Raw genomic sequence first — 53567 nt, forward strand, 5'->3', positions numbered from 1 at the left:
GCTGATCTGGTGCTCGACGTCTTCGGCGTCTACCAGTCGAAGTGATTCCCGAGGGGTGGCGTGCACGGGCGGGCCACCCCCCCCCGGACGGGAGCCGGCGCTTCAGCTCCGCAGGAGCGGGAGCGGGCCTGCCTCAGCCCGCTCCCGCTCCCGCTCCCGCTCCCGCGGAGGCTTCGGTTCGTGCCCGACTCAGCCGGCTGCCTGGCCGTCGACGGGGATGTCCAGGCGGTCGGCCAAGGTGGTGAGTGTTCTTCCCAGGGGGAGCATGACGCGGGTGACGGCGTGCTCGTCGCCACGGGTGGGGTCCCGATTGACGATCAGCACGGGCTTCCCGGCCCGGGCTGCCAGGCGGACGAACCGGAGCCCGGACATCACTGTCAGCGAAGAGCCCAGAACCAGGAGCGACGTCGCCTGACCGACCAGTTCACGGCAGCGCTCGACCCGCCCGGGCGGAACGGCTTCCCCGAAGAAGACCACGTTCGGTTTGAGGATGCCGCCACACTCTGAGCAGGGCACAACGGAGAAGTCCCCGATCTGTCCGTCGGTGAGGTCGGCGTCACCGTCCGGGTTCAGTCCGGCGGCCACCGGCTCGAAGCCCGCATTGGCCTCCTCGAGCCGCTGGGCGAGTTCACGGCGGGAGCTGAACGTGCCGCAGGAGAGGCAGACGACCCGCTCCAGGCTTCCATGGAGTTCCACCACCCCCTCGCTGCCGGCCGCCTGATGCAGGCCGTCGACGTTCTGGGTGATCAGCCCCGAGAGCAGACCGTGCCGCCCGAACGCCGCCACAGCCCGGTGCCCGGCGTTGGGCCGGGCGCGGCCGAACGTGCGCCAGCCCAGGTGACTGCGCGCCCAGTAGCGGCGCCGGGCCTGAGCGCTGGCGGTGAATTCCTGGTACGTCATCGGGGTGTGCCGGCTCAGGCTCCCACCCTCACCCCGGTAGTCGGGGATGCCCGACTCCGTGGACATGCCGGCCCCGCTGAGCACCAGTACACCGCCGGTCCTCAGCGCATCGGCGACCGGCTCAAGATCAGCGGTGCCAGGACGTAGGCCCTCGGTCGGGGTCCAGCTCAGAGTCGGGCGCATGCGCATGCCACCAGCGTACGGAACGACCGCGTGCGTCGGTCCTCGTGGTGCGCGAGCCCCGTTCCGCGGGCCGATTCCCGGTGATCGTGCATGCGAGGGGCACGCCGTTGACCGCATTCCGCGGACCGTGGCGTTCCGGTAGGTCCCACCAGGCTGCCCGGCGGATGGCGTCAGGTCGAGCTTCGGGTCGCAAGCCAGGCCACTCCGTGGACCGTTGCGGTCGTCACTGCGGCCAGGCCCAAGCCGTGCAGCACCGCCTCGCGGGCATCGCCGTTCGTCAACGGTATGCCTGCCGATCGCATGCGGCGGGCCGCCCACAGCGCGTACGGAATCACCACCGTCGGGGCCGTCGCCACTCCCGGCGTGTAGCGGCCCAAGGCGGCGGCCGATGCCAGGTGGGTGACTCCGTGCAGACCGAAACCCGTCACGGCCGTGCGGAAGAAGCGGCTGCGACCACCAGTGCGGGCACCCTCGGCCGAGGCCGCTGCGACGACGCAACCCATGAGCCCGATCGCGATGTTCACCCGGCGCTGCGGCACTTTCGAGAAGCGGGCCATCGTGGCGAGTTCCTCGATGTCGTTCAGCACCCAGGCGGCCAGCAGGCCCCATGTCACGGTGGCGGGGACGGCAGTCTTGGCAGGCATCGGTCCAACCTCTCCCATTCGCAATGTACAACGCAACGTTGCGTTGCATTCTTAGCGTACGATGCTCCCATGAGCGACACCAGAGGTCCCCGCGCCGCAGCCGCCATCTTCGACGCCACTCTCGAACTCCTTGCGGAGCGCGGGTACGACGGCCTCACCATCGAGGCCGTCGCCCGAACGGCAGGCGTGAACAAGACGACCATCTACCGCTGGTGGCCCTCGAAGCCGGCCCTGGTGCGCGCCACCGTGCTGCACGCCAGGGCCCTCGACATCTCCGTCCCGGATACCGGAAGCCTGCGCGGAGACCTCGTTGCGCTCGTTGAGCAGATCATCGGGTTGCTCACCGGACCGCATGCCGAACCGGTCGTGCGTGCCCTGGCCGGTGGGTCGGGTCAGCCGGAACTGGCCGAACTCACCCGGGAGCTCTTCGCTGAACGCTTTGCCCGTGAGCAGCCCGTTTTCGAACGTGCTCGCGCACGGGGTGAACTCCCCGCGACCGACCCCCAGCTGCTGGTCGACCTCGTCGCCGGAGCCGTCTGGGTCCGCGTGCTGCTGCGCCGCCAGCAGCCGCCGGACAGCTTCGCTGCCGAGGTCGTGGACGCGGTCCTCCACCAGCGCGAGGTACCCCGCGCCTGACCTTCTCGAGCCGTCAGGGCGGTCTTCGCGGGCTCAGCCTGCCGGGCGTTCCTCGCCTTCGCCGGCATCGCCGCCGCCCTCATCGGCTACCGGCGCCTCGCGCCGCAGACGTGACGCGGCGGCGTTGTCACTACGGGACGTTCCAGGCGGAGATGAACGGCTGCCCGTCCTCGGTGGCCAGGAAGCTGAGAGTGCCCGGATGCGGATGGCCGAGCAGTCGGCCGGCGGACGCGTCAAGGCCGAGCCAGCGCACGGTCAGCACCCGCGCCAGATGGCCATGAGCGACGACGGCGACATCGCCGCCGCTCAAGAGCGGCCGGATCCGGTCCAGCACCTCGTCCGTGCGCGCGGCCACCTGCCCGAGCTGCTCGCCAGGATGGGCGGCGTCGCCCGGAACCACACCGTCCCGCCACAGGTCCCAGCCAGGCCTCGTCTCCCGGATCTGCCCGGCGGTCAGGCCCTCGTAGCCGCCGTAATCCCACTCCATCAGGTCGGGATCGGGCCTGACACCGGGCAGATCCGCCAGCTCGGCCGTCCGCATGGCCCGGCTCAGCGGGCTGCTGAACACGGCGACCAGACGGCGCTGGGCCAGCCTCGGAGCAAGCGCCTTGGCAGCGGCCTCGCCCACGTCGGTCAGCGGAACGTCGGTGCGACCGGCATGCTGGCCCGACAGACTCCACTCGGTCTGGCCATGCCTGATCAATATCAGCTCACCCATGACTGCGCACGCTATCTGACCATGCGACATGAGGGGGCTTGCTCACCGCCTTTGGCGGAGTGCTTCGGATCGGGCCCCGTCGGCCTCGTCCCCCCTTCAGGCTGTGATCTTGCCGCGTACGTCGGTGAGCGCTTCCTCGAGGGTCGGCGCGACGTCCTCGTGTCCGGTGAACCCGTCGTCGGTCCCGGGGTCGACGGTCCAGCCCCATCCACTGCTGTCGTCGCCGTCGATGGTGGCGGTGTGTTCGCCGCTGTGGAGGCTGATGGACAGGTTCCCGGCGGGGAACGCGGTCACGTCGGCGTGGGCGGCCTCTCCCAGTACGCGGCGGACGGTGTCACGGGCGCTCTGCTCGGTGGTGTTCACGGCGGTGCTCTCCTCGCGGGTGGTCAGGATGACGGCCCGGCCGTCCGGGTCGGTCAGGGTGGGCCTGCCGGGCAGGTTCCGCCGCGGGCCGGCGTGGCGAGGCCGAGGCGCAGGTATCCGGTCGCGGGCCGGTGGTCCCCCCTGAGTCGGTGGCGTGTGCGAACCGCACCGGATCCCGGTCCGACACGGCTGCGTTCGGCTGGCGGTTCGTCACCCAGCACCAGGTGGTGCCCGGGTCGGCGGCCGACCCGGGCACACGATTCACGCTGCTACTCCATGAACTGGAAGGTCCATGCCTGGCGTTGGTTGTCGACCTCGAGGGGCCTCAGGGCCGTGCGGGGCGGGAAGATCCGCAGCAGACTGAGGTCCAGGGCCAGCTCCTCGCCGTCGACGGGGCCTCCGGGGACGACGATGTGGAAGGTGTGCGGCTGCGCGCTCTGGTAGAGCGCCCACTCGCGGGGCTCGGGGTATCCGACGACCGGTTTGTTCATCTCCGGTTCACCGTCGAAGGACAGGTACGTATCGCTCCTGAGATTGCGAATCGTGCAGTTGCCGTTGCCGAGTTCCTCCACCTGCCATTCCTGCTCACCGGGGTTGCCGGTGGGCGGCAGCAGTACAACGGGTGTCTTGGGCTCCGACATCCCTCCCTCCATGGTGAGCAGTTGCTCACCAGGACGGGTGATCGCGTAGGTGCCGTTCGGTACGGGTGCCAAGGCCGACTCCAATTCGGACGTGCGGCACCCGGGCGGGGCGCCGCTGATCTTCGTGGCGACGCATCCCTTCCCCGCTGGTGCATGACAAAGGGCGGAAAAGCTCCGTATCACCCTTCAGGACCAAGATGTCCCCGTCCCCCAGCGGCGTGCCTGGGGGTCATTTGGCCAAGTGGGTCGGCTGCTCACCCTCGGATGCGTCTCGGTAGCGGGTGGCGATCGCGGTGGCGCGGTCGCGTAGGGAGGTGCGCAATGACTGCGGGGCCAGTGCCTCTGCGTCCGTGCTGAGCTGCCACAGTGCCCATTCGGCGTGTCGGGAATCCTGGAAGGTGACCTCCAGTCGAAGCCAGCCGTCTGCGTCGGGTTCTTCTGCGCGGACAGCCAGCGTGGTGTCCAGCAGGTCCTCCCGCCGCGCCGGGTTCACCCGTACCAGCACGGTGAGGTGGTCGCCTCCGGAGAGGAACTGCGCGGAGCTTTCCCGCCAGATCCGGTCCAGGTCGACCCGGTCCGGTCGCTGTGCCGTTTCGGGGAGCTCCTCGGCGGCGAGCACCCGCGACAGCCGGTAGGTGCGGTCCGCGCCGGACCTCGTGGCCAGCAGATAACCCCGGTCGCGCACGGTGACCAGGCCGATCGGGTCCACCGTGCGCCACTGCGGTGGCTGGCCTGTGGCCGCGTAGTGGATGCGCAGCTTGCGTCCGGAGAGCACCGCGTGCCGGACCTCGATCAATGTGGTGTCGGGTACCTCCGCAGTGACCAGCCGGCGTGAGAGCAGGTCGGTCTCAGGGTCGACGAGGAATCGCCGGGCCGCGTCGCTCGCGGAGGCCCGGTGGCTTTCGGGCAGCGCGTCGACCACCTTCAGCCTGGCCGAGGCGAGCGCCGAGCCGAGGCCGAGCACCTGCTCGCCGCGCCCCGATCCGGCGGTCAGCAGGGCGAGAGCCTCGTCGTGGTTCAGCCCGGTGAGCTCGGTCCGGAAACCGGGCGAAAGCGCGAACCCGCCGTGCCTGCCACGTTCGGCGTAGACCGGGACGCCGGCCGCGGACAGCGCCTCGATGTCGCGCAGCACGGTGCGGGTGGACACCTCCAGCTCGCGGGCCAGCGTGTCCGCTGTCAGCCGACCGCGCTGACGCAGCAGTAGTACCAGTGAGACCAACCGGTCGGCGCGCATGCGAGAACTCTATGGAATAGACGACAGAGGGTGTCGTGATTTGTTGGGAGGCTCGTTGGCGAGACGTCGAAGCGGCCGTGACGAGCCGATGGACGTCCGTACTCCCATGAATCGAATGGAGCTGTTGTGGCAGTGGAACGAACGGCGGTCAACCCGATGACGTGGTCGCAGGAGCTGGGATTCAACCAGGGTGAGGTCGTCTCAGGGCACGCGCGGACCCTGTACATCTCGGGGCAGACCGCGATGAGCGGCGACGGCAAGCCCCAGCACGACGGTGACATGGCGGCGCAGTTGACGCTGAGCATCAACAACCTGGAGGCCGTGCTGGGCAAGGCCGGAATGTCTCTCGCGAACCTCGTCCGGCTCAACGTCTACACGACCGACGTCGATCTGCTCTGCCGGCACTACGGCGTGCTGGCGGCGCGGTTGGGCGCCGCCGCGGTGGCGCCGACCTCCACCATGCTCGGAGTGACGCGACTGGCGATCCCCGGTCAGATGGTCGAACTTGAGGGAACCGCCGTCGCGTGATGCGACCCCGCCGCCCCTGCTGCTCGTGCCGGTTGAACCGGCACGAGGGGCAGGCAGAAGGGTGACTGCCTGTGCTCGCCAGGGCTCAGGAGCGCGACCGCGCCGGGTTGTGGCGATGCCGATGGACCACACGCGGTCGCCCAGAGTGTGGCGGTGCAGGGCGGTGAGGCCGGGCACTGCGTGGGCAGGCTCCAGGGACGGGGGCGCCGCGGCCAACGTTGCCACGGGGGCGGTTCCCCGATCGCCGCAGTCTGCCCGGCCTCCACGACCGTGAGGGCACGCCGCACGCATGAAGTGCAGCCTACGACTGGTCGTTTGACCGACATCCGGACCTTCCTCACCTCATCTATGGCGTTCGTTGACAATGGATCACATGCGAGTGATCAAGCAGGTTTCCTTTGGTGGTCCGGAAGTTCTCGAAGTTGCGGAGGCCGACCGGCCCAGCCCCGCGCCCGGTGAGGTGCTCGTGCGCGTCCATGCCACGGGCATCAACCCGGCGGACTGGAAGGTCCGCGCCGGGCACGTGCAGTGGTTCGGCGAGCCGCCCTTCGTCCTGGGACACGAGTTCAGCGGAGTGGTGGACGAGGTCGGTGAAGGAGGGAGCGCCTTCAGGCCCGGTGACGAGGTGTTCGGATGGGTGACCCCGCCGCGGGGCAGCCACGCCGACTACGTGCTCGTACCCGAGACCTCCATAGCCGCCAAACCCAACACCCTCGATCACGTGCACGCGGCGGCACTGGGCATCGCGGGCCTGACCGCCTACCAGACCTTGGTGAACATCGCCCAGGTGCAGCCCGGCCAGCGCGTTCTGGTGCACGCGGCGGCGGGCGGCGTGGGACATTTCGCCGTGCAGATCGCCAAGGCGCGCGGGGCGTACGTGATCGGCACGGCCCGGGCGGCCAAGCACGCCTTCCTGCGCGAGCTCGGCGCCGACGAACTCATCGACTACACGACGGCCGACTTCACGAGTCTGCGTGACGTGGACGTGGTGATCGATACGATCAGCAAGGAGTACGGGCCGAGGTCGCTGCGTACGCTCAAGCGCGGCGGCATCCTCATCGACGTCGTGGGTGTCGGGGTCGACCGGACGGCCGTGACGGAGCAGGCACAGGCGAACGGCGTGCGGTTCCTCGAGTACTACCTCGAACCGACCCCGGCCGACTTGGCCGGTTTCGCCAGCCTGGTGGACCGCGCTGGGGTACGCCCGTCCGTAGCGGAGACGCTGCCTCTGACCGAGGCGGCCAGGGCCCACGAGCTGAGTGAGAGCGGCCGAGTGCGCGGCAAGATCGTGCTCGTGCCGTGACACCTGGGGACTCGTCCCGGTCACATCACTAGGTCGATTCCCTATGGACCGGCCACCTGGTGTGGCTGTCTTTCGTGCGCGTGGTGCGTGCGCATTCCTGATCTGGGCGGCGCTGGGGTACGCAGAGGCCGGTGGAACACCACTCGTCGGTGCCCAGCAGCTGGGAGGGGTCCGAGGGCTGAGGTCGAGGCCGGGCTGGGTTGAGCATCCGTGACGCGGAGGCCCCAGAGGCACCGAAATGAGGGATCCGTAATCTCCCGGGCCAGCGGGCCGGCGGGCCAGCGAGTACCGGTTGCCCCGGCCACCGCCACCCCGGTCGGCGGCCGGCCGCCGACCTCCGGGCCGGCCGGCTGGCACCCCGAGACAGGGCTCACCTTCTACCCGGCCGACGGGCACGGTGAGCGCCGGGTCGGCAGGGAGCGGTGCAGCCGCCGGCCACGGCGCTCATGGGCACGGACGCGGTCGTAGCCGCGGGCGAGGTTCTGCCGGCTGATGCCGACTCTGACCGCAACGACCGCTACGGATGGCAGCACGTAGACCGCAGACCCCTCCGGCCTCAACGCCCCCCTCCAGGCCCGCCTGGCCGCCGCACAGCACGGCCGACGGGGCGAGATCGGCGTCGACTCGGCCGAGCTCACCTTCTGCGAGAGAGGTCAAGAATGATCTTACGGATCAGGTTTCGTGTGGAGTGTTCTTGGCGAAGTACTTCAACCATGGGCTTATCGCCGGTTGCCGGTCATCCTGCTGTCGCTGTTTTCCGCGAGCCCCGAGGCGGGCGCTCCGTCCCGGTGCTGGGCCCACGGGTCGATGCTGAGGCGAAGCGCACCGCGCGCGTGCTGGCCGGGTTGGCGACCCATGCCAGACCTGTCGAGCGGACCCTCGCGCTGCGGCAGGCCGCTGCGGCCGCCGGTGAGTTGGTGGCCGCGCTGTCGGCTCTGGCTCCGGCCGTGGCCGGTGAGGGATTGCCGGCGGAGTCGACCAGTCAGTCGTTCTTCCGGGTCCGTGAAGGGGAACTGTCGGATCAGCAGGCCGCCCTGCACGGTGTCCTGGTCGTACACCGCGGTCTGGAAGACCTGTGTGAGGCTCCACTGTCGGGCGCCGACCTGGCGCTGGAGGCAGCCGGGATGCGGCAGGCGGCGCTGGACCTCACCGGCGCAGCGCCGGGCGCCGACCCTGACTCCCTACCGCTGGTGGCCGCCCCCGAGCCTGCTGCGGGGGCGTCGATGGAAAGCGTGTGGAGCGCTCGGTGGCTCATCGGGCACCAGGTCCATGTCCTGTTCAACATCTGCGCCGCGGTCGCGGTGGCCGACGCCACCCGCCATCTACGGCACGGCGACGGCGATGCCGCTCTGCCGCGGTTGGCAGATGCGACGGTGTACGTGCGGGGCTTCCCGGCGGCCATGACCCACGCCAGCACGGTCCCGGCCGATTACTACATGGCGGCGATACGCCACACCATGGCGCCCCCGTCGGTGGACGTACCGTTGAGCGGGCGCCAGCACCGTGGATACAAGCTGTTCCGGGCGGCGATGAAGGACCTGCTGTCCGTGGTTCCCGACCCGTACGAGCAGTTGGCGGCCCGCGCCCCGAAGCTGGCCGAGGCACGGGGCGCGCTCCTGGAAGCAGACATCGTAGACGGTGAACGGCACGTCACCCTCGCGTACTCCATGGTGCATCTGCGTCGTTCCATCGCTCAGAAACCCGAAGGACCCGACAACGCTGTCGCCGAACTACGGCTCATGCGCCATCGCCGCGCGGCCCAGTACGCCTCCCTGATCCGATTCGGGGACCACTACATCGCCGACGCCGTGGCCGGCCTGCGCCACTCGTGAGTCCGCGTGTCCGCCGCCCACACCTTCGGCAGGAGACCCTGATGCCCGAGACGACGCCCGGCACCACCCGAAGCTCTGCCGTCCCCGCCGACTGGGCACTTGACCCGGCCGATGCCGGCGCGTGCGAGCAACTGGCCCGCTCCCTGTGCACCGGCGACCACGAGCAGGTCGACAACCCCGGGTGGGTGGCCCGGGCCCGGGACGCCTGGGAGGACCTTCCGTACCCGCTGCGCCGTGGGATGCGCCGATTTCGGAGGCACTCCGGCTCACAAGGCACCTTGGTGATCGGCGGCCTGCCCGTCGATCAGGCCGCCCTGCCCGCGACACCGTCCGTGCCCGGCTCGGTCCAGCGCCGGGCCACCGTCTCGGCCGCGGTGCTCACCATGGTGGCCTGCGGGCTCGGCGAGCCTCTCGCCTACCGGGCTGAGAAATCCGGCGCCCTCGTGCAGGACGTCGTGCCCGTGCCCGGGCAGGAGAGCTTCCACGGCAACGCCGGATCGGTGCCGCTGTCCTTCCACACCGAGAACGGCTTCCACCCCCACCCACCCGACTATGTGATCTTCCTGTGCCTGCGCGCCGACCACGACCGGATCGCCGGCATGCGCGTCGCCGGCATCCGCCAAGCGCTGCCGCTCCTCACCCCGGCCAGTCGACAGGCCCTGTTCGCACCGGAGTTCATCACCACACCACCACCTTCCTTCGGCCCCGACGCTGCCGCGAGTGAACCCGATGTCGAGCCCCGACCGGTGCTGTCGGGAGCGGTCGAGGATCCCGACATACGGATGGCCCAACTCGTCACCACCCCACTCACCCCTCGAGCCGCCGCGGCGCTCACCGAATTCGGCCGCGCCTGCGAGGCGACCGCCCGCACCCTGCGCCTGAATCCGGGTGACCTGGTCATCATCGACAACCGCGTCACCGTCCATGGCCGCACCGGCTTCCGCCCCCGCTACGACGGAGCAGACCGCTGGCTGCAACGCACCTACGTCACCACCGACCTGCGCCGCTCCCGCGACCACCGCCCCCAAGACGGCCACATACTCGCCCGCTGACCGGCGTCCCGTCCCACAGGTAGGTGTTCACGGCCTCATCCGACGGTGCCCGCGCCCGACCGTTGTCAGACGCAGCCGCCTACCGTCGAGCGGGCGAGCCCGGGAAGGAACGTGCGGCCCGATAGGGAGGATGCGGCCGGCGTTTTCGCGGAGGCGGAAGTCGGCGACCGGCTGGCAGCGGTACGGGCGGAGGCGCACGCCCTGCCGTTCGATGCGGAGAGCTTCGACGCGATCGTGAGCATCGACGCGTTCGAGTACTTCGGCACAGCCGACGGCTACCTGCCCTATCTGCCGCTCGCCGCCTTCGCCCTCACCGCGCCTCGGCACGTAGACGCCCTGGGCCGGCGGCACCCCCGCCGGCCCACAGGCATGACCTTCGCGTCGGGGGAAACGTGAACCTGATGAGCCGCTCGCAGGTCACCAAGCAACGGCTTGACACGGCGGCATGCCAGTACCCCGGGAAGCGAAGCCACCCCTGACGGTGTACGTCGCGGCTGTGTGGCAGGGCCACTTTCGGACATCTCGCGGCCGGTGTCACCCGGAGCGGCACGTGTGCGGCTTTCGCGGGCAGGCGAAGGCTGTCCACAGCCATTCGCCACCTCCCGGCCCAGCCCGGCTGAACGGCCGACCAGGTGGCGTGCTGTTCAAGGAGGTCTCACCATGTTGATCACCGTCACACGCACCGGCGGGTTCGCGGGCGGGGAGCGGACTGCTTCCCTCGAAACGGAGTGCCGCGCCGACGGCGCAGAGCTGGAACGGCTGGCCGAGCGCGTGCTCAGCGGCGAGGGCCCCGCAGGGCGGGAACCCGTGCCGGACGGCTTCAGCTACGCCATCCACGTCGATGGCAAGCTGGTGGAGTTACAGGATCCGTACCTCACCGAGGACCAGCGGCAGCTGATCGACGCTGTGCTCGCCGAAGCCGCCTGAGCGCCCCGGCCGCTCGAGGGCCGGTTGGCGGTGCCGTACCGGTCCGACCGGGACCGGTACGGCACCGGCGGGCCGGCCCGCCGTACCGCTCAGGATCCGGCCGTCCCGGGTCCGCCTCCCGCCCTGACGCTCAGGGCGTTTTCGTGCTGGATCGCTTGGAGCTTCTGGTCCTGCTGGTGCCGGTGCCGTTCCGGTCGCGCTGGGCGGCGGCATCGGTCTTCTGCCTCGGGGCCTTCTCTGTGCCTGCGGCCGTGTGCGGTGGAGCTGCCTGGCTCGGTGTGATCGGCCACTTGAACTCGATCTCGAGCTCGATCTGCCCGTTGCCGACCTCGACCTCGATCTCGCTGCGAAGGTCGTCGGGAATCCTCAGGCTCAGTGACCCGGGGCCGAGTTCCATTTCGGCATCACCGCCCTCCCTCAGCATGGCTGCGAGTGCCGTGAGCTGGTCAGCCGCCTCAAAACGCGACAGCGAGCGCTTCTGTTCAAATTTGAGGTCCGTCATGCTCATTTCCCATCCGGAATAATTAGTGCATAACGTCCATTCTGAGGCCATGCGCGGGATCGGACATCCTCGTGCCGCTGCGGCGCGGTGGTTCCTTCCTCGTCGCGGTGGCACTCGTGGCCGACCCGCAGGTCAGTCCCGGTATACGACGATGAACGCGCCGCGGGGATGGGAGCCCGGCTGTCCCGCCGTCTCCGCGAGGGCGCGGCTCAAGGCGTGCAGGTGGGCGGTGGTGAGCTGGAGCGGAGGCTCGTCCGGCTGGTGGGTGGTACCCCGCGGGTAGTCGGTGTCCGGTTCCGTGGTCATCTCGATGTGGCAGCCGAGGACGTGGGTGATCGGCCGGGTCGAGCAGAAGTCCACGAGCCGGTCCACCGTCTCGGCGTAGGCTGCCCGGTCCTCCACGTAGAGCCGCCCGGGGTAGAGCGAGTCGCCGGTCAGCAGCAGACCCGTGTGCCGGTCGTGGAAGACCAGAGCGGCGGCCTGGTGGCCGGGCCCGGGGATGAGGTCGAGGACTCGCCCGCCCAGGTCGAGTTCGGCGGTGCGGTGCGGCCAGTCGTCGAGGCCGAAGTGGGCCGTGACCTCGTCCAGTCCCGGGCCGACGATCGTGGTCTCCGGTCTGTCGGCGAACTGTGCGTCGCCCGCGATGTGGTCGCCGTGCCCGTGGGTGTGAGCGACCGTCAGCCCGTACCGTGCGCGGGGATTGCGCATCAGCCAGTCCTCGATCAGGGCGTCGACGGTCGCGCGCAGGGGGAAGTAGCCGGGGTCGGCGGTGGCGCCGGTGTCGATCAGGAGCGCCCGCTCGTTCCCGAAGAGGAGGAAGAGGAACGGCGCCTCGTAGTGCACCGACTTGTTCTGGCGCAGGATCACCGTGTTCTCGGTGTACGCGTGGACCTGGATCTCGGGGGCGGGATCGTGCTTGGGGGATGGCCAGCCCGCGTGCCACACGGCGTCCAAGCTGCCGGGGACCGGGGCGTCGACGAGGAAATCGATCACGACCCCAACCTATCGCCCCCATGGCCGCCGCCCCCGAATGGATACGTCACACCTTTCGGGGTCTGCGCGGGGCTTGTTCGGCTGCATGGTGCGGTTCCTCCTTCTCAGCGCAGCTGCTCGGCCAGTCCGACGATGATGCCCTCCGGGCCGCGGAGGTAGCAGAGCAGGTAGCTGTCCTCGAACCGGGCGATCTCGCCGACGAGTTCGGCGCCGTGAGGGCGCAGGCGGGCAACGGTGTCCATGATGTCGTCGACGGCGAACATGACGCGGTGCGTGCCCAGAATGTTGTGCGGCCGGTTGCGCGGCCCGGCGCTGATCACCGCGGGGCTGCGGTACTTCGACAGCTCGATCCGGCTGTTACCGTCCGGGGTCCGGAGCATCGCGATGTCACAGCGGACGCCGACGAGTCCGGTGCACTGGTCGGCGACGAGGCCCTCGACCTCCGCCCTGCCCTCGAGCTCCATACCGAGTTCCACGAAGAACGCGATGGCCGCGTCCATGTCCTCGACGACGATGCCGACGTTGTCCATCCGCTGAATCGCCATGCCGGTTTCTCCTTCTTCTCGAGTGCGGCCGGTGGTGGCCGCTGATGTTCCTGGGACGGAGCCGTTGGCACGTTCTCGACATCCGCAGTCCCGTCGAACTCCGAAAGATCTGGATCGCACCTCAGCACCGCTACGGCAGACCGGCAAGCAGGCGCCACCACCGAGGGTGAGTGCGGCGCACTTGGCCGCTCCCATGAACACGATCAGCCGCAGCGCGCGTCCCCGCTTTCCATGCTTCCTCGACGATGAAGTGGCGCTGCCAGCACCCCGGCTTACCCGCCCCGGCCGGCGGCGCGGACCTGTGTCCGGAGTACGACCGGCCCGCGGTCGCGGCTCGGCTCCTGGCCAACGACAGGGTCGAAGGTCCCACGGGAGTGCCGGCAGCCTCGCTTCTGGTGGCCAACACGCGGTGAGGGCTATGCCTGTCCCCGTGTCCGGTGCCGTTTTGCATACGACCAGGTCACTGCGGTCATCAGGGCAGGGATGGCGAACAGCGGGGCGAAGGCGAGCCACCAGACGGTCAGTGCCGTATCGCTCGCCATGTACGTGTGGCTTTCGACGGTGAAGGCGACCACGAGTTGCCACAGCGCCACCAGGACCAGGACGCCCGATGCAGTCCAGGCCAGCGCGGCGAGGGCCCGGGGGCGCAGCGGCCGCCACCGGTCGTTCACGAGCAGCAGCGGAAACAGAGCGGCGAGCTCGGCGAGGACGGAGAGGCCGACGACGTACGCAATGCCCCATCCCGGGATGTCGAAGACCTCGCGCAGCACTTGGTCGCTGTACCCCACATAAATACCGGCGGCCATGGCGATACGCCACAGACCGGACGGGACTGCGCAGAGGGCTATGGCGTGGGCGGCTCGGCGAGCCCAGACAGGCGCGGGTGCGAAGGCGGGGAGGGGAGCGTTGGCTGTCGTCATGACGTACATGCTGGCTTCGGACACGGCAGGCGCACATCGTCCGCTACGGCGGGCTGCCTCCCCCCTGCGGGGGGACGGTGCGCCCCCTGAAGGAGGACCTGAAGAAGCTCCATTCGTCCGCCAGGCTGAGGTGCCCGGGCGTCCGGCGAACGCGTATCGCGACCAACCCGGTCGCGCCACCCGACCGTACGCAGCGGCGGCCAGGCCTCAGATGTGGCGGGGTCAATGGGGGAAGGGTCCGTAGAGCCAGTTGCCCGGCAGGTCGGGGTCGGTGCCGGTGAAGTACTCGTGGAATGCTTCGGCGAGTTCGTCGCGGCTGATGCGTCCGTCCTGGTCGCGGTCGAGGCGGTTGAAGGCGCTGACGGCAGCCTCGCCGGGAACGCCGTACGCGGCGAGCCAGCGGGTGAACTCGGCCGGCTGCAGGTGCCCGTCGCCGTCGGTGTCCATCGCGGTGATGACCTCGTCGACGATCGGCAGGATCGCTGTGTCGAATCCTGTCTCGCGGGAGACGGCGTACCAGGCCTCGACGAATTCCTCTTCGTCGAGCTCCGCGTCCTGTCCGCGCCCGAGGTGGCCGGACATTCGGGCCCAGCCCGCCTCGTACTCGGCTGCAAGTTTCCGTGCCGCCGGGGTGTCGTTGCCGTGGCCGGCGGCCTGGGCCAGTCGCTGGGCGAGCTGGTCGTAGTCGGCCTTGGTGACCCTGCCGTCGCCGTCACCGTCGAACAAGGTGAACCGGTTGCGCAGCTTGGCCGCGACGAGAGCATCCATGCCGTCCCGCCCCTTTTCCCTCGAGGATCGTGCCCTGACGTTGAAGGGAACGAGCCGTATGCCGGTCCGGTCACCACTCGCGCGGCGCGCCTCGCCCATGTGGCGGTGCCCCTGTGCCCCGGCCGGTGGCGGCAAGCGCAGGTGGCGGCCGTGCCGCGGTGCGCCGGGGATGCGACCGTTCCGCGGGGGCCGGGGCGGGTGCTGCTCTTACATGCGAGGGGGATGTCCGTCCGTACCCGCCGCGTGCCGACAGCCCGAGCGCTGCAGGAGGCCGTAGATGACCGTGATGCCTTCCACAGAAACCGGCCGCCACCGGCCCGCCGACACGGCCGGTGTCTGCCCCTACGCCGCGAATTCAGGACCGCAGGGCGGCGCCGAGCCTGTCTTCGCGATCGCCGGGAACGGCGTCGGCACGTGGCGGCTCACCCGCCCGGCCGACGTGCGGGCCGTCCTTGCCGACACCGCCTCCTTCACCTCCCGCCGGGGTCCGGGCAATCCGCCGCCCGGCCCGGCCGGACGGGAGGTCCTGCCCACCATCGACGGCATGTTCGTCCAGGACGACGGCCCGGACCATCTCGGCTACCGGCGCCTGCTCGCACGCGAGTTCTCCGCCTTCCGCGCCGGCACGGACACATCCCGCGTCACGGCCACCGCCGACTCCCTGTTGGACAGCATGCTCCGTACGGGAGCACCGGCGGACCTCGTCGGCCAGTACGCGCTGCCGCTGGCCTCGCAGGCCCTCTGCACGGTCCTCGGCCTGCCCTGGGACGTCCACGGCCCGCTCATGCTGGAACTGTTCGCCGGGCAGGACCTCGCCAACGCCGATCTCAACTCCACCACCACCCCGGTCGACCACTACGTGAGCGGCCTGGCCCGGCACGTCCTGGCCGAGCCCGCCGGTCACCCCGGCCTGCTGGGCCGCATCGCCGTCCAGGGCCTGCCGCACCGGCCGCTCGCCGTATCCGAACTCGCCGGGATCGCCAAGCTGCTGCTGATGGCCGGGCATGTGAGCCCCACCCACATGCTGGCCCTGTCCACCCTCACGCTCCTCCAAGACCGGCCCGCCTGGTACGCGAAACTCGCGACCGAACCAGCCTGCGCCCCTGACGTCGTGGAGGAACTCTTGCACCACATCACCATCAAGCAGTACGGCCTCACACGCCGCGCCGTCCGCGACGTCGAGATCGGCGGCGTCCTCATCCGCGCCGGCCAGTGGGTCACCTGCCCACTCGACACCCCGACCGCAGAACTCACCGCCTTCACCCCGGGTCGCCGGCCCGTCACGTACCTGGCGTTCGGGGAGGGCCCCCACCAGTGCCTGGGCCAGCACCTCAGCAGGACCGTCCTCAGCTGCGGCCTGACCACCCTTGCCCAGCGCCTGCCCGCCCTCCGCCTGGCCGTCCCGCCCGACGATCTCCCTCGGCGCAGCACCCACACGGTGGCCGGGGTGGCCTGCCTTCCCGTCACCTGGTGACACCGGCCCGCCACCAAGAGGGGCCATGAGGAGAGGCGAGAGGCGACGCCGGCTCCTTCGCCTTCGCCGGTTGTCGGTTCGGCCATAGGCGGTCGGGTCCAGCAGCGACGTAGTGGAGGCGGTCTGGGCCCGCCGCAGCTGCTGGATGATCGGTCAGCTGCCCGCTCCGCGCCGGCCGTCGGCCATCGCTCCTGCTGGTTGGTGCGCAGTGGCGTTCCGGCGGTGGACGTGCGCGCCCGAGGCAGCTGAACGCGCAGGCGGGGCACTGTTGCTGACGTCGTGGGCGCGGCTACAAGGACGGGTCGGGCCGGGATCAGAGGGGCGGTGCGTTCCTACAGGCCATCAGGCCGCAAGATCATCTAGCGTGAGTGGAATTCTGCCGTCGAACAACGCAACTGGCAGGAACCCGAGTTGAAATGATCAGGCCGAGCCGAGTCTGCGGCGTCGTGGTGTGACGGGTGTGGTGGTGCTCTCACGGAGGTGTGTCATGGTGGCTGCCCGTTCGTACCAGTGTCCGTAGCGAGCGGCGAGGACTGCCGCTGATGTCCCGTGGAGCAGCACGCTGAGTCCGACGGTGATGGCGACCACCCGGCTGATCAGGTCCACGCTGTGGATGTGCTCCTCGGCGACCAGGAGTCCGAACACCACCGAGGCGAGGCCCCGGGGGCCGAACCAGCCGACGTAGGCCACGGTTGGCGTTTTCATCCCGCTTCCGGCCAGGGCGAGTGCAACCGGGACCATCCGGATCACGGTCAGGCTCAGCACGGAGTACCCGACGATCCGCCAGCTGAGATGCTGCAGCGCGGGTCCGAGCAGCACGGCACCGAAGAGCAGCAGGCTCAGCATGGCCAGCAGACCGCCCAGGTCTTCGGCCAGCTCGGTGGTGCGGGACACCTCGCCCGTCGGACGTTCGGCCTGGCGCAGTGCGTAAGCGAAGGCGAACCCGGCCACCCACGCGCCGATGAAGCCGCTCCCGTGGGTGGCCGTTGCCACGGCGTAGGCGCCGGCGGCCGTGGCGAGTGCATGGATGGGCCGCCACTCGGGGGCGATCCAGCGGCGGTCGAGTGACATGGTCAGGAGCCGACCGCCCAGGCCACCGACGGCCAGGCCGAGTGCGGGGCTGAGCAGCAGTGCGCGCCAGAACGTCCCGCCGATGCCCTCATGCGCGTAGGAGGTGCCGGGGATGGCTGCGAGGAAGACCACGAAGAAGGGCAGTACCAGGCCGTCGTTCAGTCCGCTCTCGACATTGAGGGTCTGCCGTACCAGGCCGGGCACACGGGTGTCGGAGATGGCGCTCTTGCCCAGAGCCGCGTCGGTCGGGGCGAGGACCGCTGCCACCAGGGCCGCCTCCCAGAGGGACAGGTCCGGGAGGAGCGGCCAGGCCAGCAGCCATCCGATGCCGATGGTGAGGACGAGCCCGATCGACAGGAGCCGTCCCGGCAGCGCGCCGCCGCTGCGCAGGTCCGCTGGGCGTACGGTGGCCGCGTCGGTGAACAGCACCAGGGTCAGCGCGGCTTCGGCAAGGGTGCGCAGGAGCTCGGCGTCGTGCCGCAGGCCCACCAGGTCCAGGCCTACGGGACCGATCGCGATGCCGAAACCGACGAAGACCATGGCCGCGGACACCGGTGAGGTGGTCAGTCGGCGCGAGACGAGCGCGTAGGCTGCGGTGACCCCTGACACCGCAGCGACGGTCCAGGCGCCGTTACTCACGGCCGCCGGCCTCGCGGTGGCCGGGTGTGGCCGGCGCTCCCGGTCGGGGCCGCCTGCTCCCGTTGGTCACGGTCATCGATTCCCAGGTCTCCGTAGCCGGGCTCTCGTCCGTCAACTGTCCCGCGCCCCGCAGGCCATCGGTGTCAGCGACACGGCAACCGTCGAGGTGACCACTTCACGTTTCGGCAAGCCTTCTCACCCGTCCGGTCGCCTTCGGCCGCGTCCTGAGCGGCCCCGGCCGACCGCCGACCCTAGGCTCGAAGGCATACGTACCGAACCGCGCGAAGCAGTCTCCCACCGCCCGATCCCCCCATCGGCGTGTGGCGAGCGAAGGGCAGGGCATGGTCGATCGCCCCAACATCCTGTTGATCGTCACCGACGAGGAACGCTTCTCCCTTCCGCGGCCGCCCGGGTTCTCCCTGCCCGCGCGGGAGCGGATCGCGGCACGGGGGACCACCTTCGAGCGCTACTACACCGCCTCCGCACAGTGCAGCTCCGCGCGCTCCGTCATCTACACGGGGCAGCACCTTCCCATCACCGAGATCTACGACAACGACAACATGCCGTACATCCGCCCGCTCGACCCCGAGCTGGGCACACTCGGCACGATGCTGCGCTCGGCCGGCTACTACACGACCTACCAGGGCAAGTGGCACCTGTCGAACTGCTACGTCACCGCGGAGAACCCCGGGCCCACCACTGACGCTTTGGAGCCCTACGGGTTCAGCGAGTTCAACGACTGGGGCGACATCGACGGCGGCGCGTGGGCAGGCCTGAAACTCGACCCCGTGATCGCCGGCCAGGCCGTGCGCTGGCTGCGCAACCGGGCGCCGGTCGTCTCGCAGGACCAGCCGTGGTTCATGGCCGTCAACTTCGTGAACCCGCACGACATCATGAGCTTCGACTACGGCGGCCGTTCCCCGGTCCAGCTCCCGCCGGGCCTCGCCCATGCCGTCGTCACCCGTGCGGCGGCGCACATCCCCGTGTACCAGCGGCGCTGGGACTTCGAACTGCCCGTCAGCCTTCACGACGCCCTGAGGGGCGCGGCTCCGGCCGTGGAGGAGTACGCCAGGATGCTCGACACGGTCTTCGGGCCGGTCGCCGACGACCAGCACTGGTACGACGGTCTGAACTTCTACCTCAACGCCATCCGCGACGTGGACCGCAGCGTCGAGTTCGTCCTCGACGCCCTGGAGGCGTCCGGCCAAGCGGACCGCACCGTCGTGCTCTTCACCTCCGACCACGGCGAGATGGCGGGTTCCCACGGCCTTCGGCAGAAGGGCAACCTCATCTACGACGAGAACTTCCACGTCCCCTTCATCCTCGCCCACCCCGACGTGGCCGGCGGAGCCCGCACCGAGGCGCTCGCCTCCTCCGTCGACATCGCACCCACCCTGCTCGAAATCGCCGGGCTGGACGCGGCCGAGGCGGTGACGCGTCACCCGGCACTGAAGGGTCACTCGCTGATGCCGGTGCTGCACAAACTCCCGGTGCGCAAGGGGATCCTCAACGCGGTGGAGTCGATCACCACGCTGGACGCCTCCTTCTGGTTCGAGTTCGCCGACCCCGAAGCGCCCAAGCGCGTCGCTGCCGGCGACCTGCGCCCCGACTGGAACAAGCGCGGCTTCCTGCGGGCGTACTCCGACGAGCGCTACACCTTCGGCCGCTACTTCTCCCCGCTGAACCCCAACCGCCCCGCCAACACCGAAGCCCTGCTGGCGGAGAACGACGTCGTGCTCTACGACCGCCGGCAGGACCCCGCCGAGATGCACAATCTCGCCGCAGACCCCGCCCACCGCAGCCTGGTCGAGCGCTACCGGGCACTGCTGGAGGGCCTCATCGACACCGAGATCGGCGCCGACACCCGTGCCTGGGTCACCGAACGGCCCCGACTGCTCGGCTGGCCCGTCTGGCACGGCGACGACGCGCGCCCCGAAACCCTGGAACGGCAAGGACGCTGACGCCTTACGGATTCAAGGCGGTTGTGTCCGGGTGCAGTGATGGGCGAGGGAATCCGGGCCGCCGCGCCGCGGCGCCGACAGATCCGTGCCCCCCGGAACACGCGCGAGGAGACGGCGGAGCTGGCGGCCACGGTGGACGATGCATTGTGCCCGATCGAGACCCCGCTACCCGCGCAGTCGTCAGCGGCAGGGGGTGCCCGTCCTGAAAGTGGCGGTGGCCTCGGCGATGACGGTGTCCAGTCTGTCCCGGGTGTTCACCAGGCTGCCGATCTGAGTGCTGATGCGGTCCCGCTCAGCCGACAGTCGTTCCAGCAGTTCGGGCGTCACCTCGCCGGTCACCACGCAGGGCAGCAGTTCCACGATCGACCTGCTCGGCAGTCCCGCCGCGTACAACTGCTGGATCAGCAGAACACGGTCGACCGCGTCGTCGGGATAGTGCCGCTGGCCGCTGGTACTGCGTTCGGAGGCGAGCAGGTGCTGCTCCTCGTAGTAGCGCAGCGCCCGCACGCTCACACCCGTCCTCGTGGCGAGTTCACCGATGCGCATCACATTCCCCTTGCCTCTGACGTCGACGTCAGGTTTTAGCGTGACCGGTGCACGGGCCGAAGGCCAGCGATTCCACCGGGAGAAGGACAAGATGATGACGTACGACCGTTACACGGGACTGCGGGTGGCGATCGACGCGGGCGTTGCCCACGTCACGCTCGACAACCCGCCGGTCAACATGCTCGACGCGACGCTCATCAACGAACTGCACGACTTCGTCGGAGCCGTCCGCGAGGACGAGCGGGTGCGCGTGATGGTGCTGCAGAGCGCCGACCCGGACTTCTTCGTCGCCCACGTCGACCTGGGCTTCATGCTCAATCCGCAGACCTTCGGGGAACTGGCCAACCCGGGCGCGGGGACCGGCGCCGACGAGTCTTTGGTCAACCCCGTGCAGAAGCTGATGCTGCGCCTGCGCGCGCTGCCGCAGGTGACGATCGCCAAGCTCGCCGGGCGCCTTCGGGGCGGCGGCAACGAGCTGGCCATGGCCCTCGACATGCGTTTCGCCGCCCGGGGGCGGACCTGGCTCGCCCAGCCGGAGACCCGGATGGGCATCATCCCCGGAGGCGGAGGCACCCAACTGCTGCCCCCGCTGGTGGGCCGCGCCAGGGCCCTGGAAGTGATCCTCGGCGCAAGCCTCTTCGACGCCGAGACGGCCGAGCGCTACGGCTGGATCAACCGCGCCCTCCCCGCCGGGGAACTCGACGACTTCGTCGACACGCTGGCCCACCGCATCGCGGCGCTGCGCCCGGAGCAGATCGCCGCGGCGAAGGCGGCGGTCGGGGCCGCAGCCACGAGCGAGAGCCTGCTCGAGGGTCTCGGCGAGGAGAGCAAGGCCCTGGGAGGGGTCTACCCGGCACCGGTTGCCGTGGTCGAGCGCATGCGGGCCGCCGTGGCGGCCGGCGCCCAGACGCGCGAAGGCGAACTCGACCTGGAGGCGTCACTGGACCGCGTTGGCTGAGCCGTACGCGGCCACCGGAGCCGTTCCCCACCACCCCGTTCAGAGGGTCGCCGCGAACGCGTTGACACCTGTGAGCTCAGCCGAGAGTTTCCACAGCCGCGCCGCCTGCCCGGGGTCCGTCGCGTAGGCGCGTACACCGCCGGTGAGGTCGCCCTCGCCTGCGGGCTCGGCGATGTCGCAGTCCTCGCAGTAGACGCCGCCCATGCCGACCAGCTGCGGGGAGGTCGCTGCCCACACCTGGGTTGCCGCGCCCTGGCTCGGGGTCTTGAACCCGGCGTTCGTCGGGTTGCCGTCCTCGTCGATCCAGCCGGCTGCGAGCATTTCCTCCCTGGGCACGTGGCGCCCCAGGTTGGTGGCAATGGCGCCGGGGTGCACTGCGAACGCCCGTACGCCGGAGTCACGGCCGAGCGCATCGAGCTGTACGGCGAACAATGCGTTGGCGGTCTTCGCCTGCCCGTATGCCTGCCACTTGTCGTAGCCGTGCTCGAAGTGCACGTCGTCCCAGTGGATGTCCGAGAACTGGTGGCCGTTGGAGGACACCGTGACGACTCGCGCTCCGCGGCCTGCGATCGCCGGCCAGAGCCGGTTCACGAGCGCGTAGTGGCCGAGGTGGTTGGTCGCGAACTGCGCCTCCCACCCCGGTCCGACGCGCGTCTCCGGGCAGGCCATGATCCCGGCGTTGTTGATCAGCAGGTCGATACCGCGGCCGGAGGCGATGAAGCGCTCGGCGAAGCCGCGGACACTGCCGAGGTCGGAGAGGTCCAGTTCGTCGACCTCCACGCGGTCGATGCCGGCGAGCGCCTCCTGGGCGGCCGCACGGCGCCGGGCGGGCACCACGACGTGGGCGCCGGCACCGGCGAGCGCCCGCGTCGTCTCCAGCCCGATGCCCGAGTAGCCGCCGGTGACCAGCGCGAGCTGTCCGGTCAGGTCGATCCCGTGCAGGACCTCCTCCGTGGTGCTCCGGGCTCCGAAGCCTGACCCGATCCTGTGCTGAGGAGTTGCCATCGTTCCAAGCTAGGCGTGGGAACCCGCCCGCAGTGAAAGACCCGGCCGAGCCCTTGCCCGGTTCACTCCAGCGAGGAGGGTCTCCGTTCGCTGAACAGTGCAGACGGCTACCAGCGTGTCGGCAGCGGGCCCCATTTGCCCTCGTCTACGGTGGGTCCGAGGTCCAGCGCCGCGCCATCGGGGCAGCCGCCCCGTACGCCTTCAGCTGCGAGGAGCGGCACATGAACCCGACAACGAGGGAGACTGGCACCATTCGCAACGCCCGACGCCGTATGACCCCGACGGCACATGCGATCTGAGCTGCCACCGGGCCCGGGAGGCAGTCGGTCGTGAGCGGAGAGAACCCGTCCGACACGGACCGGAAGAGCTCGCGGGGGCCGGGGGCGAGATCTGCCGTCCACACCGAGAGCCGCTGGCCGATGGCGGCAGCGGTCATCGCTTCCGCGGTGCTCACCCTGCTTCTGCCCGATGACCTGCGTCTTGGACCCCGATGGGCGCTTCCCGTCGCCGAGGGCCTGCTGCTGGTGGTGCTGATCGCGGGAGACCCCGGTCGGATCAGCCGCCGCTCCACCGTCCTGCGCTCAGTGGCGATCGTCATGGTCGTCGTGCTCGTGGGCAGTTCCATCTGGTCGACCGTCCAGCTGATCGACGATCTCATCCACGGCGGGCATGAGACCAGCTCCGCCAATGCCCTTCTGCTGGCCGGCGGCAGCGTTTGGGCCTCCACCGTTCTCGCCTTCTCCCTCCTGTACTTCGAACTCGACAGCGGCGGGCCGGCCGCCCGGGCCCACCACATGCCCCCCACTCCGGCGCTCGCTTTTCCCCAACACCTCAGCCCCGAACTGAACGCCGCGCACTGGCGCCCGCACTACATCGACTACCTCTACCTCGGGTTCACCAATTCCACCGCGCTGAGCCCCACCGACGTCATGCCACTCGCCCCTTGGGCCAAGAGCGTCATGACCCTCCAGTCCATCCTGTCCCTCATGATCCTGGGACTCGTCGTCGCCAGGGCCGTCAACGTCCTGGCCTGAAATGGTCCGGCGGTGGGCGTCCGGCCACTGCCTGCCGGGTGATCCGAGGCTGCGGCCGCTGCTCGGGCTGGAGCCGGCGCTGCGGCTCGTCGCCGGTGCCGAGTGGTGCTGGGCGCCGGGAAGTCGGCGGTACTCGCGGCCGTGCCCCCAACATCAAACGGATAGGTCATCCGGATGTCTGTTACTGTCTTCATGAAACCGGATGACCCATCCGGATGAGGGCGTGGGGAGGTCTGGGTGTGAACAGCAGGAACGGAATGGCTGTGGTGACGGCCGGGACGGGCGGCATCGGCTTGGAGACGGCGCTGGGTCTGGCCGCCGCAGGCTTCTCCGTCACCGTGGTCGGTCGGAACGCCGACCGCGGCGCCTCAGCGGTCGGCCGGATCAACGCGATCGACCCCGAACGCCCCGCCCGGTTCCTCGCCGCCGACCTCTCCTCGCTCGACGAGGTGCGCGACCTCGCCGGCCTGATCGCCTCAAACCGAGCCGCATCCGGCGAACCGCCGGCCGTACTCGTCAACAACATCGGCGCGATGTTCCCGAAGCGGCATGACCTGGGCGGTGTCGAGGCATCCTTCGTCGTCAACCACCTCTCGCCGTACCTCCTGACCGAACTGCTGCTGCCCACGCTCACGGCGGGCGGGTCCGGCAGGATCGTGAACGTCACCTCGGGTGCGGTCGTGGCCGGGAAGCGCGTGTTCGAAGCGGTGGAGCCGCCCGGCGGCTACTACGGCTTCCACTGGTACGGCCGCGCAAAACTCGCCAACCTCGCCTACACCCTCGACCTGGCCGCACGGCTGGACGGTACGGGCGTATCGGTCTTCGCCGCCGACCCCGGAGGCGCGGCGACCGACATGACCGACGGCACCCTCTCCGACCCGAAGATAGTTTCGCCTGCCCTGCGGCTGCTGTGGCCGCTGGTGCGCCGCAGGTTCGAACGCTCCACTTCGGGTCCGGCGTCCGTGGCTGCCAGGCCGTCGATCGTCGCGGCCACGGACAAGGCCCTGGCGGGTCGCACGGGCGTGGTCATCGGATCGCGGGCGCGTCCGGTGGAGCCGTTCCGCGCGGCGACCGATCCCCGCCTGGCCGAGGCCGTGCGGCGGCTCAGCGAACGCCATGCGCCGCTCGCGGCCTCCGCCCCGGATCCGGGCTGACGTGCGCTTCGTCCGGGCGGGCGCGGATCGGACCGGATGGGCCATCCGATTAGCATGGGGTCCATGACGACGACACCACTGCGCAAGGACGCGGCCCGGAACTGGGACCGGATCGTGGCCGTCGCCCGCGATCTGGTCGACCAGGGCATTCCACTGCAGCTCAACGACGTCGCCCGCCGCGCCGGACTCGGTGTCGGCACCGTCTACCGCCACTTCGCGACGCCGGAGGCGCTCCTCGAGACCGTGGCCACCCCTTGCCTCGAGTCTCTGGCGGCCCAAGGCGAGGAGGCATTGGCCGACACCGATCCTTGGCGTGCGCTGGAAGGCTTCCTGTTCCGCACCGTGGAGGCTCAGATGACCGACGCCTCGCTGGCGCCGGTCACTGCGACGGCCACCGACAGCCTGCCGCGGACCGCAGAGCTCAAGGGGTCCGTGTGGTCGGCCGGCAAGACCCTCCTCGATCGGGCCCGTGAGGCCGGTGCGGTCCGGGCCGACCTCGGCCCGACCGACCTGGTACCGCTGATGTGCGGCATCGCGTACGCCGCGCAGGTCCACGGCGGAACCCCGACGGAGCGGACCGAGGCGGCGCGCCGATACCTCAGTGCGCTGCTCGAGGGATTGAAGACGGCCCCGCCGAACGACAGAGCCGCGGGCGCCACCGGACAGGCGAATCGGCAGGCCGACGCCCCACAGGGTTGATCGCCCGGTCGCAGGGGCCGGCGTGGTCGGCGCGCGATGCCCCGCCGACGCCAGCGCCGACGCGGCCGGCACTCGCTCACCGAACGTCAGGTCCGGCGATCCTTCTGCTCGTCGGAGAGCAGCAGGTCCTTGGCCCTGCGCTCCATCAGGACCGGCAGGTAAGTGCGCACACGCGCATACCTGAGTTCTTCGTACGCCGTCCGCACGGAGTCTTCCACCACGTCGGCGTCCAACTCGGGGTGCGCCTTCAACAGCCGTTCCGCGACATGGCGGATGGCGAGGGCATCCTCCGACTCCGCCATTACGCACCACAGCCTTCCTCCGGGGACAGCCGTCCTCAGTCTGCCGGAGCGGCAGTCACCCCGGAAGTCGACCTTCCGCCGCTCTGTCCGCCGTCGCCGGTACTCGCGGCTGGAACCTGCTGCGCCGTGGCGACGGACAGCGGGGGCCGATCGGCCGGCGTCGCCGGCGGCCGCCAGGAGCGCGGACCGCGTGACGTCCCGGCAGTTCTGGCGCCCGGTAGCGTAAGCCGCGGGAAGTGGCTTCCGAGACAGGGGCGGCTCGATGGAGGGCTTCACGGCGTGGCTGCTGCGGCACACGGGGGATGAGGGCGCAATCGGTGAACTCGCCAGGAGGGCCGCCGCCGACCCGAACTGGCCCGAAGGCCCGAACAGGCTGCAGACGTTCACCGATCACCTGGAGGGCGGCGGTGCCACCCGAACGAGGTTGCAGAACCTCACGGACGTTTGGATCCGGTACGCCTCCCGCTGAGGGGTCTTTGGCAGCGCTTCGTTTCCGTCAGGCGTCGAAGCGGCGGCGGGAGGCCTCGATGTGACCGAAGTACCGGTGGGTCCAGTCGCACAATCCGTCGATCGTCGCCCGCAGGGCCTGGCCCGGCTCGGTGAGGGTGTACTCGACCCGCGGCGGCACGGTGGGATGCACGGTCCGCTCGAGCAGCCCGTAGCGCTCCAGCATCCGCAGGTTCTGGGTCAGCATCTTGTGGCTGATGCCCTCGACCTCGTCGCGCAACGTGCTGAAGCGCAGGGTCTGCTCCCCTAGGGCTTCGATGATCAGGAGCGCCCACTTGTTGGCGACGTCCGAGAAGATCTCCCGCCCCAGAGAGTCGGCCCGCCTCAGGTCCGCATCGTCAGGCGAGCCCGTGAACTGCTTGGTCACCATCTGGTTCCCCAGTTACCGAAAAGTGCGTTCTTCCATGTCGGAAGCCACTCTCCTACGGTTCCTGAGTAACCACAAGAGAGCGCGAGCGTCGTGGCTCGATGGCATCGAGCACGAGGGCGCCCACGTAGACGGAGGCAGACAGCATGGCCATCACCCTGGTGAACCCCAAGGGACTGCCGGAGATCGACGCCTACCGGCAGGTGTCGATCGCGTCCGGGTCGAAGCTCGTCTTCATCGCCGGACAGGTCGCCTGGCACGCCGACGGCGTCACGGTAGGTGAAGGCGACCTCGCCGCTCAGGTCGAGCAGTGCTACCTCAACATCGGCACCGCCCTGACCGAGGTCGGTGCCTCCTTCGACGATGTGGCGAAGCTGACCCTGTACGTCGTGGACTGGACCCCCGACAAGATGCCCTTGCTGATGGAGGGGATCAAGCGGGCGGCCGCGAAACTGGGCGCCGCACCGGTCCCGCCGGCTTCGCTGCTGGGCGTCGCGGCACTGGACGTACCCGAGCATCTGGTCGAAATCGAAGCCACCGCCGTCATCGACTGAACACGGGCGCCGCGCCCCGGGTTCCTGGAGGGACTTCGCCCCGGCTCGTCGGGGTGCGAGCCGGGGCAGTGGGGGAGGGGTTCAGCCGGTGGCGCGGGCGGCCTGCTCGATGAGGCGGGCGGTGGCGCGCGGATGGCTGATCATGGCGACGTGGGACGCTCCCCGTGCCTCGACGATCTGGCGGGCACGAGCCCGGTTGTAGAAGAAGCGCTGGAGGTCGGGCGGAATGGCCTTGTCGGTGTCGGCGACCAGGCCCCAGGAGGGGATGGTGCGCCAGGCGGCGGCGGTCGTGGTGTCGGTGAAGCAGGTGGCGCTGAAGGGCCGTTGGGTGGCCTGCATGAGGCGGGTGGTGGCGCTCGGCAGGTCGGCGGCGAACGCCGCCCGGAACTTGTCCGGCTCCAGATACAGATCGGTCCCCGTGGTGCCGTCGGGACCGTCGTAGGCGACCGGCCGGGTCGCGGCCTCGATGATGCTGCCGGGGTACTTGTTGATCAGTACGCTGAGTTGCTCACCCTGATCGGGGACGAAAGCGGCGATGTAGACGAGCGCCTCGACGTTCGTGGCGCCGGCGGCGGCATTGGTGATGGTGGCGCCGCCGTAAGAGTGGCCGACCAGCACGATCGGGCCGCTGATCGAGCGCAGGACGCTGGCGATGTAGGCGGAGTCGGCAGGCAGGCTGCGCAGCGGGTTGGCGGGGGCGATGGTCGGGTAACCGGCCTGCTGGAGCTGCTCGATCACGGCGTTCCAGCACGAGGCGTCGGCGAATCCGCCGTGCACGAGGACGATGGTCGGCAGAGTCGGTCTGGTCCCGGCCGCGGAGGGGCCGGCGGCGGAGGCTGTGGAGGAGAGCGGTCCCAGCAGCGCTGCCGCGCTCGCTACGGCGGCGCCGCCGGCGAGCACACGGCGGCGGGTGAGCTCAGGGTCCATGGGAACTCCCAGGGTGGTCGCGGTGGGGTGTCTCGTCCGGTCAGACGGTCAGACGGTCAGACGGCCAGACGGCCAGACGTGCCGGGCGTGCCGGACCGGAGGTGCGGTGCGCAGGCGTCCGCGTGCCGTCAGGAGTGCGTGCCGAGGCCGTGCGCGGCCTGGGCGATGACGGCGGCCACGACGGCCGGCCGCGAGACGTAGACGGCGTGGCTGCCGGGGGTCTCGGTGACGGTCGCGCCGGCCCGCTCGGACATGGCGCGCTGAGCGGCCGGCGGGATCATGCGGTCGTCGGTGGCGACCAGGTACCACGACGGCTTGGCCCGCCAGGCCGGTTCGGTGACCGCCCCCTCGAGGGCGTCGATGCCCCAGGGGACCTGGGAGTCGGCCATGAACGCGGCCGTCGCCTCGGGGACGTCGGCGGCGAAGGAGGCTGCGAACCTGTCCCGGTCCAGGAACAGGTAGCCGTCCTGGGGCGGCAGGATCGGCGGGACCGGCGCACCGGGCGCCGGATCGGCGATCAGGGAACCGACCGACTCGCCCTTGTCGGGTGCGAACGCGGCGATGTAGGCGAGTGCGGCGACGTGCGGGTGGCTGCCGGCCTCGGTGATGACGACTCCGCCGTAGGAGTGGCCCACCAGCACGGCCGGGCCGTCGAGGCCGTCGAGGACCTGGCGGGTGGCGGCGACGTCGCCGGCCAGCGAGTGGGTCGGGTTCTGGACGACGGACACGCGGTAGCCGTCGGCGATCAGGTGGTCGTAGACCCCCTGCCAACCGGAGCCGTCCACGAAGCCGCCGTGCACGAGCACGATGTTCCTGATGATTGCCATGATCGTCTCCGCTGTGGAGGGACGGGCCCGATGCCCGTCCGGCGTCCTCCATCCAAGTCGGCCAAGGGGACGCAGAACATGCAGAGCAGCACGCAGAGTTGGCATCCGATGCCGTCCGGATTCCGTGCTCCGGACACGTCAGGCGGCGGCGGTCGCCAGGGCCTGGCAGCGGCTGCTCGCCGTGGTGTCACCGATGGATGCGAAGACCTGTGCCGCCCGCACGTAGGCATGGCGGCTCTCGTCGGTCCGGCCTTCGTCGGCCAGCAGGGAAGCCAGCGTTTCCAGGGCGTCCGCCTGACGGTAGTCGGACGCCCGGAGCCCGTCCACGAGGTCGATTCCCTCGCTGAGCGCGGTGATCGCCTCCGCACGACGTCCGAGGTGTCCGAGGCAGGAACCGATGCGCAGCAGCGCCAATGGCCGACTGTGCACGACGACGCTGGGCGTCATCCCCGACTCGGGGTCGTCCAGCACGGCGAGCAGTCCGAGGTAGCGCTCCAAAGCCTCGGCGTAGCGCCCCTCGTCAAAGAGACATTTGGTGATGGCGGCGTTGCTCTGGACGTAGGAGTCGATGTCGCCGATGGCCCGGAACATCTCCGCTGCCCGGGAGGACGACTCGATGGCCCCGTCGCGTCGGCCGAGCAGGAGGAGTGCCTCGGCGGAGTACTCGTGTGCCCAGGCGATCTGCGCGGTGGCATCGGCCCGGGTGGCCAGTTCCAGCGCCTCGGCCGCGTACCGCAGGACGGCCTCCGGGTCGCCGGGCGGCACCGAATGGACCCAGGCCAGATAGTTCAGCTGGGCCGCTTGCTGCGCCGGGTCGCCGAGGGCAGCGGCGGCCTCCGCCCCCAGCGTGAAGACCTCCTGCCAGTGCGGGCTGTGCGCCCACCGGTCGGAGAACCAGTGCATCGACTCCGCGCAGTCCAGGACGAGAGGGTGCCGGCCGGTGTCCGCCGCGGCCCGCATCGAACCCAGCCAGTTGTCCACGTTCAGCCGCAGCCACCCGTCTGCCTCCTCTGCCGAGGACAGGACGGCGAGATCGGGGTCGGGTCGGTCGGGACGGCCGTAACCGGGTTCGAACCAGCGCCCGGACGTCGTCGCCATCCGCAGCAGCCAGGAGGTCACCCGTTCCGTCAGGGCGCGTTGCCCGGCGGCCGTCTCCTCCTCCTGGAGCCGGTCGCGCGCGAACAGGCGGACCAGGTCATGGAACCGGTAGCGGCCCGCGGTGCCGTCCTGCAGCAGGCCCAGGTCGACGAGCTCGTCGAGGGCGTCCCATGCGTCCGTGACCGGCATCTCGCCGGCGACGGCCGTCAGAGCGACATCGAGATCCCGGCCGGGTGCCACGGCAAGGTTGCGGAACACCCGGCGCGTGGAGTCCGCGAGCTGCTCGTACGACATGCCGAAGGCGTTGGCGATCTTGAGGTCGCCGGCCTTGAACTGGTGGAGCCGCAGCTCTTCGTCGGCCAGCCGGGCGGCGAGCTCGGCGGCGTTCCAGTCGGGGCGGCTCAGCAGCCGGTTCCCGATGATGCGCAGCGCCAGGGGCAGCCCGCCGCACAACTCGGCGAGCCGGGCGAGCGTCGATTCCTCGTCCCGTGCGGCACGTTTGCCCAGGATCCCGGTCAGCAGTTCCGTGGACTCGGGCAACGGCAGGGGGCCCAGGGCGAGTCTGCGGACCCCCTCCAGACCTGCCAGCAAGCGCCGCGTGGTGATCAGCGCCCTGTTCGCGCCCCCTCCCGGCAGCAGCGGGCGCACCTGCTCCTCGGAGGCGGCGTTGTCGAGGACGACCAGGACGCGCTTGTCCCTCAGCAGCGACCGGTACAAGGAGGCGCGTTCGTGAGCGTCGCCGGGGAGCTGCTGGTCGGCCACACCGAGCGCGCGCAGCAACAGCCGTAACGCGTCGTCGGCGGTGAGGGGTTGCTGCGACATGCCGAACAAGTCGAGGAACAGCACCCCGTCGGGAAAGCTCGGGCGCACGCAATGGGCGGCGCGGACGGCGAACGTGGTCTTCCCCAGGCCGGCGGAGCCGGTGATGAGCCCCACCACGCCGACACCCGGCGAGCTCTCGGCGTACACCAGCTCGCTCAGCCAGATCAGTTCCTCGCCGCGGCCGGTGAAGTCCTCGACCGACCGGGGCAGTTCGCACGGGCTGCTGCGCCGGGTCCAGTGGTCCCGCAGCCGGCCGTCGCGCGCCAGCTCGATCAGCCCCTCGCGAGCGCCGTCGTCCAGCTTCAGCGCGTCGGTCAGGGCGGTCACGGTCCGCGCGTGAGGTCCCCTGCTCCGTCCGCGCTCCATGTCCGACAGGGTCCGGGCGCTGACGCCCGATACCTCGGCCAGCTGCTCCAACGTCAGCCGCGCCGCTCGGCGGTGGCCACGCAGCACCTCGCCGAAACCAGGTCGGTCCGTCTCGCTCATGGAGTCACTCCCGATCTGCTGCGATGGCACGGACCGTCCAGGACGTGTGGGTGTTGACCTGGGCCGTGGTGGCCCGGCCCAGCTCCTTGTAGCGGGTGGCGATCCTCTCGGCCTGTCCCTCGGACAGGGCCCCGCCGTTCATGCCCATGGGGAACATCGGGTGTGCGGCGTCGCCGAGCAGGGTGACCCGTCCGAAGCTCCAGCGGGGCAAGGGATCGCGGTCGAGCATCGGGTACTCGAAGATCGCCGAGGAGCGCTCGGCGATCGCCGTGAGGTCGATCCACGGCAGCTGCCAGGACGACAGCCTGGCGTGCACCTCCGCCGCAGTGACGCGACGACCGGGGCCGTCCGCAGGCGGGGCCGACCGCGGGTGCCGCACCTCCAGCACCCAGTTCACCAGCGCATCGCCGGCTCCGGTCGCCGGGTCCTCGATCGGGTAGGCGACGAACTTTGCACCGGGGGCGCCCCCGGCCACCACGATCGAACGGCCGTCGAGGACGGGTGGGTGGTGTGCGACCCCCCGCCACATGTGCACGCCGTTCCCCTTCGGGGGGCCCTCGTGCGGGAAGAGCTGGGCGCGGATCGCGGAGTCGATGCCGTCGGCGCCGACCAGTACGTCGGCGTCATCGACCACGGATAGAGCGCTCGACCGGTCCAGGAAATGGGCGCGGACGCCGCCCGAGGTCTCCTCGAACCTCTGGAAGAGCAGGCCGGTACGGACCGAGTCCGGCCCCAGCCGCTCCCGTACTGCCGCCAGCAGGAGCATCTGCAGTCGGCCGCGATGGACGGGGTACTGCGGCCAGTGGTATCCGGCCGCGCGGCCCAGCGGCTCGTCCCAGACCGTCCTGCCCGTGCGGTCGTGGTAGCTGAGCCGGAGCGGGGGCAGCGCGACGGAGGCCAGTTCGCCGTCCAGGCCGAGTTCGGAGAGTTCCCGGACGGCGTGCGGCAGCAAGTTGATGCCCACCCCGACCGCCTCGACCTGCCGCGTTGCTTCGTACACCCGTGGCTCGAGACCGGCGGCGTGCAGGCTCAGGGCACAGGTCAGCCCGGCGATGCCGCCGCCGACGACGGTCACGTTCATCGGTCTGTCCTCGCCCTTCGCCGGGGCCACGGGGATGGCCGACACTCTCGTAACACCCTCGGGACATGGGTCGCGCACGTCCAATACGCAGTGGTGATGGCAGCGGTCACGATCAATGATGGCACCGGGGCCCGTCGCGCAGGGCACGAACGGGCTCGGCCGGTGGTTGTCACAATTCCGGGGCCTGACGGTGCAGTTGACGGTTTCGCGGTCATGGAGCTCCGTACGCTTGAGTACTTCGTCGCAGTGGCGGAGGAGTTGGAGGAGGAGCTGGGCGAGCCCCTGTTCGAACGGCTGCCCAGGCAGGTGGTGCTCACCTCCCACGCGAGTCCGGTCCTCGCCGCCGACCCGCGGTTCGTTGTCGTGCCGCTGGAGCCCGCTATCCGACTGCGGAAGGTGTTCGTATGACGCGCGGGTACCCGGCCGAGTGAGCCCCTGCGGGCGTTCCTCGACCTGTGGACGGAGCTGTCCGAGTAGCGCGATCCGTCAGGATGTGTGCTGGTGCGGCATGCGGACCTGTTCGGCGATCCAGGATTCCGCGAATTCCGTCCAGGTGGCGGCATCGCCCGCGCCCTGGGCAAGACCGAGACTGTGCGGGCCGTGGGCGAAGACGTGCACGGTGTGCGGTACCTCGTGCGCGGCCAGTGCCGAGGCGAGCCGGTAGGTGTGCTCCGGCGGTACGTAGATGTCTTCGGCGGTGTGCCAGAGGAAGAAGGGCGGAGACGCGGTGGTCACCAGCGCGTCGAGGGATGTCTGGCGGCGCAGGTCCGGTGGAGCATCCTCGCCGAGCAGGATCAAGCGTGCGGGTCGATAGGTCTCGGTCTCCATTGATGTGATCGCGTAACCGAGGACGGCGAACTCGACGGACTCGCGTTGATCGTCGCCGGGTGCGAGTGCGGCCAGGCCCGCGAGATGCCCGCCGGCCGAGAAGCCGATCACCCCGATGCGGTCCGCCCCCTGCTGGCGCCTGCGGCGGATCTCGGCCCGCAGCGCCAGGAGGGGTTCGGGATGCCGCACGTGGAGCGGGTAGCGGAAGACGCTTGCCGACAGGCCCAGTGTGGAGAGCCACGCAACGACCGGCTCCGCCTCATGCGGGGCGTGCGAGGCGTAGCCTCCGCCCGGCAGGACGATCAGATGTGTCGTCGCGGGGTGCAGCCGCTCGGTACGTCCGCGAGATGCCGGTGCCGTCTCGAATGGATTGCTCATGCCCACCTCCGAGCCTGCTCATGGACGCCGCGAACGGCCCTGACAACAAGGCTTGATCGCTGCTAGAACCAGCCGCCCACAGCAGCGGCGACGGGGTCGGCGCCCGGCTCGCGCAGGGCGTAGAGCGTCTTCGCGCTGACCCACAGGAGGGTCTTGCCGTAGGGGAGGTCGGGGTGGCGGTCGACCATCGTGTGGAAGAACTCGGTCGCGGAGGAGCACTCCTTGAGTGCCGCCTCGGCGTCGTCGAGGTACTGGCGGGTCTCGGCGATGACGCGGGTGGCGTCGTCGTCGAGTTCCTTGTTCTTGTGGCCGGCGACGATGTACCTGGGGGCGAGGGCCTCGACGGTGCTGATGGCGCCCCGCCAGGCGTCCAGGCCGCCTCCGGCCGACTCGCCGGTGTACATGTGGGCGCCGTTGTAGAGTGCGTCGCCGGCGACCACGAGGCCGAGGTCGGAGACGTGGAGAACGCTGGTCTGCTCGGTGTCGGTGTGGCCGACCTCGACGAGGTGCAGGTCGTGTCCTTCGAGGGTGAGGGTGTCGTCGGGGACGGTGACGGCGGTGACCGGGGCGTCGGGGATCTGCCCGGGCCAGAGCTTGTCCCAGGCGAACGGGCGGGCTTCCACGTTGCCGTGCATCACGGCGATGGTGCCGGCGGTGGCCACGACGGGCGCATCGAACCGCTCGGCGAACTCGTTGTCGCCGAACCAGTGATCGCCGTGGCCGTGGGTGGCGACGATGGCGACGATGTTCTTCCCGCTGGCGGCCACCCATGCGGTGACCTCCTCGATCTGGCCAGCGGTGAACGGCGGGTCGACGAGGACGGCGTCCCGCTCGCCGTGTACGAGGGTGGTCGAGATCGGCTGGAAGGTGCGCCCGTCGCCGTTGGGCAGGGGTTCGGTGACGCTGATGGGGAGCGGGTCGCAGACGTGCACGGCGTAGCCGAGAGATTGCGTATCCATGAGTGCTGGCCCTTCTGATGCGTTGGCGCGGTGCGGTCCGGGCGTCCGGGCGCGGGGTGCGAACTCGCTCCTCATGCAGGCCGGCCGTGACGCGGACGTCGTGGGCACGCCCTGCCGGCCCTTCGGTCCCCACACGGCACCGCCCTGGATCAGGTGCGCGGAGACCACTGGTGGCTCCGGCTACTGCGGAGCGGTGAGGAACGCTTCGACGTCGGCGGCGAACTCGGCGTGGTGCTGGAACAGGAAACCGTGGGCCGAGTCGGGGTAGATCTTCAGCTGTGCTTGCGGGATCAGGCCTGCGAGCAGGTGGGAGTACCGGGGGAGGATCATGGGGTCGCTGTCGCCGTTGGTGACGAACACCGGTGCCTGGATGGCTGTCACCCGGCCGAGGAGCGAGATGTTGGGGATGCCCCAGGCGATGACCGCGTCGTACTGTGCCTGGCGTGTCTGCCACGTCGTGGGCGTATCCAGTTCCTCCCGGGAGAACATCCGCCCCATGGCCTTCTCCCCGGCCGACCGGCTCTCCGGGGAGCGGGCGTAGAAGACGTCGAGAACCCGTGCGGGATCGATCTCCGGCGCACCGACCGCGTCGATGACCCACTGCGCCCACCCGTGCATACCGGGTGCACCCTGCGGTGCCGCCGAGGCGAGTACGACGCGCCGTGCGAGCGCGGGCCGGATCAGCGCGATCTCCTGGGCCACGAAAGAGCCCAGGGAGAAGCCGAGGATGTCGACCTGTGCCAGGTCCAGGGCCTCGGTCAAGGTGATGGCATCCAGCGCCATCTGCGCGATCGTGCTGGGCGTCCTGCCGCCGGAACGGCCGACGCCGGTGTTGTCGAAGGCGATGACGCGCCGGTTCTGAGCGAGGGCATCGACCAGGGCGGGATCCCAGTAGTCGAGGTTGCCCCGGAAGTGCATGAGCAGGACGAGCGGCGCACCGCCTTCGCCTTCGCCGACGTCGCGGTACGCATACTCGATGCCGTTGGCGGCAGGCACCGTCGTGATGGGCGCCTGCGCGTAGGAGCGTTTCATCGGAACCTCCCGTCGGCCTGCACTGCAGGGGTCGTGATCGACGCTCGGCCGGGCGCGAACCGGCAGCGGGCCACTGAACCTCGGGAAGGTATAGCGATCGCTTTACCTGATTTCGACGCTACGCCCGCACCCTCCGAAAGTAAAGCGATCGCTATACTTCCGGGTATGGGGGCAACGACATCGACCACCGGGGCGACCCGCGGCGGGCGCGGTGCGCGTGAGCGCATCCTGCAGGCGGCGCAGGAGCTCTTCTATGCGCACGGAATCCACGCCACGGGCGTGGCGGCGCTGATCGAGGCCGCGCACGTCTCGCCCCGGACCTTCTACGTGCACTTCCCGACGAAGAGTGCGTTGGTGGAGGAGTACCTCCGCCGGTTCGAGTCGGAGACGCCGATCGCAGCTGAAGCGGAGCTGGACCGCGACGACTTGCCCCCGGCCCAGCGGCTGTTGGCGATCTTCGCGCCCGTTGTGGGTGACCCGACGGCGCTCTTCCGCGGGTGTCCCTTCCACAACGCCGTCATCGAGGTCGCCGGAGAACTCCCCGAGGTCATCCGCGTCGCGGAGCGACACAAGCAGGCATTCCGCGATCGCCTCGTGGCCACGGCGGCAGAAGCCGGAGCGGCCGACCCGGAGGCCCTCGGCAGGCAATTGGCCGTGATCTTCGAAGGAGCCAATGCTCTGGCAGCCTCCTGCAACGACGCGCAGGTGTTCACGGATGCCCGGCGGGCCGCCGAGACGCTCCTGGACATCGCCTTGGGCGCTGGACCCGACGACGAACCGGCGATCCGCTGCTGCCCGCCGCGTTCCGCCTACGACAGGTGACGGGCCTCCGTGACGATCGTATAGAGCTCGGCGATGACGCCGTCCCTGGTTCGGGCGATGTCCATGCCGCTGACTGTTGGCGGTTGACCGTCGGGCGGCCCGTACCGGAATTCGAGGTGGCCGATGTCGTCGAGCTCCGACGCGGTGCCTGCCGGTCGGAAGACCCAGTCGGGGTTCTCGGCCAGCAACTCTGCGGCACGGCGCACGAACTCCGTGCGCCCGCGGTTGATGCGGTCCGGTTCGTGCCACACCACGTCTTCGGCGTAGTTCTCGGCGATGACCGCGGCCCGGCGGTCCGGGTCGGGTTCGTTGAACACCTCGAGAAGGTTGACTCGCATCAGATCGGCGGTGGATCTGGTCATGGTGAGTCCCCAAGAACGTGAGGCGGATCGGTGGCGGAGGCTCACCCGCGGCGCGGCCGACCGGTCAGGTCGCGGCGGCCGGGGCCATCCGTAGCGGGGCGAGGGCCGAGGTCCAGGCGATGACCTGGTCGAGCATGGCGTCCAGCGAACGCAGGTGGTGGTCTCCGGGCTTGAACACGCTGAAGTTCTCGAAGTCGGTGTGCAGGGACAGCGCGACCTGTTGCCGTACGTCGGCCATCTGGAGCTCGGCGGCGACCAGGCGCAATTGCTCGGCGGAGCGTACGCCGCCCGCGGCGCCGTAGGAGACCAGGCCGAGGGCCTGGTTGTTCCACTCGGCATAGAGGTGGTCCAGGGCGTTCTTCAGCACGCCGGGGATGCCGTGGTTGTACTCGGGGGTGACGATGACGAAGCCGTCGAACGCGGCGATCGTCGCGGCCCAGCGCCGGGTGTGCTCGTGCCGGTACTGGCCGAGGGAGGGCGGCATCGGCTCGTCGAGGTGGGGGAGGGGGTGATCGCGCAGGTCGAGCAGCTCGAAGTCGGCGTCGGTGCGGCGCGAAGCGTGGTCGTGGACCCAGCGGGCCACCTGGTCTCCGACGCGGTTGGGGCGGGTGCTGCCGAGGACGATGCCGATGGTGGGCATGATGGGGCCTGCCTCTTCGTGGTTCCCTGCGAGTGCGCTGCCCGGAGCGGTCAGGTCAGCTCGGGACGGCGGTCGACGCCGTGACGGCGGCGGCGAAGTCGGGCTGCACGCCGAGCTGGGCGAGCATGACGCTGAGGCCGACGTAGCAGTTGAACTGCTTGATCTTGCCGTTCTCGACGTACCAGAAGTCGGCCGTGGGGATGTCGAGCGTGGCGCCGGTGGGCCGGATCGTGCCGGCGGGTGTCTCGAAGGGGCCGGTGAAGGTGCCCCGGATCGTCAGCTCGACGGCGACGACGTCACCCATGACGTGGAACCGGTGCAGTTCGCGGTGCACGTCGGGGGCGAGCGCCCCCATGAAGGCGACCAGGTCGCCCAGGTGCTCACCACGGTAGCTCTCACCGGCGACGACGTTGTTGAAGACGCCGTCCTCGGCGAACAGGGCCACGAAACCCCGTATGTCCAGGACGCTGCCCTCGGCTGCTCGGTACGCAGCCCGGACCACGGTTTCAGCGTCGGTGCTCATGGTGCCCTCCCGTGCGAGAGAATCCATTCAAACCTTTGATTGAAAGTGTGGGCGGGGCTTGGGCGCCTTGTCAAGCAATCGATTGAATTCATGCCCGGGTCGTGTCGGCGCGGCTCATTTGCCCATGTCAGGCGCCTGTTCCTTGGAGGGCGCCGGCCACCACGGGGATGAGCATGCGCTCAACCCGCTCGGCGGGCTCCGCGGCCAGCTCGGCCCCGATGGGTGCCAGTGCGAGCCAGTTCAGCATTCCGGCAGCGCAGCGGACACGGAAGACGAGCTCCCGCTCGTCTGTCCCGGGAAGGTTCGCCGCCAGTACCCGCACCGCCTGGCGTCGGGCCTGCTCGAACTTCCCGGCCAGCCTCTCCCACCCCTCGGGCGGATCGATCCCGACCCGAGCCACGGTCCGTATCACGGCCAGATCCCGCCCCCCGGCCGCCAGCGCGTTCATCATCGGCCGCGCGAACGCCTCGGCCAGCTCGCTCAGGGTCGCGGTGCCGGCCAGGGCGTCGAGCTCCCGGATCTGCGCGTTCAGGTACCGCTCCAGCGCGTGCTCGACCGTCACATCGCACAGTGCCTTCAGTGATCCGAAGTGGTAACTCACCGCGGCGACGTTGGCTCCGGCGCTCTGGGTGATCTCGCGGAGGGTCACCCCTTCCTGTCCCCGCCGTGCGAGCAGCTCGAGGGCAGCCGCCAGCAGATCGTCCCGTGTTCGCTGACCGGCCTCGCGGCGAAGGTCCGTCTTCTCTGGCCTCACGAGAGAACTCAAGCGACTGCTTGAGTTCCATGTCAAGCGGTTGCCTGACCGGACTTCCGGCTCTCGGCCCGTCGCCGGGGAACTTCGCATGGCTCCCTCAGCCCCCGCCCCGGTGGCGGTCTAGCATGAAAAACAAGGCTGACTTCATCTCCAGGCCCGGGTGCCGCAGCGGCAGGGAGGCCGGTATGGCGTTCGATACGACTGGTTTCGAGCAGGCGGACGGCGGCCGTTACATCCCGATCTCCGAGCACGGTCTGATCGGCGACCTTCGTACGACCGCGCTGGTCGGGACGAACGGCACCATCGACTGGTACTGCTGTCCGCGCTTCGATGCGCCCAGTGTCTTCGGGTCCATCCTCGACGCCGACAAGGGCGGGTCGTTCGAGTTGGCCGCCGAGGTCCCGACCCGCACCAGGCAGTTCTACTTTCCCGACACGAACGTGCTGATCACGCGGTTCTTCGCCGCGGACGGTGTGGCGGAGATCCAGGACTTCATGCCCGTGGTCGACGCGTCGCGCGAGGCGGCCCGGCACCGGCTGATCCGGCGGGTGATCTGCGTTCGCGGAGCCCTCCCGTTCAGGGCGCGGATCGCCCCCCGCTTCGGCTACGGCACCGAAGCGCACACCGCGCACCTCGAAGGCCACACGGCGGTGTTCCGCTCCCCGTCACTGACGCTCGCGCTGACCGCCACCGCACCCCTGGAAACCGACGGCCTGGACGTGTGGTCGCACTTCAAGCTCCTCGAGGGCGAGTCCAACGTGTTCGCCCTCGACCAGATCGGCGACGACGTCCCGCCCCGGTCGTGCCCGCGCGCCGAGGCGCAGGAGCAGGCCGAGGCGACCGTCCGGTTCTGGCGCCACTGGCTGGCCGCATCTCGCTACCACGGGCGGTGGCGGGAGATGGTGAACCGCTCCGCGCTGGTGCTGAAGCTGCTCACGTACGCGCCGACCGGCGCGATCGTGGCCGCACCGACCACCAGCCTGCCCGAGCAGATCGGCGGCGAGCGCAACTGGGACTACCGCTACGTCTGGGTCCGCGACGCCGCCTTCTGCGTCTATGCGATGCTGCGCCTGGGGTTCACCTCGGAGGCCGAGGCGTTCATGGGGTTCATCTCCGAACGGGGCATCCTGCGGGGCACGGGGGAGACCGGCCCGTTGCAGATCATGTACGGCATCGACGGGCGCACGGATCTGCCCGAACACGAGCTTGCGCACCTGGAGGGTTACCTCGGCTCCGCACCGGTCCGGGTGGGCAACGCCGCCACCGGCCAGCTGCAGCTGGACATCTACGGCGCGCTGATCGACTCGATCTACCTCTACGACAAGTGGGGGCAGCCGATCAGCAGTGACCGCTGGGACGAGGTCGGTGCCGTGGTGGACTGGCTGTGCGAGCACTGGGACCAGCCCGACGAGGGGGTGTGGGAGACCAGGGCGGGCCGGCGGAACTTCGTGTACTCGCGGTTGATGTGCTGGGTGGCCCTGGAGCGCGCCATGCGCATGGCGAACCGCCGCGGTCTGCCGGCAGACCTGGCCCGCTGGCGGGAGTCCCGGGACGCGATCTACCGGCAGATCATGCGGCGCGGCTGGTCCGCCGAGCGGGGGGCGTTCGTCCAGGGGCTGGACGACCACGTGCTGGACGCCTCGCTGTTGATGATGCCGATGGCCAAGTTCGTCTCACCCACCGACCCCAAGTGGCTCTCCACCCTGGACGCACTCACCACGGACCTGGTCTCCGACTCGCTGGTGTACCGCTACGACCCGACCGCCAGCCCGGACGGCCTGTACGGCCCCGAGGGCACCTTCTCGATCTGCTCCTTCTGGTACGTGGAGGCGCTGGCCCGCGCAGGCCGGCTGGAGGAGGCCAGGCTCGCCTTCGAGAAGATGCTCACCTACGGCAACCACCTCGGCCTCTTCGCAGAGGAGATCGGCCCGACCGGCGAACAGCTGGGCAACTTCCCCCAGGCCTTCACCCACCTCTCGCTGATCAGCGCAGCCTTCAACCTCGACCGCGCGCTGGGCTGACGCGAAGCCCCCCACGTGCGGCCGTTCAGTTCACCGGGATGATGTCGGGGGCGCCGAGCCGCACCGCGTCGGCGGTCAGGTCGTCCGGCTGCTGCTGGGCCTCGCGCTCGGCGGCGACGCGCTTGAGGTAGTGGTCGACCTCGCGGTCCTGGTGCGCCCGGTCCCATCCCAGGTGGGGCGCCATCAGCTGGGCCACGGTCGGCGCCGCGTCCACCCCGCGGTCCCAGGACTCGATGGAGATCCGGGTGCGCCGGGCGAGGACGTCCTCCAGGTGGCGGGCTCCCTCGTGGGTCACCGCGTACACGGCCTCGACCCTCAGGTAGTCGTCGGAGCTCGGCAGTGCCTCGCCGAGCGCGGGGTCGGCGGCCACCAGGGCGAGCAGTTCGGGCGCCAGGGAGCCGTAGCGGTTCAGGAGGTGTTCGATGCGGGCGACATGGAGCCCGGAGCGCTTGGCAAGCCGTTGCCGCGAGTTCCACAGCGCCAGGTAGCCGTCGGCGCCCAGCAGCGGAACGCGGTGCGTGACGCAGTCGGGAACCTTCTCGTCCAGGCCCCGGACGGCCTCGTCGACCGCGTCCTTGGCCATCACCCGGTACGTGGTGTACTTGCCGCCCGCCACCACGACGAGTCCGGGCACAGGATGGGCGACGAGGTGCTCCCGGGACAGCTTGCTGGTCTCCGCCGCCTCGCCGGACAGCAGCGGGCGCAGGCCGGCGTAGACGCCCTCGACGTCTTCGGGGGCCAGGGGGGTGGTCAGGACGCTGTTGACGTGTTCCAGCAGGTAGGTGACGTCCTTGGAGCTGAGGGCGGGGTGGGCTTTGTCGAGGGTCCAGTCGGTGTCGGTGGTCCCGATGATCCAGTGCCGGCCCCAGGGGATGACGAACAGCACGCTCTTCTCGGTGCGCAGGATCAGCCCGGTGCGGGAGTTGATCCGGTCACGGGGGACGAGCAGGTGGACCCCCTTGGAGGCGCGGACGTGGAACTGGCCGCGAGTGCCGGCCATGGCCTGGGTGTCGTCCGTCCACACCCCGGTCGCATTGATGACCTGCTTCGCCCGCACCTCCGTCTCGTCGCCGCTCTCCAGATCGGTGACGACGGCGCCGACGACCCGCTCGCCCTGTCGCAGGAAGCGGCTGACGCGGGTGCGGTTGGCGGTCAGCGCCCCGTACGAGGCGGCCGTACGGGCGAGGAAGAGGGTGTGCCGGGCGTCGTCGACCTGGGCGTCCCAGTACTGGATGGCGCCCACCAGGGCGTCGGAGCGCAGGGCGGGTGCCTCGAGCAGGGCCCGGCGTCTGCTCAGGTGGCGGTGGAGGGGCAGGCCTCCGGACGTGCCGGAGGCCCGGGCCAACGCGTCGTACAGCAGCACGCCGCTGCCGACGTACGGGCGTTCCGTGACGCGGTGTTGCAGGGGGTAGAGGAACGGCACCGGACGCACCAGGTGGGGGGCGAGGGACCGGAGCAGGAGGCCCCGTTCCTTGAGTGCCTCGGCGACGAGGCGGAAGTCGAGCATCTCCAGGTAGCGCAGGCCCCCGTGGATGAGTTTGCTGGAGCGGCTGGACGTACCCGAGGCCCAGTCGCGGGCTTCGACGAGTCCGACGCTCAGGCCGCGGGTGGCAGCGTCCAGGGCGGACCCGCTGCCGACGACGCCGCCTCCGACGACGAGGACGTCGAGTTCGTCCTGTCCCATGTCGGCGAGGGCCTGTGCGCGGGCTTGGGGTGAGAGGGCCACCGGATCGACCATGGTCTCCTCCTCGGTGCTGCGGGCGCGCGGCCGGAACCTATTCGACCTTGGCCCAGTCGAGCGTGCGCTCCACCGCCCGCTTCCAGCCCTCGTACCCTTCCGCGCGCCGTTCCTCCGACCACTCGGGGTTCCAGCGCTTGGACTCCTGCCAGTGGGTGCGCAGTTCGTCGGTGTCCTGCCAGAAACCGGTGGCGAGCCCGGCCGCGTAGGCGGCGCCGAGCGCGGTCGTCTCGGCGACCACGGGACGGCTGACCGGTACGCCGAGGACATCGGCCTGGGTCTGCATGCAGAGGTCGTTGGCCGTCACTCCGCCGTCGACCTTGAGCACGTCGAGGTGGACGCCGGAGTCCTGCTCCATGGCTTCCACCACGTCGCGGGTCTGGTAGCAGATGGCCTCCAGGGTGGCCCGCGCCAGGTGTCCGTTGTCGTGGTAGCGGGCCAGACCGACGATCGCGCCGCGGGCGTCGGAGCGCCAGTACGGGGCGAACAGGCCGGAGAAGGCGGGCACGAAGTAGATGCCGCCGCTGTCCTCGACGGTGCTCGCCAGGCGCTCGCTCTCGGCGGCGTCGCCGATGATCTTCAGCTGGTCGCGCAGCCATTGGACGGCCGAGCCGGTGACCGCGATGGATCCTTCGAGTGCGTAGATCGCGGGGCTGTCGCCGAACTGGTAGGCCACGGTGGTCAGGAGGCCGTGTTGCGAGCGGACCAGTTCCGTGCCGGTGTTGAGCACCAGGAAGTTGCCGGTTCCGTACGTGTTCTTCGCCTCGCCGGGCGCGTAGCAGACCTGCCCGACGGTGGCCGCCTGCTGGTCGCCGAGGACACCGGTGATGGGGATGGCTTCGCGCAGCGGCCTGGAGGTGCGGGTCTGCCCGTACGCCTCGGGGTGGGAGGACGGGTTGATGGTGGGCAGCATGGAGCGGGGGATGTTGAAGAAGCCCAGCAGTTCGTCGTCCCAGTCGAGGGTCTCCAGGTCCATGAGCATGGTGCGGCTGGCGTTGGTGACGTCGGTGGCGTGGATGCCGCCGTCGGGGCCTCCGGTGAGGTTCCACAGCACCCAGCAGTCGGTGTTGCCGAAGAGGGCGTGGCCCTGCTCGGCGGCCTCCCGCACGCCGTCGACGTTCTCCAGGATCCATTGGATCTTGCCGCCGGAGAAGTAGGTGGCCGGTGGCAGCCCCGCTTTGCGGCGGATGACCTCGCCCTGTCCGCCGCGCTCCAGTGCCGAGGCGATGGTGTCGGTACGGGTGTCCTGCCAGACGATGGCGTTGTAGTAGGGGCGCCCGGTGCGGGGGTCCCAGACGACGGTCGTCTCGCGCTGGTTGGTGATGCCGACGGCCGCCAGGTCGGAGGCGTCGAGGTTTCCGTGCCGGAGGGCGTTCTGGATCACCGAGTTGGTGCGTTCCCAGATCTCCACCGGGTCGTGTTCGACCCACCCCGAGCGCGGGAGGATCTGGTTGTGCTCCAGCTGGTGCCGCGCCACCTCGTTGCCGGCGTGGTCGAAGATCATGAAACGGGTGCTCGTGGTTCCCTGGTCCACTGCGCCGACGAAGTCAGCCATGGGGTGCCGCCTCCTCTTGGGGATGCCGTGTGTGGGGCTGTCGTCCGGGACGGGACGGGCAGTGTCCGCCCGCCCCGGATCAGGTCAGCTCTCTTCCGGTGCCGGGACGCGTCCGGGAGGCTCCGGTTCGGCGGTCGGCAGGAACCTGCCGATGAGCAACTTGTAGATGCCCGCTCCCAGCACACCGCCGATGAACGGGCCGATGATCGGCACCCAGAAGTAGAGATTGCCGTACTGATCTCTCCACGCCGTGCCGTATCCGGTGAGGAAGCTGGCCAGACGGGGGCCGAGGTCACGGGCCGGGTTGATCGCGTACCCGGCGTTGGTGCCCCAGGCCATGCCGATCGCCACGACGATCAGGCCGACGATGAACGGGGCCAGGTTGGCGCCGGGAGGTGTGCCCAGCAGGTCCGTGACCGCGAAGATCAGCAGGAGCAGGATCGCGGTGCCGATGATCTGGTCGCGCAGTGCGCCCCACTCGTGCACCGGCAGGTTCGGGTTGCCGTTGGCCGGGAGCGTGGAGAAGACACCCTGCGTCTTGATGGTGTGGCCGGGGTCGGCCTTGGCCAACGCTTCGGTGTAGTTCCAGCGGACGATCAGGGCCGCGACGAAGGCTCCGGCGAGCTGGGCCAGCGCGTAGGGGGCCACCCTGCTCCACGGGAAGCCCTTGAAGGTGGCCAGGGCGACTGTCACCGCGGGATTGAGGTGGGCGCCGCTCAGCCGTGCCGCGACGTAGACGCCCAGGGTCACGCCGAGACCCCAGGCCCAGGCGATGCTGTCGTGGTTTCCGAGGCCGCCTGCCGGGTCCGTCAGGGCTCCGCCGGCTACCACCTGGGCCACGACACCACAGCCGAAGAGGATGAGAATCATGGTGCCTGCGAACTCTGCCGAGAGTTCGCCGACCAGCCCTGATGCTTTGAGGCGCTCCTTCATTGGGTGCCCGCTTCCCGCCGGTCCGAAGACCGGCATTCGACTGCCCCGAGCCCCCCGGTTCAGCGTAAGTCGGGTCGCCCGTACCGGAAAGGCGAGGGCGGTCCGTCCCGCGGAGGCCGGTGCCCGCATCGGGTTCCCCGATCCTTCTCCGAGGCCGGTCGTCCCAGTTCTCGCGGATGTCCGCGGCATGGCAGCACACTGTTCGTAGGGCGTGCCCTCGCGGACGCGCCTGCCCGGCGCCCGGTGATCGGTGCTCCGTGACGGCGTCGGTCGCTCACCCGTCGGCTCCGACCGGGAGGCACACGATGAAGATGTTGATCAACAGTCCGCAGACCGTGGTCGCGGACGCCCTGCGCGGGCTGGCCGCGGCCCACCCGGAACTGGACGTGGACGCCGACGCCCGGGTCGTCGTACGGCGCGACGCGCAGCAGGGCGGGCGCGTCGGTCTCGTCTCCGGAGGCGGCTCCGGACACGAGCCCTTGCACGCCGGCTTCGTCGGATACGGAATGTTGTCCGCCGCCTGTCCGGGCGAGGTGTTCACTTCGCCCGTGCCCGACCAGATGGTGCGGGCGGCCAAGGCCGTGAGCTCCGGCCAGGGGGTGCTGTTCGTCGTCAAGAACTACACCGGGGACGTACTGAACTTCGACATGGCCGCCGAGCTCGCCGAGGAGGACGGAATCCGGGTCGAGCGGGTGCTGGTCAACGACGACGTCGCCGTGACCGACAGCCTCTACACCGCCGGGCGCCGCGGCACCGGGGCCACGCTCTTCGTCGAGAAGATCGCCGGGGCGGCAGCGGAGGAGGGCGCGCCGCTGGAGCAGGTCGCCGCGGTCGCCCGACGGGTCAACGAGGCCTCGGGCAGCTTCGGCGTGGCGCTGAGCGCCTGCACCACTCCCGCCAAGGGCAGTCCCACCTTCGACCTGCCGGACGGCGAGCTGGAGCTGGGCATCGGGATCCACGGCGAGCCGGGCCGGGAGCGGCGCCCGATGATGCCGGCGGGGGAGATCGCGGAGGTCGCCGTGGGCTCCGTGCTGGACGACATGGCGAACGCGACCCCGGCCGCCGACGGGCCGGTACTGGCCCTGGTGAACGGGATGGGCGCAACGCCGCTGCTGGAGCTGTACGGCTTCCATGCGGAGGTGGCCCGGGTACTGGCGGCCCGGGGCGTGGCGGTGGCCCGGACCCTCGTGGGGAACTACGTCACCTCGTTGGACATGGCGGGGTGCTCGGTGACGCTGTGCCGGGCCGACGAGGAAATGCTGCGTCTGTGGGACGCGCCGGTGCAGACGGCAGCGCTGCGCTGGGGCCGCTGACCCCCTCATCTGCCATCGCCGTCTGGACGGGTGAGCCGGTTGGGTCGGCACTCCACCCGGACCGGGTCGCCGCCGCACCGCGCGCCCGGACCTGGCCCGGCTGGCGTCCGAGGCCGTCCCGATGGGACCGGACCAGGCCGCGCAGCGGCTCGGCGCGCCGCTCTGACTTCGACCACCTGGCGCGCCTCGGGTGGATCCGCCACGCCCAGGAGGCGAAGGCGAAGTCGGCGCGGCCCGCGGCGGCGCCATCCCGGTCGGCCCGATACCGAGGGGGCTGGGCGCGGCACGCGGTAGCTGCTGCTCAGCCCGGGGTGCCGTGCCCGGCGGCGTGAACCTCATCCGGTTCCCCTTGCCGTCACGCCATGCGCCGGAGTCGGGCGCAGTTTCACCTGCTCTTGCCGGCGGCGCTGATACGGAAGGGCTGGCCGGAGGGGTCCAGCAGTACGGTCCAGTGCTTCCCGCCAGGTTGGTGGGCGGGCTTGGTGGCACCGAGACCGATGAGACGCTGCTCGGCGGCTTCGATGTCGCCGAAGGCGAGGTCGAGAAGGAAGACGAGCTCGTCCTCGGGCCAGTGGGGAGCCGTGTAGGAGTCGGCCGTGTAGAAGACGTACCGCGTCGTGCATCGCTGATCATCGCCGCCGCCTCGCCGAAGGTCTGGGTGACCTCCCAGCCCAGAGCGGCCGCATGGAAGGCTGCGAGGGCCTTTCCGCCATGACCCCAGAACGCCGCGCACTTCACCACGCCCGCGGCAGCCGCTCCGGTGTTCGTCGTCATGGTGGTCACCGGGTCCGCTTCTGGTTGACGCCGATGACGTAGCCGTTGAGGTCGGTGAAGTAGAAGAGCTTGTCGCCGTGGTGCTCCATCACGTCCTTCTGGACGGTGACGAAGGGCCGGATGCGCTCGACGTAGGCGTCGAAGTCGTCGACGGCCAGGTAGAACATGCCGAAGGCACCCACGGGGGTGTCCTTGAGGACGGGCAGCCAGTTGCGCAGGTGCTCGTCCCGGTAGACCATCAGCGCGAACTCGCCGTCGAAGAGCAGGATGCGCAGGTCGTCGTCCGGGTCGTTACCGGCGGGTAGGGCGGTGAAGCCGAGCTTCTCGTAGAAGTCGACGGTCGCCTGGGTGCCGGGCACACCCAGGCACGGGGCGATGGCCGGAGGCTTCATGAGGATCACTCCCTGAGGGGTGAGGCAAGCAGGACGGCGCGGAACTTCTCACGCGTGAAGGGCCAGCCCGGAGGACTCCCAGCGGAAACATGACCTCCGTATAGGACAGAGCGCGTCCTAGACCTGATGACCCGCGGAGCTGTTCACGCGGGTGACAGGTCGCCTCCGTCACCCGCTGCGGTTCAAGCGGCTGCGCCCGGACGACATGGTCGAGGACGTTCCCGGGTCCGGCCCGGGGCCGGTCGAGTACCGACCCACGGCATGGCGGAGGGGGAGCCACCCAAACCCCAGAGCCTGGGCAACTCGTACGCCAATGGAGGCCGACAGGCTGGATCAAAAGGGCGTCCGTCACGTTCCGTGAGGGACGTGTGACGGTGGGTGGTCGGGTGGCCGGGTGGACGGGTTTCACTGGTCGAGGTCGCCCTCGGGGAAGTCGGTACGGGAGCTGTCGTCGGCGTCGACGTCGCGGTGGTCGGGATTGATGCCGAGGCTCTTGAGGAGGAGGTAGTCGTCGGGGTCGGCGGCGAAGTCGTCGTCGATGTTCTTGTCGATGTCGTCGCCGATGGCGGCCTTGCGGTCGTCGGGGCTGATGTATACGTCGCCGTCGGGGTCGATGACCTTGGTGCGTTTGCGGATCTGGTCGCCGGGTCCGATGTGGTTGAGGGACTTGGCGGTGACGCCGGTTGCCTCGCTGTCGCCGCTCACGGTGCCGCCGCTGCTGTTGGGGGTGTCCTGGTTGTCGTTGTGGGGGGCCTGGGCGGCGGTGTGCTGTGGGGCGGTCGGTGCGGCCATTGCGGTGGCGGGGAGGGCCGCGCCGCCACCGATCAGCGTCACGGTTGCTGCGGCGCGCACGATACGACGGCTCCAGGTCGTGCTGTTCATCAGGTTCTCCGCGGAATATTGGGGGCTCGAGCCCGCATCGTTCGGGGTTTCCCGGTGGGGCTTGCTTCCAATGGACCGCAGCGCACAGCTGGGGTCATGTCACCGGAATTCGTGGCTTGACACTGGCGTCGACCGGTTGACGGCGGGGCCGGGCTTCGGGCCGCCCCAGCTGCCGTAGTCGATGACGTTGCCGGACCCCGGAGCGGTGACCTCGAGCTGGCCGAGGCCGAGCCTCGGCCGGAAGGGGTTCGAGTGGCGTGGCGGCTGCCGGCCGAGCCAGTGTGGGCGCAGGCCGCGGAGTCGATGCCCGCTCCCAGCCTCACCGGCATGCCCGCGCCGCCGGATGTCGGTGGCCGGCCAGCCGGGCGGGTGGCAGGAGGAGCCCGGGCAGGCACGGTTCCATCCCCTTGCCAGAGCAGTGTCGGACGCGTATGTCAAGCCACGGGATGACGTGTCGTGACGTGCAATGGGTGGCTGGGGCGTACTGGAGTCACGGATTCGACCTCGAGCAAAGGAACTCCTGTGCACCGCATTACTCAGTCGCGCCGATTCGTGCTTCTTTCCGTCTCCGCTGTCATCGCGGGAGGGGGCGTACTGCTTCCGTCCACCGCGTTCGCCGCTGAACCCCAGCAGCACAGCGCCTCGGTCTCCGTGGCACCGGCTGATCACGACGGTCACGGAAAGAGCGGCAGCGTGAAGGGGAAGAAGGGCGACGGCAGCGGCAGGCACAAGGCGCCGGCGCCGAAGCCGGTGCCGGACCTGCCCGGGCTGCCGAAGAAGACGGGTCCGGTCGGTCAGATCCCGGAGGTGCCGCACGTTCCCGTGGGGAAGATGCCGCTGCCGCCTCCGCCCGGTCTGCCGAAGACGGGTCCGGTTGGTCAGATCCCGGAGGTGCCGCATGTCCCCGTGGGGAAGTTGCCGCTGCCGCCCCCGCCCGGTCTGCCGAAGACGGGTCCGGTCGGCCAGATCCCGGAGGTACCGCACGTTCCCGTGGGGAGGGCGCAGCTGCCGATCTGATCGCCAGCTGCCACATTGGCCCCACCGTGACCTCGTACGACGAGCAGTTCCCGCTGCTTGACGGCGACGCGTTCCATGCGGCCATCTAGAGATCACCGGATGTGACGTGCGGCTCCCCACCCGGCTTCCCGGGGCGGGGGGCCGCCGCCGTCCAGAGCAACCATGAGGGGCGGCTTTGCACGCCTCGCGCAGGGGGTTCCCACCGCTCCCGTACCGGGCATGGTGGAGCGTGGCACTTTGCGCACGCGCCGGTCTGCGAGGGGTTCGGGTGGTGACCTGCGGTCTGGTGTGAGGGCCGGGGCGAGGGAGGTCATGGCGCTGCTCCTCGGTGCGGGGATCCCCCCATTCCGCCATGTGTTCGATTTTCCGTGCCAGTGCCCCGCGGTGTCACCTGCAGTACGCCTGGTGGCTGTCCTTTGTCATCGAAGCTTGATCCTTGCCATTGAAGGTTGATCATTAGCTGGTTCGTGACATCGAAGTTTGATCAGCGCGCCGCGAGCAGGGCCGAGCCCGGCTCGCAGGGGGCTGAGCCGATGGTGGGGGTGTCAGTCTCGCCAAGCACAATGCGGCCATGAGCTACGACTTGGCTGTTTGGGAAGGCGTTCGGCCCGCTGACGATGAGGCGACGGCGACCTTCAAGGACCTCTGCCGCAAGCACATGAGGCACATGGGGGGCCAGAAGTCTTCACCGACCCCTTTGATCAGGCAGTACGTTGAGGCGCTGGTGGCGCGCTGGCCAGACCTAAGCCTCGATGACGACGAAGAGGACGAGGATGCCAGCCCCTGGTCCGACGGCCCCTTGATCAACAATGCCAGCGGCCCGATGCTCTACTTCGGCATGGTCTTCAGTAAGCACCAGGAGGCCGCGTCGTTTGCCGCAGGCCTCGCCCGAACTCGCGGTCTCGTCTGCTTCGACCCCCAGGACGGGCGTCTGATCTCCTGACCCGCATCGCCAGGGGCGCGGTCGAGTACGCAGGGCACCGCCGCGATGTTGACGGCGGTCAAACTTCGATGGCACAAGATCAAACTTCGCTGTCACAGGACAGTGGCACAGCGTGATGACAGCGGGGCTGGTCACGCCATGGGCTCCGCCACCGCCGTACGCTCAATCCGCATCCTGCCGCCGGGTGCTGCTCCCGCCATCCCGCGTCCGGCCGGCCCATCCCGCACCAGTCCAGCCGCAGTGCGGTCGCAGGCGGCTGCGCGGCTTCGAGCGGTCCTCGCCCGTACCCTCGGCATCGACATCACCGTCGCCGTCAAATGGCAGCGAGGCGCCGCCGGAGACTGGGGCACCTACGCAGCCGACGTCAGCCGAAGGCTGTCACGCCAGAAATGAATACAAGAGAGAGGGGAGGACGCGCCAATGGGCGTTTACGTGTCGATCAGGGGATGGCTGGAGTGCGACGAGACACAACTCGTCGCCGTCCGAAAGGTCGTCTCGTCCCATGAAGACGACCACTACTCCAACGGGTGGGGCTCACCGCGCCAGCACATCAACTGGGCCCACTACATCTTCTACGGCGCTGACATCCGTGCGTCGGCCCTGGACTGGTTCATGGATCAGATCAAGGAGATCGCTCGGATCCCCGCTTCCGACGACGGGGACTTCGTCCAAGGGCTGTTTCTCATCAGCCATGAAGTCGATGGAACGAGCGAGTGGCAGGTCCGCGAAGGTCAGCTCTTCAGCTCCCCAGTCGACACCAGACACCGATACCTCGACAGGTAGCCCACCCATTCCGAGAGTTCCCATACCCGAGTCCACCATGAGCGATTGACCACACCGAGGCCATCGAAGCCCACCGGCCTTCATCGCCCGCCGCCGCACCTTGCGCGCAGCTGAGGAGTACCGCACCCCGACCGACGCCGAGAGGGAGGACATCCTCGGCCACTTCGAACGCTGCCGACCCTCCGTCGGCACCTGCCCCCGCGCCTACATCCACTCCCACGTCCTGCTGGTGATGAAGACCGGGGCCACGGCAATATCCAAGACACCTGCCCTGCTCATCGCGTCGGGGCTTCCTCTGGGTGCTACAGGGCCCCAAGGTCAGTACGCATGGCACCCCGAAGTATCCGATGTGCCTCCTCGCAGGCTCCTTCGGCCTCTCGGTGCTCGGCCGAGCCGACGGCAGCACCGCTGGCAGTGCAGTTCCGCATGCAGTGGAAGGCTTTTCCCGCTGATTCGATCACGTCCGCCGGGGCGGTGAGACGGATTCGCTCCAAGGCAACAGGCAGATTGCCGGACCGGAACGCCTCTCGGGCGGCGGTCGCTCGTGGCAGATCGGCATGAAGGTCACTTAGCGCCACGGCCCGGAGCTGCTCTCCGGCATCGTGAAGAGCCAGGAGGTATTGGCTGTACAACTCCCGCTGGATATCGCGTGAATGGCGTCGCTCCTCACGTCCCCACCGGCGTCGATCCGCGACGGTTGTCGCCCCGACGCCGACAAGAGCGCCGACCAGTGTGCTGACGACAGGAGCCCAGTCCACAGATGTCGCTCCCCCCGGTGGTGTCCCCCTCAGTTTCGGCACGTTGCCCGGCATCGAGACCCGACCCTGTTTGGCCGGTGGGGTTTTGACCACGGGAACAGGAATCGCCGGCGTGTGGTGGATGCAGCGGGAGCGAGTCTCACCGCACCAACCCGGGCAGGCAGAGATCCTCGATACGGTCGCGGCCCACATCTCCTGTTTCGCAACCGGAGCACCAATCCGACTTGGCCCCCTGGACGACGGTTTGAGCCGGTACTAGCCTCCGCGGCGTGTCCCTGGAATGCGTGCGGTCCTGCCCTGCTCTGCGCAAGTCGTACTACGACGCGGCCTACGCGCTGGAAGTCGGCCTGAAAACCAACATCACGAATCTCATTCCGCCCCTGTGGCCGGTGTCAATGATCGGACTGGACCGGCTCAACCGTGCGATGAACGGTGTGGAGCGAGCACTGTTCCCAACAACTCCCGGTATTGCCCCCATGGACCCGCGGGCCGCCGCCGCCCTGCTCCACGTGTACGACAGGCTCGGTACGTGCCCCGGGTCACAGGCCGGAGTGGAGACCGTACCGCGGTGCTTCTCGAGGACCCTGCGGGCGTTCGGGGCGGCGGACACCAAGGAGGTTCCCGCGTACTCCTGCCCTTCGAGCACCACGCCGGCTCCCGGCCTCCTGCCAAGCCAGTGCCCCGAGATGCAGAAGCACGCGGCGATCCTGACCGAAAGGCTGGTGAAGGCTGCCGACATCGACGGACTGATTCCGTCCGTCCGCAAGGCGATCACGAGCAAGATCGACGGCAAGGCCTTGGAATACGCAAAGAATTCGGCGGAAGCCCTGCGGAAGGAGCTTCCCCAGCTGGCGGGTGATACGCGCAAACTGGCCGAGAAGGCGGTCCTGGCAAGGGACCTGGGGCGCTACGCGGGCATGGCGGTCAAGACCGCCAACATGGTCGGCAATGGTATCGGGGGTGTGCTGTACCTCAGGGCAGCTCACAGTCTGGACCAGCTGGTCCTCCACATCGCGGATCCCGAGTACACCTGTCCGGCCACGACCGGTACCTGCAACAGGCCGCCCGTCAGTCCTCAGCGAGTTGGGTGACCGGGGCGCTCGCCTCGAATCCGAGAAACTCAGACGGGCTCGGACCCGGAGCCGGCGACCATCTCTATGAGCTCAAGGCAGTCGAGTAACCCGGCGGGCAGCCGGTGACGGTACCCCCGAACCGGTCGCCTTGGAGGGGAGGGAGCAACGCCCGACCAGCACGCGAGCCCTACCCGGGCAGGCCGCGAACTCGGCATGGCGGCCGTGCTGGCCACGATGGTCAACGAGCAGCGGGCGATTGTTGATGGATGCCACCAACACGGTCGCTTCATAGCGGACGTCAAGCTTGCCGTACCCCGTGGGTGACAGCCCGGTGCCGCTTGAGTCGGTTGCTCCCGCACTCGACCGCGTGTCGCTCAGGACACCCGGGAACATCCGAGTCCGTGGTCAGCCGGCTCGACGAAGAGCCCGCCGGGCGGCTCCTTCTGGAGATCCCCGTTTCGCCGCCCCGGCGGCCTGCTGGTGTGCCCGGCATACGGCTGTACGGCATCGGACTCTGACAAGCTTTCGCCCGGGCATCCTCCGTCCGGCGGCTTGGCATCCGGGTATCCGACATGACCCTGGCCTGGGGCGGCCCCGCACCGCCCGTCCCGTCGCTGTGTTCAGCTGGCGATCTGGTCCCCGTCAGGTACGTCCTCGACCGTGACGAGGCGGCGGGGCAGTTCGAGTCCCTGCGACACGGCAGTGGCAAGCTCTTCGGGCTCCGGACGTGCCGGGTACGGCGGCTGTTCTTCCTCGCCGTAACTCTCGATCGCCTTCACGAAGTAGCTCGGATGCCAGGCGCCGACGGCCCCCTTGACCTGGATCGCGGTCACGGGGCGGTTGCCGACGCGGTGCTTGAGCGCGGCCAGAATCTCATCGGATCGCA

Annotated in this window: 57 protein-coding genes and 1 pseudogene (2 of these 58 only partly in view); 24 read left to right on the forward strand and 34 right to left on the reverse strand. The window is 69.7% G+C overall.

Annotated elements, in window-relative coordinates:
• Positions 1–45: the final stretch of a PKD domain-containing protein gene (locus tag ACFYXK_RS19500; RefSeq protein WP_389412227.1), read on the forward strand. Its footprint begins 1644 nt before the window's first position; only the last 45 of its 1689 coding nucleotides appear in the window; the start codon falls outside the window, past its left edge; the stop codon is at positions 43–45.
• Positions 46–189: 144 nt separating this feature from the next.
• Here ACFYXK_RS19500 and ACFYXK_RS19505 read toward each other — a convergent pair whose 3' ends face one another.
• Positions 190–1089 carry an NAD-dependent protein deacetylase gene (locus tag ACFYXK_RS19505; RefSeq protein WP_389412228.1) on the reverse strand — a complete coding sequence of 300 codons (900 nt, stop codon included), beginning with the start codon at positions 1087–1089 and terminating at the stop codon, positions 190–192.
• 164 nt (positions 1090–1253) lie between these two features.
• Positions 1254–1727 carry an HXXEE domain-containing protein gene (locus ACFYXK_RS19510; RefSeq protein WP_389412229.1) on the reverse strand — a complete coding sequence of 158 codons (474 nt, stop codon included), beginning with the start codon at positions 1725–1727 and terminating at the stop codon, positions 1254–1256.
• A 69-nt stretch (positions 1728–1796) separates the two neighbouring features.
• Here ACFYXK_RS19510 and ACFYXK_RS19515 point away from each other — a divergent pair, with 69 nt between their 5' ends.
• A complete protein-coding gene (locus ACFYXK_RS19515; protein ID WP_389412230.1) occupies positions 1797–2363 on the forward strand; it encodes a TetR/AcrR family transcriptional regulator in 567 nt (188 codons plus the stop codon).
• Between the two features lie 130 nt (positions 2364–2493).
• On the opposite strand, the gene ACFYXK_RS19520 is transcribed toward ACFYXK_RS19515, so the two are convergent.
• The 4 genes from ACFYXK_RS19520 to ACFYXK_RS19535 all read right to left on the reverse strand — a co-directional run bounded on the left by ACFYXK_RS19520 (position 2494) and on the right by ACFYXK_RS19535 (position 5319).
• Positions 2494–3081, reverse strand: a complete 588-nt coding sequence (locus ACFYXK_RS19520) for a histidine phosphatase family protein (RefSeq protein ID WP_389412231.1) — start codon at positions 3079–3081, stop codon at positions 2494–2496.
• Between the two features lie 96 nt (positions 3082–3177).
• A complete protein-coding gene (locus tag ACFYXK_RS19525; RefSeq protein ID WP_389412232.1) occupies positions 3178–3444 on the reverse strand; it encodes a hypothetical protein in 267 nt (88 codons plus the stop codon).
• 269 nt (positions 3445–3713) lie between these two features.
• Positions 3714–4157 carry a hypothetical protein gene (locus tag ACFYXK_RS19530; RefSeq protein WP_389412233.1) on the reverse strand — a complete coding sequence of 148 codons (444 nt, stop codon included), beginning with the start codon at positions 4155–4157 and terminating at the stop codon, positions 3714–3716.
• Positions 4158–4314: 157 nt separating this feature from the next.
• The gene (locus ACFYXK_RS19535; RefSeq protein ID WP_389412234.1) at positions 4315–5319 is read right to left on the reverse strand and encodes a helix-turn-helix transcriptional regulator; all 1005 of its coding nucleotides are present in this window, start codon (positions 5317–5319) and stop codon (positions 4315–4317) included.
• A gap of 132 nt (positions 5320–5451) precedes the next feature.
• Between ACFYXK_RS19535 and ACFYXK_RS19540 the strand changes: the two genes are divergently transcribed.
• From ACFYXK_RS19540 to ACFYXK_RS19565, 6 genes and pseudogenes are all read left to right on the forward strand, one after another.
• The gene (locus tag ACFYXK_RS19540) at positions 5452–5847 is read left to right on the forward strand and encodes a RidA family protein (RefSeq protein WP_389412425.1); all 396 of its coding nucleotides are present in this window, start codon (positions 5452–5454) and stop codon (positions 5845–5847) included.
• A gap of 373 nt (positions 5848–6220) precedes the next feature.
• On the forward strand, positions 6221–7150 hold the full coding sequence (locus tag ACFYXK_RS19545) for an NADP-dependent oxidoreductase (protein WP_389412235.1): 930 nt from the start codon (positions 6221–6223) through the stop codon (positions 7148–7150).
• A 788-nt stretch (positions 7151–7938) separates the two neighbouring features.
• Entirely contained in the window at positions 7939–8982 is a 1044-nt protein-coding gene (locus ACFYXK_RS19550) for a hypothetical protein (protein ID WP_389412236.1), read from the forward strand.
• 41 nt (positions 8983–9023) lie between these two features.
• Positions 9024–10034, forward strand: a complete 1011-nt coding sequence (locus ACFYXK_RS19555) for a TauD/TfdA family dioxygenase (protein WP_389412237.1) — start codon at positions 9024–9026, stop codon at positions 10032–10034.
• Between the two features lie 126 nt (positions 10035–10160).
• A pseudogene (locus ACFYXK_RS19560) lies at positions 10161–10325 on the forward strand (class I SAM-dependent methyltransferase); the annotation flags it as partial.
• A 369-nt stretch (positions 10326–10694) separates the two neighbouring features.
• Positions 10695–10961: a protealysin inhibitor emfourin gene (locus tag ACFYXK_RS19565; protein WP_389412238.1), complete on the forward strand. Its 267-nt coding sequence runs from the start codon at positions 10695–10697 to the stop codon at positions 10959–10961.
• A 130-nt stretch (positions 10962–11091) separates the two neighbouring features.
• Here ACFYXK_RS19565 and ACFYXK_RS19570 read toward each other — a convergent pair whose 3' ends face one another.
• The 5 genes from ACFYXK_RS19570 to ACFYXK_RS19590 form a co-directional block, all read right to left on the reverse strand.
• Positions 11092–11469, reverse strand: coding sequence for an amphi-Trp domain-containing protein (locus tag ACFYXK_RS19570; protein ID WP_389412239.1), 378 nt, complete (start codon positions 11467–11469; stop codon positions 11092–11094).
• A gap of 126 nt (positions 11470–11595) precedes the next feature.
• Positions 11596–12456, reverse strand: coding sequence for an MBL fold metallo-hydrolase (locus ACFYXK_RS19575; protein ID WP_389412240.1), 861 nt, complete (start codon positions 12454–12456; stop codon positions 11596–11598).
• Between the two features lie 104 nt (positions 12457–12560).
• On the reverse strand, positions 12561–13001 hold the full coding sequence (locus tag ACFYXK_RS19580; RefSeq protein ID WP_389412241.1) for a VOC family protein: 441 nt from the start codon (positions 12999–13001) through the stop codon (positions 12561–12563).
• 416 nt (positions 13002–13417) lie between these two features.
• Positions 13418–13930, reverse strand: a complete 513-nt coding sequence (locus tag ACFYXK_RS19585; protein WP_389412426.1) for a hypothetical protein — start codon at positions 13928–13930, stop codon at positions 13418–13420.
• 213 nt (positions 13931–14143) lie between these two features.
• Entirely contained in the window at positions 14144–14689 is a 546-nt protein-coding gene (locus ACFYXK_RS19590; RefSeq protein ID WP_389412242.1) for an EF-hand domain-containing protein, read from the reverse strand.
• Positions 14690–14966: 277 nt separating this feature from the next.
• On the opposite strand from ACFYXK_RS19590, the gene ACFYXK_RS19595 reads away from it, so the two are divergent.
• On the forward strand, positions 14967–16163 hold the full coding sequence (locus tag ACFYXK_RS19595; protein ID WP_389412243.1) for a cytochrome P450: 1197 nt from the start codon (positions 14967–14969) through the stop codon (positions 16161–16163).
• A 420-nt stretch (positions 16164–16583) separates the two neighbouring features.
• On the opposite strand, the gene ACFYXK_RS19600 is transcribed toward ACFYXK_RS19595, so the two are convergent.
• Entirely contained in the window at positions 16584–17843 is a 1260-nt protein-coding gene (locus tag ACFYXK_RS19600; protein WP_389412244.1) for a cation:proton antiporter, read from the reverse strand.
• Positions 17844–18214: 371 nt separating this feature from the next.
• Here ACFYXK_RS19600 and ACFYXK_RS19605 point away from each other — a divergent pair, with 371 nt between their 5' ends.
• Complete coding sequence (locus ACFYXK_RS19605) at positions 18215–19834, forward strand: sulfatase-like hydrolase/transferase (RefSeq protein ID WP_389412245.1); 1620 nt, start codon at positions 18215–18217, stop codon at positions 19832–19834.
• Positions 19835–20014: 180 nt separating this feature from the next.
• Here the strand turns inward: ACFYXK_RS19605 and ACFYXK_RS19610 are convergent, their stop codons facing one another.
• Entirely contained in the window at positions 20015–20380 is a 366-nt protein-coding gene (locus ACFYXK_RS19610; protein WP_389412246.1) for a MerR family transcriptional regulator, read from the reverse strand.
• A gap of 94 nt (positions 20381–20474) precedes the next feature.
• Between ACFYXK_RS19610 and ACFYXK_RS19615 the strand changes: the two genes are divergently transcribed.
• Positions 20475–21338 (forward strand): enoyl-CoA hydratase/isomerase family protein, encoded by an 864-nt coding sequence (locus tag ACFYXK_RS19615; protein ID WP_389412427.1) that lies wholly within the window; start codon positions 20475–20477, stop codon positions 21336–21338.
• Positions 21339–21377: 39 nt separating this feature from the next.
• Here ACFYXK_RS19615 and ACFYXK_RS19620 read toward each other — a convergent pair whose 3' ends face one another.
• On the reverse strand, positions 21378–22343 hold the full coding sequence (locus ACFYXK_RS19620) for an SDR family NAD(P)-dependent oxidoreductase (RefSeq protein WP_389412247.1): 966 nt from the start codon (positions 22341–22343) through the stop codon (positions 21378–21380).
• 329 nt (positions 22344–22672) lie between these two features.
• On the opposite strand from ACFYXK_RS19620, the gene ACFYXK_RS19625 reads away from it, so the two are divergent.
• The 3 genes from ACFYXK_RS19625 to ACFYXK_RS19635 all read left to right on the forward strand — a co-directional run bounded on the left by ACFYXK_RS19625 (position 22673) and on the right by ACFYXK_RS19635 (position 25230).
• Positions 22673–23377, forward strand: a complete 705-nt coding sequence (locus ACFYXK_RS19625) for a hypothetical protein (protein WP_389412248.1) — start codon at positions 22673–22675, stop codon at positions 23375–23377.
• A gap of 257 nt (positions 23378–23634) precedes the next feature.
• Entirely contained in the window at positions 23635–24531 is an 897-nt protein-coding gene (locus ACFYXK_RS19630) for an SDR family NAD(P)-dependent oxidoreductase (protein ID WP_389412428.1), read from the forward strand.
• A 63-nt stretch (positions 24532–24594) separates the two neighbouring features.
• Positions 24595–25230: a TetR/AcrR family transcriptional regulator gene (locus ACFYXK_RS19635; protein WP_389412249.1), complete on the forward strand. Its 636-nt coding sequence runs from the start codon at positions 24595–24597 to the stop codon at positions 25228–25230.
• 86 nt (positions 25231–25316) lie between these two features.
• Here the strand turns inward: ACFYXK_RS19635 and ACFYXK_RS19640 are convergent, their stop codons facing one another.
• Positions 25317–25532 carry a three-helix bundle dimerization domain-containing protein gene (locus ACFYXK_RS19640; RefSeq protein ID WP_389412250.1) on the reverse strand — a complete coding sequence of 72 codons (216 nt, stop codon included), beginning with the start codon at positions 25530–25532 and terminating at the stop codon, positions 25317–25319.
• A 262-nt stretch (positions 25533–25794) separates the two neighbouring features.
• Here ACFYXK_RS19640 and ACFYXK_RS19645 point away from each other — a divergent pair, with 262 nt between their 5' ends.
• A complete protein-coding gene (locus tag ACFYXK_RS19645) occupies positions 25795–26001 on the forward strand; it encodes a YozE family protein (protein WP_389412251.1) in 207 nt (68 codons plus the stop codon).
• Between the two features lie 27 nt (positions 26002–26028).
• Here the strand turns inward: ACFYXK_RS19645 and ACFYXK_RS19650 are convergent, their stop codons facing one another.
• On the reverse strand, positions 26029–26409 hold the full coding sequence (locus ACFYXK_RS19650; protein ID WP_383518794.1) for a winged helix-turn-helix transcriptional regulator: 381 nt from the start codon (positions 26407–26409) through the stop codon (positions 26029–26031).
• A gap of 143 nt (positions 26410–26552) precedes the next feature.
• Between ACFYXK_RS19650 and ACFYXK_RS19655 the strand changes: the two genes are divergently transcribed.
• Positions 26553–26960, forward strand: coding sequence for a RidA family protein (locus tag ACFYXK_RS19655; protein ID WP_389412252.1), 408 nt, complete (start codon positions 26553–26555; stop codon positions 26958–26960).
• Positions 26961–27041: 81 nt separating this feature from the next.
• Here the strand turns inward: ACFYXK_RS19655 and ACFYXK_RS19660 are convergent, their stop codons facing one another.
• The 4 genes from ACFYXK_RS19660 to ACFYXK_RS19675 form a co-directional block, all read right to left on the reverse strand.
• Positions 27042–27887 (reverse strand): alpha/beta fold hydrolase, encoded by an 846-nt coding sequence (locus ACFYXK_RS19660; protein ID WP_389412253.1) that lies wholly within the window; start codon positions 27885–27887, stop codon positions 27042–27044.
• Positions 27888–28015: 128 nt separating this feature from the next.
• Positions 28016–28714, reverse strand: a complete 699-nt coding sequence (locus ACFYXK_RS19665) for an alpha/beta fold hydrolase (protein WP_389412254.1) — start codon at positions 28712–28714, stop codon at positions 28016–28018.
• A 138-nt stretch (positions 28715–28852) separates the two neighbouring features.
• Positions 28853–31120, reverse strand: coding sequence for a helix-turn-helix domain-containing protein (locus ACFYXK_RS19670; protein ID WP_389412255.1), 2268 nt, complete (start codon positions 31118–31120; stop codon positions 28853–28855).
• Between the two features lie 4 nt (positions 31121–31124).
• Positions 31125–32201: an FAD-dependent monooxygenase gene (locus ACFYXK_RS19675; protein ID WP_389412256.1), complete on the reverse strand. Its 1077-nt coding sequence runs from the start codon at positions 32199–32201 to the stop codon at positions 31125–31127.
• Between the two features lie 213 nt (positions 32202–32414).
• On the opposite strand from ACFYXK_RS19675, the gene ACFYXK_RS19680 reads away from it, so the two are divergent.
• A complete protein-coding gene (locus ACFYXK_RS19680) occupies positions 32415–32609 on the forward strand; it encodes a hypothetical protein (RefSeq protein ID WP_389412257.1) in 195 nt (64 codons plus the stop codon).
• Between the two features lie 78 nt (positions 32610–32687).
• On the opposite strand, the gene ACFYXK_RS19685 is transcribed toward ACFYXK_RS19680, so the two are convergent.
• The 3 genes from ACFYXK_RS19685 to ACFYXK_RS19695 form a co-directional block, all read right to left on the reverse strand.
• Positions 32688–33407 carry an alpha/beta hydrolase gene (locus ACFYXK_RS19685; protein WP_389412258.1) on the reverse strand — a complete coding sequence of 240 codons (720 nt, stop codon included), beginning with the start codon at positions 33405–33407 and terminating at the stop codon, positions 32688–32690.
• 62 nt (positions 33408–33469) lie between these two features.
• Positions 33470–34366 (reverse strand): MBL fold metallo-hydrolase, encoded by an 897-nt coding sequence (locus ACFYXK_RS19690; protein WP_389412259.1) that lies wholly within the window; start codon positions 34364–34366, stop codon positions 33470–33472.
• A gap of 180 nt (positions 34367–34546) precedes the next feature.
• Positions 34547–35398, reverse strand: coding sequence for an alpha/beta fold hydrolase (locus tag ACFYXK_RS19695; RefSeq protein WP_389412260.1), 852 nt, complete (start codon positions 35396–35398; stop codon positions 34547–34549).
• 165 nt (positions 35399–35563) lie between these two features.
• On the opposite strand from ACFYXK_RS19695, the gene ACFYXK_RS19700 reads away from it, so the two are divergent.
• Positions 35564–36220 carry a TetR/AcrR family transcriptional regulator gene (locus ACFYXK_RS19700; protein WP_389412261.1) on the forward strand — a complete coding sequence of 219 codons (657 nt, stop codon included), beginning with the start codon at positions 35564–35566 and terminating at the stop codon, positions 36218–36220.
• Here ACFYXK_RS19700 and ACFYXK_RS19705 read toward each other — a convergent pair.
• The 4 genes from ACFYXK_RS19705 to ACFYXK_RS19720 all read right to left on the reverse strand — a co-directional run bounded on the left by ACFYXK_RS19705 (position 36208) and on the right by ACFYXK_RS19720 (position 38499).
• Positions 36208–36582, reverse strand: a complete 375-nt coding sequence (locus ACFYXK_RS19705; RefSeq protein ID WP_389412262.1) for a nuclear transport factor 2 family protein — start codon at positions 36580–36582, stop codon at positions 36208–36210. The genes ACFYXK_RS19700 and ACFYXK_RS19705 overlap by 13 nt on opposite strands.
• A gap of 64 nt (positions 36583–36646) precedes the next feature.
• Positions 36647–37222: an NADPH-dependent FMN reductase gene (locus ACFYXK_RS19710; RefSeq protein WP_389412263.1), complete on the reverse strand. Its 576-nt coding sequence runs from the start codon at positions 37220–37222 to the stop codon at positions 36647–36649.
• 55 nt (positions 37223–37277) lie between these two features.
• Positions 37278–37745, reverse strand: coding sequence for an ester cyclase (locus ACFYXK_RS19715; protein WP_389412264.1), 468 nt, complete (start codon positions 37743–37745; stop codon positions 37278–37280).
• A gap of 127 nt (positions 37746–37872) precedes the next feature.
• On the reverse strand, positions 37873–38499 hold the full coding sequence (locus ACFYXK_RS19720; RefSeq protein ID WP_389412265.1) for a TetR/AcrR family transcriptional regulator: 627 nt from the start codon (positions 38497–38499) through the stop codon (positions 37873–37875).
• Between the two features lie 185 nt (positions 38500–38684).
• Here ACFYXK_RS19720 and ACFYXK_RS19725 point away from each other — a divergent pair, with 185 nt between their 5' ends.
• Positions 38685–40520 (forward strand): glycoside hydrolase family 15 protein, encoded by a 1836-nt coding sequence (locus ACFYXK_RS19725; RefSeq protein ID WP_389412266.1) that lies wholly within the window; start codon positions 38685–38687, stop codon positions 40518–40520.
• Between the two features lie 25 nt (positions 40521–40545).
• Here the strand turns inward: ACFYXK_RS19725 and ACFYXK_RS19730 are convergent, their stop codons facing one another.
• From ACFYXK_RS19730 to ACFYXK_RS19740, 3 genes are all read right to left on the reverse strand, one after another.
• Positions 40546–42258: a glycerol-3-phosphate dehydrogenase/oxidase gene (locus ACFYXK_RS19730; protein WP_389412267.1), complete on the reverse strand. Its 1713-nt coding sequence runs from the start codon at positions 42256–42258 to the stop codon at positions 40546–40548.
• Positions 42259–42295: 37 nt separating this feature from the next.
• Positions 42296–43813 carry a glycerol kinase GlpK gene (glpK, locus tag ACFYXK_RS19735; protein WP_389412268.1) on the reverse strand — a complete coding sequence of 506 codons (1518 nt, stop codon included), beginning with the start codon at positions 43811–43813 and terminating at the stop codon, positions 42296–42298.
• Positions 43814–43897: 84 nt separating this feature from the next.
• Complete coding sequence (locus ACFYXK_RS19740) at positions 43898–44746, reverse strand: MIP/aquaporin family protein (protein ID WP_389412269.1); 849 nt, start codon at positions 44744–44746, stop codon at positions 43898–43900.
• A 305-nt stretch (positions 44747–45051) separates the two neighbouring features.
• Here ACFYXK_RS19740 and dhaK point away from each other — a divergent pair, with 305 nt between their 5' ends.
• Positions 45052–46059 (forward strand): dihydroxyacetone kinase subunit DhaK, encoded by a 1008-nt coding sequence (gene dhaK / locus ACFYXK_RS19745; protein ID WP_389412270.1) that lies wholly within the window; start codon positions 45052–45054, stop codon positions 46057–46059.
• 385 nt (positions 46060–46444) lie between these two features.
• On the opposite strand, the gene ACFYXK_RS19750 is transcribed toward dhaK, so the two are convergent.
• The 3 genes from ACFYXK_RS19750 to ACFYXK_RS19760 all read right to left on the reverse strand — a co-directional run bounded on the left by ACFYXK_RS19750 (position 46445) and on the right by ACFYXK_RS19760 (position 48107).
• Positions 46445–46792: a VOC family protein gene (locus ACFYXK_RS19750; protein ID WP_389412271.1), complete on the reverse strand. Its 348-nt coding sequence runs from the start codon at positions 46790–46792 to the stop codon at positions 46445–46447.
• A gap of 46 nt (positions 46793–46838) precedes the next feature.
• Entirely contained in the window at positions 46839–47225 is a 387-nt protein-coding gene (locus ACFYXK_RS19755; protein ID WP_389412272.1) for a VOC family protein, read from the reverse strand.
• A 405-nt stretch (positions 47226–47630) separates the two neighbouring features.
• On the reverse strand, positions 47631–48107 hold the full coding sequence (locus tag ACFYXK_RS19760) for a hypothetical protein (RefSeq protein ID WP_389412273.1): 477 nt from the start codon (positions 48105–48107) through the stop codon (positions 47631–47633).
• 693 nt (positions 48108–48800) lie between these two features.
• On the opposite strand from ACFYXK_RS19760, the gene ACFYXK_RS19765 reads away from it, so the two are divergent.
• The 4 genes from ACFYXK_RS19765 to ACFYXK_RS19780 all read left to right on the forward strand — a co-directional run bounded on the left by ACFYXK_RS19765 (position 48801) and on the right by ACFYXK_RS19780 (position 52699).
• Complete coding sequence (locus ACFYXK_RS19765) at positions 48801–49124, forward strand: hypothetical protein (protein WP_389412274.1); 324 nt, start codon at positions 48801–48803, stop codon at positions 49122–49124.
• A 571-nt stretch (positions 49125–49695) separates the two neighbouring features.
• Positions 49696–50067: a hypothetical protein gene (locus ACFYXK_RS19770; RefSeq protein WP_389412275.1), complete on the forward strand. Its 372-nt coding sequence runs from the start codon at positions 49696–49698 to the stop codon at positions 50065–50067.
• 420 nt (positions 50068–50487) lie between these two features.
• A complete protein-coding gene (locus ACFYXK_RS19775) occupies positions 50488–50850 on the forward strand; it encodes a hypothetical protein (RefSeq protein ID WP_389412276.1) in 363 nt (120 codons plus the stop codon).
• Between the two features lie 1027 nt (positions 50851–51877).
• Entirely contained in the window at positions 51878–52699 is an 822-nt protein-coding gene (locus ACFYXK_RS19780; RefSeq protein WP_389412277.1) for a hypothetical protein, read from the forward strand.
• A 602-nt stretch (positions 52700–53301) separates the two neighbouring features.
• Here the strand turns inward: ACFYXK_RS19780 and ACFYXK_RS19785 are convergent.
• Positions 53302–53567: the 3' end of a hypothetical protein gene (locus ACFYXK_RS19785; protein WP_389412278.1), read on the reverse strand. Its footprint extends 304 nt past the window's final position; only the last 266 of its 570 coding nucleotides appear in the window; the start codon falls outside the window, past its right edge; it ends in the stop codon at positions 53302–53304.

It is taken from the genome of Streptomyces sp. NPDC002209 (assembly GCF_042890265.1).
GTDB lineage: Bacteria > Actinomycetota > Actinomycetes > Streptomycetales > Streptomycetaceae > Streptomyces.

Excerpts from the sequence above, each read along its gene's own strand:
- ACFYXK_RS19505 (WP_389412228.1), bottom strand. The coding sequence starts at position 1,089 with ATGCGCATGCGCCCGACTCTGAGCTGGACCCCGACCGAGGGCCTACGT.
- ACFYXK_RS19510 (WP_389412229.1), bottom strand. The coding sequence starts at position 1,727 with ATGCCTGCCAAGACTGCCGTCCCCGCCACCGTGACATGGGGCCTGCTG.
- ACFYXK_RS19515 (WP_389412230.1), top strand. The coding sequence starts at position 1,797 with ATGAGCGACACCAGAGGTCCCCGCGCCGCAGCCGCCATCTTCGACGCC.
- ACFYXK_RS19520 (WP_389412231.1), bottom strand. The coding sequence starts at position 3,081 with ATGGGTGAGCTGATATTGATCAGGCATGGCCAGACCGAGTGGAGTCTG.
- ACFYXK_RS19535 (WP_389412234.1), bottom strand. The coding sequence starts at position 5,319 with ATGCGCGCCGACCGGTTGGTCTCACTGGTACTACTGCTGCGTCAGCGC.
- ACFYXK_RS19545 (WP_389412235.1), top strand. The coding sequence starts at position 6,221 with ATGCGAGTGATCAAGCAGGTTTCCTTTGGTGGTCCGGAAGTTCTCGAA.
- ACFYXK_RS19555 (WP_389412237.1), top strand. The coding sequence starts at position 9,024 with ATGCCCGAGACGACGCCCGGCACCACCCGAAGCTCTGCCGTCCCCGCC.
- ACFYXK_RS19565 (WP_389412238.1), top strand. The coding sequence starts at position 10,695 with ATGTTGATCACCGTCACACGCACCGGCGGGTTCGCGGGCGGGGAGCGG.
- ACFYXK_RS19570 (WP_389412239.1), bottom strand. The coding sequence starts at position 11,469 with ATGAGCATGACGGACCTCAAATTTGAACAGAAGCGCTCGCTGTCGCGT.
- ACFYXK_RS19580 (WP_389412241.1), bottom strand. The coding sequence starts at position 13,001 with ATGGCGATTCAGCGGATGGACAACGTCGGCATCGTCGTCGAGGACATG.
- ACFYXK_RS19585 (WP_389412426.1), bottom strand. The coding sequence starts at position 13,930 with ATGTACGTCATGACGACAGCCAACGCTCCCCTCCCCGCCTTCGCACCC.
- ACFYXK_RS19590 (WP_389412242.1), bottom strand. The coding sequence starts at position 14,689 with ATGGATGCTCTCGTCGCGGCCAAGCTGCGCAACCGGTTCACCTTGTTC.
- ACFYXK_RS19595 (WP_389412243.1), top strand. The coding sequence starts at position 14,967 with ATGACCGTGATGCCTTCCACAGAAACCGGCCGCCACCGGCCCGCCGAC.
- ACFYXK_RS19605 (WP_389412245.1), top strand. The coding sequence starts at position 18,215 with ATGGTCGATCGCCCCAACATCCTGTTGATCGTCACCGACGAGGAACGC.
- ACFYXK_RS19610 (WP_389412246.1), bottom strand. The coding sequence starts at position 20,380 with ATGCGCATCGGTGAACTCGCCACGAGGACGGGTGTGAGCGTGCGGGCG.
- ACFYXK_RS19615 (WP_389412427.1), top strand. The coding sequence starts at position 20,475 with ATGACGTACGACCGTTACACGGGACTGCGGGTGGCGATCGACGCGGGC.
- ACFYXK_RS19620 (WP_389412247.1), bottom strand. The coding sequence starts at position 22,343 with ATGGCAACTCCTCAGCACAGGATCGGGTCAGGCTTCGGAGCCCGGAGC.
- ACFYXK_RS19630 (WP_389412428.1), top strand. The coding sequence starts at position 23,635 with ATGGCTGTGGTGACGGCCGGGACGGGCGGCATCGGCTTGGAGACGGCG.
- ACFYXK_RS19635 (WP_389412249.1), top strand. The coding sequence starts at position 24,595 with ATGACGACGACACCACTGCGCAAGGACGCGGCCCGGAACTGGGACCGG.
- ACFYXK_RS19640 (WP_389412250.1), bottom strand. The coding sequence starts at position 25,532 with ATGGCGGAGTCGGAGGATGCCCTCGCCATCCGCCATGTCGCGGAACGG.
- ACFYXK_RS19645 (WP_389412251.1), top strand. The coding sequence starts at position 25,795 with ATGGAGGGCTTCACGGCGTGGCTGCTGCGGCACACGGGGGATGAGGGC.
- ACFYXK_RS19650 (WP_383518794.1), bottom strand. The coding sequence starts at position 26,409 with ATGGTGACCAAGCAGTTCACGGGCTCGCCTGACGATGCGGACCTGAGG.
- ACFYXK_RS19655 (WP_389412252.1), top strand. The coding sequence starts at position 26,553 with ATGGCCATCACCCTGGTGAACCCCAAGGGACTGCCGGAGATCGACGCC.
- ACFYXK_RS19660 (WP_389412253.1), bottom strand. The coding sequence starts at position 27,887 with ATGGACCCTGAGCTCACCCGCCGCCGTGTGCTCGCCGGCGGCGCCGCC.
- ACFYXK_RS19665 (WP_389412254.1), bottom strand. The coding sequence starts at position 28,714 with ATGGCAATCATCAGGAACATCGTGCTCGTGCACGGCGGCTTCGTGGAC.
- ACFYXK_RS19670 (WP_389412255.1), bottom strand. The coding sequence starts at position 31,120 with ATGAGCGAGACGGACCGACCTGGTTTCGGCGAGGTGCTGCGTGGCCAC.
- ACFYXK_RS19675 (WP_389412256.1), bottom strand. The coding sequence starts at position 32,201 with ATGAACGTGACCGTCGTCGGCGGCGGCATCGCCGGGCTGACCTGTGCC.
- ACFYXK_RS19680 (WP_389412257.1), top strand. The coding sequence starts at position 32,415 with ATGGAGCTCCGTACGCTTGAGTACTTCGTCGCAGTGGCGGAGGAGTTG.
- ACFYXK_RS19685 (WP_389412258.1), bottom strand. The coding sequence starts at position 33,407 with ATGAGCAATCCATTCGAGACGGCACCGGCATCTCGCGGACGTACCGAG.
- ACFYXK_RS19690 (WP_389412259.1), bottom strand. The coding sequence starts at position 34,366 with ATGGATACGCAATCTCTCGGCTACGCCGTGCACGTCTGCGACCCGCTC.
- ACFYXK_RS19695 (WP_389412260.1), bottom strand. The coding sequence starts at position 35,398 with ATGAAACGCTCCTACGCGCAGGCGCCCATCACGACGGTGCCTGCCGCC.
- ACFYXK_RS19700 (WP_389412261.1), top strand. The coding sequence starts at position 35,564 with ATGGGGGCAACGACATCGACCACCGGGGCGACCCGCGGCGGGCGCGGT.
- ACFYXK_RS19705 (WP_389412262.1), bottom strand. The coding sequence starts at position 36,582 with ATGACCAGATCCACCGCCGATCTGATGCGAGTCAACCTTCTCGAGGTG.
- ACFYXK_RS19710 (WP_389412263.1), bottom strand. The coding sequence starts at position 37,222 with ATGCCCACCATCGGCATCGTCCTCGGCAGCACCCGCCCCAACCGCGTC.
- ACFYXK_RS19715 (WP_389412264.1), bottom strand. The coding sequence starts at position 37,745 with ATGAGCACCGACGCTGAAACCGTGGTCCGGGCTGCGTACCGAGCAGCC.
- ACFYXK_RS19725 (WP_389412266.1), top strand. The coding sequence starts at position 38,685 with ATGGCGTTCGATACGACTGGTTTCGAGCAGGCGGACGGCGGCCGTTAC.
- ACFYXK_RS19730 (WP_389412267.1), bottom strand. The coding sequence starts at position 42,258 with ATGGTCGATCCGGTGGCCCTCTCACCCCAAGCCCGCGCACAGGCCCTC.
- glpK (WP_389412268.1), bottom strand. The coding sequence starts at position 43,813 with ATGGCTGACTTCGTCGGCGCAGTGGACCAGGGAACCACGAGCACCCGT.
- ACFYXK_RS19740 (WP_389412269.1), bottom strand. The coding sequence starts at position 44,746 with ATGAAGGAGCGCCTCAAAGCATCAGGGCTGGTCGGCGAACTCTCGGCA.
- dhaK (WP_389412270.1), top strand. The coding sequence starts at position 45,052 with ATGAAGATGTTGATCAACAGTCCGCAGACCGTGGTCGCGGACGCCCTG.
- ACFYXK_RS19755 (WP_389412272.1), bottom strand. The coding sequence starts at position 47,225 with ATGAAGCCTCCGGCCATCGCCCCGTGCCTGGGTGTGCCCGGCACCCAG.
- ACFYXK_RS19760 (WP_389412273.1), bottom strand. The coding sequence starts at position 48,107 with ATGAACAGCACGACCTGGAGCCGTCGTATCGTGCGCGCCGCAGCAACC.
- ACFYXK_RS19770 (WP_389412275.1), top strand. The coding sequence starts at position 49,696 with ATGAGCTACGACTTGGCTGTTTGGGAAGGCGTTCGGCCCGCTGACGAT.
- ACFYXK_RS19775 (WP_389412276.1), top strand. The coding sequence starts at position 50,488 with ATGGGCGTTTACGTGTCGATCAGGGGATGGCTGGAGTGCGACGAGACA.